General features: G+C 65.7%; 55 protein-coding genes and 1 pseudogene (1 of these 56 cut by a window edge). 28 read left to right on the top strand and 28 right to left on the bottom strand.

Annotation, left to right across the window (positions count from 1 at the left end):
• Window positions 1-69: 69 nt before the first annotated feature.
• Window positions 70-282 (top strand): Hsp20/alpha crystallin family protein, encoded by a 213-nt coding sequence (locus IE083_RS08950; RefSeq protein WP_373295181.1) that lies wholly within the window; start codon window positions 70-72, stop codon window positions 280-282.
• Window positions 283-559: 277 nt separating this feature from the next.
• Here the strand turns inward: IE083_RS08950 and IE083_RS08955 are convergent, their stop codons facing one another.
• Genes IE083_RS08955 through IE083_RS08965 form a run of 3 tightly spaced genes read right to left on the bottom strand, consistent with a single transcriptional unit; the run spans window position 560 to window position 2,313 of the window.
• Window positions 560-1,675, bottom strand: a complete 1,116-nt coding sequence (locus IE083_RS08955; protein WP_229799676.1) for an alpha/beta hydrolase — start codon at window positions 1,673-1,675, stop codon at window positions 560-562.
• A gap of 25 nt (window positions 1,676-1,700) precedes the next feature.
• Entirely contained in the window at window positions 1,701-1,841 is a 141-nt protein-coding gene (locus IE083_RS08960; RefSeq protein ID WP_189353264.1) for a hypothetical protein, read from the bottom strand.
• A 28-nt stretch (window positions 1,842-1,869) separates the two neighbouring features.
• Window positions 1,870-2,313 (bottom strand): winged helix-turn-helix transcriptional regulator, encoded by a 444-nt coding sequence (locus tag IE083_RS08965; RefSeq protein ID WP_189353265.1) that lies wholly within the window; start codon window positions 2,311-2,313, stop codon window positions 1,870-1,872.
• A gap of 103 nt (window positions 2,314-2,416) precedes the next feature.
• On the opposite strand from IE083_RS08965, the gene IE083_RS08970 reads away from it, so the two are divergent.
• Window positions 2,417-3,331 carry an alpha/beta fold hydrolase gene (locus IE083_RS08970; RefSeq protein WP_189353266.1) on the top strand — a complete coding sequence of 305 codons (915 nt, stop codon included), beginning with the start codon at window positions 2,417-2,419 and terminating at the stop codon, window positions 3,329-3,331.
• Window positions 3,332-3,375: 44 nt separating this feature from the next.
• Window positions 3,376-4,377, top strand: coding sequence for an NADP-dependent oxidoreductase (locus IE083_RS08975; protein WP_189353267.1), 1,002 nt, complete (start codon window positions 3,376-3,378; stop codon window positions 4,375-4,377).
• 251 nt (window positions 4,378-4,628) lie between these two features.
• On the opposite strand, the gene IE083_RS08980 is transcribed toward IE083_RS08975, so the two are convergent.
• Window positions 4,629-5,966: a ferredoxin reductase family protein gene (locus IE083_RS08980; protein WP_189353268.1), complete on the bottom strand. Its 1,338-nt coding sequence runs from the start codon at window positions 5,964-5,966 to the stop codon at window positions 4,629-4,631.
• Between the two features lie 217 nt (window positions 5,967-6,183).
• Here IE083_RS08980 and IE083_RS08985 point away from each other — a divergent pair, with 217 nt between their 5' ends.
• Window positions 6,184-6,654, top strand: a complete 471-nt coding sequence (locus IE083_RS08985) for a MarR family winged helix-turn-helix transcriptional regulator (protein WP_189353269.1) — start codon at window positions 6,184-6,186, stop codon at window positions 6,652-6,654.
• A gap of 130 nt (window positions 6,655-6,784) precedes the next feature.
• Here IE083_RS08985 and IE083_RS08990 read toward each other — a convergent pair whose 3' ends face one another.
• Window positions 6,785-7,345 (bottom strand): hypothetical protein, encoded by a 561-nt coding sequence (locus IE083_RS08990; protein ID WP_229799677.1) that lies wholly within the window; start codon window positions 7,343-7,345, stop codon window positions 6,785-6,787.
• Window positions 7,346-7,650: 305 nt separating this feature from the next.
• Between IE083_RS08990 and IE083_RS08995 the strand changes: the two genes are divergently transcribed.
• Window positions 7,651-8,004, top strand: a complete 354-nt coding sequence (locus IE083_RS08995; RefSeq protein ID WP_189353270.1) for a TFIIB-type zinc ribbon-containing protein — start codon at window positions 7,651-7,653, stop codon at window positions 8,002-8,004.
• Window positions 8,005-8,095: 91 nt separating this feature from the next.
• Here IE083_RS08995 and IE083_RS09000 read toward each other — a convergent pair whose 3' ends face one another.
• From IE083_RS09000 to kdpA, 6 genes are all read right to left on the bottom strand, one after another.
• Window positions 8,096-9,208 carry a PQQ-dependent sugar dehydrogenase gene (locus tag IE083_RS09000; RefSeq protein ID WP_189353271.1) on the bottom strand — a complete coding sequence of 371 codons (1,113 nt, stop codon included), beginning with the start codon at window positions 9,206-9,208 and terminating at the stop codon, window positions 8,096-8,098.
• A 141-nt stretch (window positions 9,209-9,349) separates the two neighbouring features.
• Entirely contained in the window at window positions 9,350-10,039 is a 690-nt protein-coding gene (kdpE, locus tag IE083_RS09005) for a two-component system response regulator KdpE (RefSeq protein ID WP_189353272.1), read from the bottom strand.
• Entirely contained in the window at window positions 10,039-12,690 is a 2,652-nt protein-coding gene (locus IE083_RS09010) for a DUF4118 domain-containing protein (RefSeq protein ID WP_189353273.1), read from the bottom strand. The genes kdpE and IE083_RS09010 overlap by 1 nt, the downstream gene beginning before the upstream one ends.
• A gap of 94 nt (window positions 12,691-12,784) precedes the next feature.
• Window positions 12,785-13,411 (bottom strand): potassium-transporting ATPase subunit KdpC, encoded by a 627-nt coding sequence (gene kdpC, locus IE083_RS09015; protein WP_229799678.1) that lies wholly within the window; start codon window positions 13,409-13,411, stop codon window positions 12,785-12,787.
• A gap of 52 nt (window positions 13,412-13,463) precedes the next feature.
• Window positions 13,464-15,593: a potassium-transporting ATPase subunit KdpB gene (kdpB, locus tag IE083_RS09020; protein ID WP_229799679.1), complete on the bottom strand. Its 2,130-nt coding sequence runs from the start codon at window positions 15,591-15,593 to the stop codon at window positions 13,464-13,466.
• A 9-nt stretch (window positions 15,594-15,602) separates the two neighbouring features.
• Window positions 15,603-17,294, bottom strand: a complete 1,692-nt coding sequence (gene kdpA, locus IE083_RS09025) for a potassium-transporting ATPase subunit KdpA (RefSeq protein ID WP_229799680.1) — start codon at window positions 17,292-17,294, stop codon at window positions 15,603-15,605.
• 463 nt (window positions 17,295-17,757) lie between these two features.
• Here kdpA and IE083_RS09035 point away from each other — a divergent pair, with 463 nt between their 5' ends.
• On the top strand, window positions 17,758-18,078 hold the full coding sequence (locus IE083_RS09035) for a cupin domain-containing protein (protein ID WP_189353275.1): 321 nt from the start codon (window positions 17,758-17,760) through the stop codon (window positions 18,076-18,078).
• Between the two features lie 117 nt (window positions 18,079-18,195).
• On the opposite strand, the gene IE083_RS09040 is transcribed toward IE083_RS09035, so the two are convergent.
• From IE083_RS09040 to IE083_RS16035, 3 genes and pseudogenes are all read right to left on the bottom strand, one after another.
• Window positions 18,196-18,567 (bottom strand): group III truncated hemoglobin, encoded by a 372-nt coding sequence (locus IE083_RS09040; protein ID WP_189353276.1) that lies wholly within the window; start codon window positions 18,565-18,567, stop codon window positions 18,196-18,198.
• A complete protein-coding gene (locus tag IE083_RS09045) occupies window positions 18,564-19,322 on the bottom strand; it encodes a ferredoxin--NADP reductase (RefSeq protein WP_189353277.1) in 759 nt (252 codons plus the stop codon). Before IE083_RS09045 ends, IE083_RS09040 begins: the two co-directional genes overlap by 4 nt.
• A gap of 438 nt (window positions 19,323-19,760) precedes the next feature.
• Window positions 19,761-19,901, bottom strand: a pseudogene (locus tag IE083_RS16035) (IS1182-like element ISPlba1 family transposase); the annotation flags it as partial.
• A gap of 16 nt (window positions 19,902-19,917) precedes the next feature.
• Between IE083_RS16035 and IE083_RS09050 the strand changes: the two are divergent.
• From IE083_RS09050 to ubiT, 5 genes are all read left to right on the top strand, one after another.
• Window positions 19,918-20,511, top strand: a complete 594-nt coding sequence (locus tag IE083_RS09050) for an HD domain-containing protein (protein WP_189353278.1) — start codon at window positions 19,918-19,920, stop codon at window positions 20,509-20,511.
• 272 nt (window positions 20,512-20,783) lie between these two features.
• A complete protein-coding gene (ppnP, locus tag IE083_RS09055) occupies window positions 20,784-21,095 on the top strand; it encodes a pyrimidine/purine nucleoside phosphorylase (protein ID WP_189353279.1) in 312 nt (103 codons plus the stop codon).
• A 181-nt stretch (window positions 21,096-21,276) separates the two neighbouring features.
• Complete coding sequence (ubiU, locus tag IE083_RS09060; protein WP_189353280.1) at window positions 21,277-22,284, top strand: ubiquinone anaerobic biosynthesis protein UbiU; 1,008 nt, start codon at window positions 21,277-21,279, stop codon at window positions 22,282-22,284.
• Between the two features lie 18 nt (window positions 22,285-22,302).
• On the top strand, window positions 22,303-23,226 hold the full coding sequence (locus IE083_RS09065) for a U32 family peptidase (protein WP_229799681.1): 924 nt from the start codon (window positions 22,303-22,305) through the stop codon (window positions 23,224-23,226).
• Entirely contained in the window at window positions 23,213-23,647 is a 435-nt protein-coding gene (ubiT, locus tag IE083_RS09070; RefSeq protein WP_189353281.1) for a ubiquinone anaerobic biosynthesis accessory factor UbiT, read from the top strand. Before IE083_RS09065 ends, ubiT begins: the two co-directional genes overlap by 14 nt.
• Before the next feature lie 99 nt (window positions 23,648-23,746).
• On the opposite strand, the gene IE083_RS09075 is transcribed toward ubiT, so the two are convergent.
• Window positions 23,747-24,850 (bottom strand): HD-GYP domain-containing protein, encoded by a 1,104-nt coding sequence (locus IE083_RS09075; protein ID WP_189353282.1) that lies wholly within the window; start codon window positions 24,848-24,850, stop codon window positions 23,747-23,749.
• Window positions 24,851-25,175: 325 nt separating this feature from the next.
• Between IE083_RS09075 and IE083_RS09080 the strand changes: the two genes are divergently transcribed.
• Complete coding sequence (locus tag IE083_RS09080) at window positions 25,176-25,379, top strand: cold-shock protein (RefSeq protein WP_047965275.1); 204 nt, start codon at window positions 25,176-25,178, stop codon at window positions 25,377-25,379.
• Window positions 25,380-25,464: 85 nt separating this feature from the next.
• The gene (locus tag IE083_RS09085) at window positions 25,465-26,034 is read left to right on the top strand and encodes a DUF1415 domain-containing protein (RefSeq protein WP_189353283.1); all 570 of its coding nucleotides are present in this window, start codon (window positions 25,465-25,467) and stop codon (window positions 26,032-26,034) included.
• Window positions 26,035-26,097: 63 nt separating this feature from the next.
• Here IE083_RS09085 and IE083_RS09090 read toward each other — a convergent pair whose 3' ends face one another.
• Complete coding sequence (locus tag IE083_RS09090) at window positions 26,098-26,673, bottom strand: lysophospholipid acyltransferase family protein (RefSeq protein WP_189353284.1); 576 nt, start codon at window positions 26,671-26,673, stop codon at window positions 26,098-26,100.
• Between the two features lie 115 nt (window positions 26,674-26,788).
• Entirely contained in the window at window positions 26,789-27,271 is a 483-nt protein-coding gene (locus tag IE083_RS09095; protein WP_189353285.1) for an AtaL-like protein, read from the bottom strand.
• Window positions 27,272-27,610: 339 nt separating this feature from the next.
• Between IE083_RS09095 and IE083_RS09100 the strand changes: the two genes are divergently transcribed.
• The 6 genes from IE083_RS09100 to yghU all read left to right on the top strand — a co-directional run bounded on the left by IE083_RS09100 (window position 27,611) and on the right by yghU (window position 33,165).
• Window positions 27,611-28,492 (top strand): hypothetical protein, encoded by an 882-nt coding sequence (locus tag IE083_RS09100; RefSeq protein WP_189353286.1) that lies wholly within the window; start codon window positions 27,611-27,613, stop codon window positions 28,490-28,492.
• Window positions 28,493-28,603: 111 nt separating this feature from the next.
• Complete coding sequence (locus tag IE083_RS09105) at window positions 28,604-29,953, top strand: deoxyguanosinetriphosphate triphosphohydrolase (RefSeq protein WP_189353312.1); 1,350 nt, start codon at window positions 28,604-28,606, stop codon at window positions 29,951-29,953.
• Between the two features lie 120 nt (window positions 29,954-30,073).
• Window positions 30,074-30,949 (top strand): AEC family transporter, encoded by an 876-nt coding sequence (locus tag IE083_RS09110; protein WP_189353287.1) that lies wholly within the window; start codon window positions 30,074-30,076, stop codon window positions 30,947-30,949.
• Between the two features lie 11 nt (window positions 30,950-30,960).
• Complete coding sequence (locus IE083_RS09115) at window positions 30,961-31,596, top strand: histidine phosphatase family protein (RefSeq protein ID WP_189353288.1); 636 nt, start codon at window positions 30,961-30,963, stop codon at window positions 31,594-31,596.
• A gap of 55 nt (window positions 31,597-31,651) precedes the next feature.
• Complete coding sequence (gene msrB, locus IE083_RS09120) at window positions 31,652-32,065, top strand: peptide-methionine (R)-S-oxide reductase MsrB (RefSeq protein WP_189353289.1); 414 nt, start codon at window positions 31,652-31,654, stop codon at window positions 32,063-32,065.
• A 212-nt stretch (window positions 32,066-32,277) separates the two neighbouring features.
• Window positions 32,278-33,165, top strand: a complete 888-nt coding sequence (yghU, locus tag IE083_RS09125; RefSeq protein WP_189353290.1) for a glutathione-dependent disulfide-bond oxidoreductase — start codon at window positions 32,278-32,280, stop codon at window positions 33,163-33,165.
• A gap of 229 nt (window positions 33,166-33,394) precedes the next feature.
• Here yghU and IE083_RS09130 read toward each other — a convergent pair whose 3' ends face one another.
• Window positions 33,395-34,354, bottom strand: a complete 960-nt coding sequence (locus IE083_RS09130) for a LysR substrate-binding domain-containing protein (RefSeq protein WP_189353291.1) — start codon at window positions 34,352-34,354, stop codon at window positions 33,395-33,397.
• Window positions 34,355-34,566: 212 nt separating this feature from the next.
• On the opposite strand from IE083_RS09130, the gene IE083_RS09135 reads away from it, so the two are divergent.
• The 3 genes from IE083_RS09135 to IE083_RS09145 all read left to right on the top strand — a co-directional run bounded on the left by IE083_RS09135 (window position 34,567) and on the right by IE083_RS09145 (window position 39,049).
• Complete coding sequence (locus tag IE083_RS09135; protein ID WP_189353292.1) at window positions 34,567-36,855, top strand: NADP-dependent malic enzyme; 2,289 nt, start codon at window positions 34,567-34,569, stop codon at window positions 36,853-36,855.
• Window positions 36,856-37,043: 188 nt separating this feature from the next.
• A complete protein-coding gene (locus IE083_RS09140; RefSeq protein WP_189353293.1) occupies window positions 37,044-38,102 on the top strand; it encodes an RNA methyltransferase in 1,059 nt (352 codons plus the stop codon).
• Between the two features lie 68 nt (window positions 38,103-38,170).
• Window positions 38,171-39,049, top strand: coding sequence for a transporter substrate-binding domain-containing protein (locus IE083_RS09145; protein ID WP_189353294.1), 879 nt, complete (start codon window positions 38,171-38,173; stop codon window positions 39,047-39,049).
• A gap of 99 nt (window positions 39,050-39,148) precedes the next feature.
• Here the strand turns inward: IE083_RS09145 and IE083_RS09150 are convergent, their stop codons facing one another.
• From IE083_RS09150 to IE083_RS15810, 4 genes are all read right to left on the bottom strand, one after another.
• Window positions 39,149-42,571, bottom strand: coding sequence for an AAA family ATPase (locus tag IE083_RS09150; RefSeq protein ID WP_189353295.1), 3,423 nt, complete (start codon window positions 42,569-42,571; stop codon window positions 39,149-39,151).
• A complete protein-coding gene (gene sbcD / locus IE083_RS09155; protein WP_189353296.1) occupies window positions 42,568-43,788 on the bottom strand; it encodes an exonuclease subunit SbcD in 1,221 nt (406 codons plus the stop codon). The genes IE083_RS09150 and sbcD overlap by 4 nt, the downstream gene beginning before the upstream one ends.
• A 78-nt stretch (window positions 43,789-43,866) precedes the next feature.
• Window positions 43,867-44,433 carry a DMT family transporter gene (locus tag IE083_RS09160; protein ID WP_229799682.1) on the bottom strand — a complete coding sequence of 189 codons (567 nt, stop codon included), beginning with the start codon at window positions 44,431-44,433 and terminating at the stop codon, window positions 43,867-43,869.
• Between the two features lie 51 nt (window positions 44,434-44,484).
• The gene (locus IE083_RS15810; protein ID WP_229799683.1) at window positions 44,485-44,670 is read right to left on the bottom strand and encodes a hypothetical protein; all 186 of its coding nucleotides are present in this window, start codon (window positions 44,668-44,670) and stop codon (window positions 44,485-44,487) included.
• Between IE083_RS15810 and IE083_RS09165 the strand changes: the two genes are divergently transcribed.
• Window positions 44,669-45,124 (top strand): Lrp/AsnC family transcriptional regulator, encoded by a 456-nt coding sequence (locus IE083_RS09165; protein ID WP_229799684.1) that lies wholly within the window; start codon window positions 44,669-44,671, stop codon window positions 45,122-45,124. The genes IE083_RS15810 and IE083_RS09165 overlap by 2 nt on opposite strands.
• Window positions 45,125-45,164: 40 nt before the next feature.
• On the opposite strand, the gene IE083_RS09170 is transcribed toward IE083_RS09165, so the two are convergent.
• Window positions 45,165-45,617 carry an RrF2 family transcriptional regulator gene (locus IE083_RS09170; RefSeq protein ID WP_189353297.1) on the bottom strand — a complete coding sequence of 151 codons (453 nt, stop codon included), beginning with the start codon at window positions 45,615-45,617 and terminating at the stop codon, window positions 45,165-45,167.
• Between the two features lie 260 nt (window positions 45,618-45,877).
• On the opposite strand from IE083_RS09170, the gene norV reads away from it, so the two are divergent.
• Together norV and IE083_RS09180 are read left to right on the top strand one after the other, a co-directional pair.
• A complete protein-coding gene (norV, locus tag IE083_RS09175; RefSeq protein WP_189353298.1) occupies window positions 45,878-47,269 on the top strand; it encodes an anaerobic nitric oxide reductase flavorubredoxin in 1,392 nt (463 codons plus the stop codon).
• Window positions 47,270-47,292: 23 nt separating this feature from the next.
• On the top strand, window positions 47,293-48,408 hold the full coding sequence (locus IE083_RS09180; RefSeq protein WP_189353299.1) for an FAD-dependent oxidoreductase: 1,116 nt from the start codon (window positions 47,293-47,295) through the stop codon (window positions 48,406-48,408).
• A gap of 342 nt (window positions 48,409-48,750) precedes the next feature.
• Here the strand turns inward: IE083_RS09180 and IE083_RS09185 are convergent, their stop codons facing one another.
• The gene (locus tag IE083_RS09185) at window positions 48,751-49,446 is read right to left on the bottom strand and encodes a DsbA family protein (RefSeq protein WP_189353300.1); all 696 of its coding nucleotides are present in this window, start codon (window positions 49,444-49,446) and stop codon (window positions 48,751-48,753) included.
• Window positions 49,440-50,303 carry an MBL fold metallo-hydrolase gene (locus IE083_RS09190; protein ID WP_189353301.1) on the bottom strand — a complete coding sequence of 288 codons (864 nt, stop codon included), beginning with the start codon at window positions 50,301-50,303 and terminating at the stop codon, window positions 49,440-49,442. Before IE083_RS09190 ends, IE083_RS09185 begins: the two co-directional genes overlap by 7 nt.
• A 119-nt stretch (window positions 50,304-50,422) precedes the next feature.
• Between IE083_RS09190 and IE083_RS09195 the strand changes: the two genes are divergently transcribed.
• A complete protein-coding gene (locus IE083_RS09195; protein ID WP_189353302.1) occupies window positions 50,423-51,325 on the top strand; it encodes a LysR family transcriptional regulator in 903 nt (300 codons plus the stop codon).
• Between the two features lie 98 nt (window positions 51,326-51,423).
• Here the strand turns inward: IE083_RS09195 and IE083_RS09200 are convergent, their stop codons facing one another.
• Genes IE083_RS09200 through IE083_RS09210 form a run of 3 tightly spaced genes read right to left on the bottom strand, consistent with a single transcriptional unit; the run spans window position 51,424 to window position 53,724 of the window.
• On the bottom strand, window positions 51,424-51,588 hold the full coding sequence (locus tag IE083_RS09200) for a FeoB-associated Cys-rich membrane protein (protein ID WP_189353303.1): 165 nt from the start codon (window positions 51,586-51,588) through the stop codon (window positions 51,424-51,426).
• 14 nt (window positions 51,589-51,602) lie between these two features.
• Complete coding sequence (gene feoB / locus IE083_RS09205) at window positions 51,603-53,432, bottom strand: ferrous iron transporter B (protein WP_229799685.1); 1,830 nt, start codon at window positions 53,430-53,432, stop codon at window positions 51,603-51,605.
• A 22-nt stretch (window positions 53,433-53,454) separates the two neighbouring features.
• Window positions 53,455-53,724: a FeoA family protein gene (locus IE083_RS09210; RefSeq protein ID WP_229799686.1), complete on the bottom strand. Its 270-nt coding sequence runs from the start codon at window positions 53,722-53,724 to the stop codon at window positions 53,455-53,457.
• A 267-nt stretch (window positions 53,725-53,991) separates the two neighbouring features.
• Here IE083_RS09210 and IE083_RS09215 point away from each other — a divergent pair, with 267 nt between their 5' ends.
• Window positions 53,992-55,209 (top strand): BtaA family protein, encoded by a 1,218-nt coding sequence (locus IE083_RS09215; RefSeq protein ID WP_189353304.1) that lies wholly within the window; start codon window positions 53,992-53,994, stop codon window positions 55,207-55,209.
• Window positions 55,206-55,249: the start of a GNAT family N-acetyltransferase gene (locus IE083_RS09220; RefSeq protein ID WP_189353305.1), read on the top strand. Its footprint extends 1,057 nt past the window's final position; 44 of the gene's 1,101 nt are visible here — the first part of the coding sequence; it begins with the start codon at window positions 55,206-55,208; its stop codon lies off the right edge, out of view. The genes IE083_RS09215 and IE083_RS09220 overlap by 4 nt, the downstream gene beginning before the upstream one ends.

Below are 55,249 nucleotides of genomic sequence, written 5' to 3' on the forward strand. Positions count from 1 at the left end.
ATTTGCTCATGGCTCCATTCTCTCAAGTGAGGGAGCCTCCGCGAAACCCGGGGCGGTTCACAGCTCACCATCAAGGCCGAAGTGAAACAGTTCGACAAACAGAGCAAGGACGAGCAGAACCTGCGCAGCGAACGCTACTACGGCATGGTGTCGCGCAGCCTGCAGCTGCCGTCCGACCTGGACCGCGACGGCGCCAGCGCCAAGTACGAAAACGGCGTGCTGACGCTGACGCTGCCGAAGAAACACAGCAGCGGCAACGGCAAACGCCTGATCGTGGAATAGGCAGCCACCGCCCGCAGCAAGCCCGGCCCCGATGGCCGGGCTTTTTCATATGTGTATCAAGCGAAGAGGGAGGGCCATCCGTTACGACCCATAGCGGACGCTTACATCGTCAAGGGCTCGATGGCGGCTTTCTGAGTAGAGCGGCCACACATCACAATCTTTGAACGGCAACACATCGGCCGGAGCGGTCGCTCGCACGGCCGATTCGGAGAGTCTGCTCAAGAATAGAAACTGGATTGAACCGCCACCCTTTTCTCGGGGAAATGTCCGGTTTTTCTCAAAGGCCGGAATCGACCCAAAGCGGTAGTTCTTTCGAAAGGCATACGTCGGATTTTTCAATGAAATCGCTAATCGCTTCGATAACGCCTGGAGCGAGCGGCAGTTCTGGATCAGCATAGGTTGCGACATTATCGGTCCACTCATCCGAAGCGACGTGCTTAAGTACGTGGTTTACGTTGGGGAGCAGTGCAAGCATCGCCTGTGGATCAGCTTGCTTTAGGATACGGGCGTCAATTTCTCGTACTTGAATGTCGCGTAGTCCTTGGAGGATGAGAACGGGCTTCGGATAGTTTTCAAGGAGCAGGGCAGGATCATATGAAAATTCACTAATCAAAAATCCCTGCACTTGTGGTCTGAACAGTCCAAGTAAAGCTGGCGACATATTTGTAGTGTCGACTCGGTTACCGTTTTCTAGTGAGTCGATTGCAGACAATGCCTGGCATAGGATCGGTGCGTTGGCGGGATTGACACTAAGCTGTTCTCGTAGAAGTTCTCCTGCGCGCCGGCCAGGGGTTGAAACCAACAGCAGGCCACAAACATCCTCCCTCTTCTTGTCAGCCGCCAGTGCCACGAGTCCCCCTTCGCTATGCCCGAGCAGCCATATGCTGGGGGCTCCGGTATGTTGACGAATAGCGCTCACCCAAGCATCGATGTCTGTCACATAGTCGGCAATAGTGACTGCATTGGGGTCGGGCGTTGCCGCTGTACTCGCAAACAAGCCGCGTTTGTCGATTCGGACCGTCGTTATATTGCGGGCAGCCAAACCCTCTGCGAGAAGTCGGTAAGTTGATGCGTTAATTCCAAGGGGATTATTGCCGTCACGATCAGTGGGCCCCGAACCGGGAATGATAAGGACAACCGGGTCATGTTTCGACGCTGGGCCAAGCATGGTGCCCTTCAATAATCCATGGGGACCTGGTGCATCTATGAATGTTTCCATATCGGTGCTCGCTTTGACCAATTCTTTGACTGTTTTGCGGCGTTTTCTTGAAGGACCGCTTCTGGCCAATAGCAGCCATGCTAGCACATCGGCATGATCAGCACCTTTGACAGACCTGCCACCCTGCCACCCTGCCTCACCTTCCCACCAAGCCACAAGGTTGGCCGCAAGCATTGTTCCTACTTGCGGCCAACCTTTTTCACGCCCACTGCGGCGACACCGGCAGGCGGCTGCCGGCCTTCACCTCGCGCAGCGCCAGACTGGAGTGGATTGCCGCCTCATACGCGCCCGGCTCGATGCCGCCGTGCGCACCAAAGCGGATTGCCACCAAGGCCGGCATATCCAGCCCCGGCTTGCGGTGGCCAAGGTCAGCTTTCGTCCGGCGTGACCATGCGCATGGGGCGGGTCCCGATCTTCGCCCCGGTAACCTCATCCACGGCGATGGCCTTGATTTCGGTGCCGGTTTCCGCGTCGAAGAAACGCGTCAGCTTGCCACCGCCCCGGTATTGGCGCCCCCAGGCGCCAATCATGAACAGCACCGGCAGAAAATCGCGGCCGGCAGCGGTCAGCAGATACTCCTCGCGCGGCGGGTGTTCCGAGTAGCGCCGTTTTTCCAGCAAGCCCTCCTCGGTCAGTGCCGCCAGCCGGCGGGTCAGCATCGTCGGCGCAATGCCCAGGCTTTTCCGGAATTGGTCAAAGCGCGTGAGGCCGGCATGGGCGTCCCGCAGGATCAATATGCTCCACGCGTCGCCGGCGACAGCCAGGCTGCGCGCGATCGGGCACGGGTTATCGCAACTATTTTCGTTGTCCATACTATTTTGATAGTGACTTACTTTCAGAATGGTAGTATTGTTCGTATCAGTTTGATACTAACACTTCGACGACAAGCAATCCACCCGCACGGAGATTTCATCGATGGGCACGAACAATACAGGTATCGCTCCGGCAAGCGGGGCATCGTCAGGCATCGGCGCCGCCGCGGCGCGGCCGATGGGCAAGGTGACATGGAAAGATGTCCCGACCCGCACGATAGCCGTTGGCGGGGTGCCGTTCGCCTACCGGGCGCTCGGCCCCGACGCCGGCGTGCCGGTGATCTTCCTGCACCACCTGATGGCCGTGCTCGACGACTGGGACCCGCGAGTGATCGACGGCATCGCCGCGCAGCGCCGGGTGATCACCTTCGACAATCGCGGGGTCGGCGCCTCGGGCGGATCGGTACCGCACACCATCGAGGAGATGGGGCGCGATGCCATCGCCTTCATCCGCGCCTTGGGTCTGAAGCAGGTCGACCTGCTCGGCTTCTCCCTGGGCGGTGGCGTCGCGCAAATGGTGGCCTTGCAGGCGCCCGACCTCGTGCGCCGGATCGTGCTTGCCGGCACGGGGCCACGGGGCGGCGGAGGTATCGACGAGATCACCAGAATTGCCGTCACCGCCTACCTCAAGGCGGCGCTCACGCTGAGCGATCCGAGGAATTTCCTGTTTTTCCCCCGCACCCCGGAGGGCAAGCGCGCGGCGAAAGACTATTTCGCCCGGCTGAAGGAACGTACCCAAAACCGTGACAAGCCCATTTCCCTGCAGGCCCGGCGAGCCCAGCTGCAGGCCATCAGAACGGCGGGGCTGAGTGCGCCCGACGACCTGTCGGTGATTACGCAACCGGTTTTCGTCGCCAACGGCGACCGTGACCTGATGGTCGACAGCAGCCATTCGGCCGACATGGCTAGCCGCCTGCCGAATGCCCGGCTCACGATCTACCCCAACTCCGGCCACGGCGGCGTCTTCCAGCACTACCGGGCCTTTGTGCCGGCGGTGCTGGACTTCCTCGCCGACTGACCCGATCAGACAACAATGAAAAACCAGCGATGAACACTCAAACCATGAAAGCACTCACCTTCAAACGCTATGGCAAGTCGCCCGGGATCGGGCTCGCCGACATCCCCCGCCCCACGCTGAAGGCCGACGAACTGCTGGTGCAGGTCCACGCCGCCAGCGTGAACCCGATCGACAACATGATTCCGACCGGGATGTTCAAACCGGTACTGCACTTCCAGCTGCCGGCCACACTGGGCAGCGATCTGGCCGGCGTGGTGACCGAGGTTGGCCGCAAGGTGACCCGCTTCAAGCCGGGCGACGCGGTGTTTGCCAGCATCTTCGACCTTGGCACGGGGTCGATCGCCGAGTTCGCGGTGGTGCCGGAGCGCGCCGCCGCGCTGAAGCCGGTCAATCTGGACTTCGTGCAGGCCGCGTCTATCCCGATGGTTGGCCTCACCTCGTGGCAAGCGCTGAAGGAACGCGCCAACCTTCAGGCCGGCCAGAAGGTGTTTATCCCTGCCGGCTCCGGCGGGATCGGCACTTTTGCGATCCAGCTGGCCAAGCACCTTGGCGCCACGGTGGGTACCACCACCAGTACCGGCAACGTCGAACTGGTGCGCAGCCTGGGCGCAGACGAGGTGGTCGACTACAAGCAGCAGGCATTCGAGAACGTGCTGCGCGACTACGACGCGGTACTTGGCACCGTCAGGGGTGACGCGATCGAGAAGTCCATCGCCATCCTCAAACCGGGCAGCAGGATCGTCTCGCTGATCGGCCCGCTGGACGCCGCCTTCGCGCGCGCCAAGCGCCTGAACTTCGTCCTGACCTTCGTGTTCGGCTTGATGAGCCGCAAGATCATGCGCCTGACGCAGCAGCGGGACGTCAGCTACTCGTTTCTGTTCATGCACCCCGACGGCGCCCAACTCGCCGAAATCGGCAAGCTGCTCGAAACCCGGCGCATCAAGCCCGTGATCGACAAGGTGTTTCCGTTCGAGCAGGCCAAGGAGGCGCTCGAGTACCTTGCCCAAGGGCGATCCAAGGGCAAAGTGGTCGTCAAGATGCGGTGAACGGGTGGCCGATGGCGTCCATCAGGCAGGGGCAGGATTTTTGTGTAACTGATGCACACCGGATGGGCCAGCCATCCTGCGAGTACGCCGACCGGCACCAGCGTCCCGGCGCCCTCGACGATTGAAAGCCAAGCACCGTGCCGCGTTCAACGCGGCAGTACAGCCTCTCCGGTAGCAACGATGTTGCCCGAGCCGGTGCCACCCCCGACGCGCGGTGTGGCGGGTATCGTCTGCCCGCCAGCCGGCAATATTCAACGCATCAGGAACAGTTCCTGATGAAAACGTGCCGGAGACAGGCCCAGTGCCAGCAGCTCATCGCGCAGTTGCCGGCCAAACCCGGCCGGGCCGCAAAACCAGATATCGGCATGGCGCCAGTCCGGCACGGCGCGGGTCAGCTGCCTGGCATCCAGCCTGCCGTCACGCTGCTCCCACAACAGGCGCAAATCGACCCCGGCGGCGGCGGCATCCTGTACCAGCTGCTGCATTACACCGGCATCGTAATCGCGGGTGGTATGAAAGAAATCAATCTGCTGTCCGGCCGCCCGCCCGGCCAGCGCCTGCATGCGCGCGACAAAGGGCGTAACGCCGATGCCGCCGCTGATCCAGATCTGGCGCCGATGCTTGCCATCAAAGGTAAAACAGCCATACGGACCTTCCAGCCGGACGCGATCCCCGGTCTTGAGCCTGTCCGGCAGCGTGGCCGTATAATCGCCCAGCGCCTTGATCAGCAGCCGCACGCGGCCATCGCCCAGCCAGGCCGAGGCCAGCGTGAACGGATGCGCCCCCTCGCCGGGATGAAAGGTGACAAAGGCAAACTGCCCGGCCCGGTGTCCGGGCCATGCCTGATCCAGCTCCACATCCACGGCCAGCACTTTCAGTGCCGGCTGGTATTCCAGTGCGCTGATGCGACCGGCGGTTTCGGGCTGGCCGCCATGACGGCGCAGCAACGACAGCACGGCTGATACCGTGCCCGCCGCCATCAAGGCTGCCAGCAGCCAGCCGACAGGGGTGGCCCAGTTATCGAACCTGAGCAATATCACCGAGTGAAACACCAGTGCCAGATAGGCCAGCGGCAGCACGCGGTGCAGCTGGACAAAGCGGTGGTACGGCAGCCGTTTCAGCAGTGCCAGCACCATCAGCACAACGGCGAGATAGAACGCCCACTCGCCCACGCTTTCCGCCGTACGGCGCAAGCCGAGAAAGGCATGCTGCAGGCTGTCTGCCGGCAGCAGCAGCGGCGCCCGGCGCGGGCGGCCACCACTGAGCAGGCCCAATGCCGATAGCCACTTGGGGCTTTTTGCTATCACCCAATGGCTGACGGAAAGCGACAGGCCGGCAATGCCCAGCCACTTGTGCAGCCGGTACATCTTGTCCAGCCCGCCAAGAGGACGCTCCAGCAAGGTTGGCCGCATCGCCAGCAGCATGGCCACGCTCATTACCGCCATGCCCAGCACGCCACTGTACTGGCCCAGCACATTGCGCCAGGCAATAAAATTCGGCTGCCCAGCCGGCACCGCCGGATTGCTGGCCAGCCACATCAACGACAGCAGCACGAGGCCGCCCCGGAAATACCAGGTAATCTTGCGCATCGGTGTCACCTTGCGAATTCGGATTCGGATGCCGCCAGCGTAAACGGCATATATCTTTCTCACAAGATAACTAAACATCCGTTAACATCTTGCCGTAATTATTTAAAATCTTTTGACATTTGCGTCATGGATCGTGTCCGGATCAAAACCTACAGGACCGGCGCGATCGCGAAACAAACGTCAACAGACCCGACAACTCCCTGCCAGAAAGCCCGCCATGCGCATCAGGAACCGGATGGACAGCCACCAGTGGGACAGCAGTTTCGACCCGCAAACGGTGCCGCTGTTCTTGCAGCTGCAATGGGCACAGGCACGATCACTGCTCTGCATGCAGCCGATGCTGGAAAAATTCGCGCTCAGCGCAATGGAATTCGACGTGCTGGCCACCCTGCGCAACGCACCGGCCCCGCACCAGATGACGCCGTCGATGATTCAGGCCGGGGTGGTAATCAGCTCAGGCGGGCTGACCAAGGTGCTGCTGCAGCTGGAAACACGCGCACTGGTGACACGCCGCCAGCTGGCCGACGACCTGCGCATCAAGCCGGTATGCCTCACCGCCGCCGGGGCGGCGCTGGTAGAACAGGCGATGGCCGAAACGGTGGCCGCTACCGGGCAATGGCTGCGCCAGCGGCTGGATGCGGCGGAGATCGGCCAGCTCACCGCATTGCTGGCCAAGCTGGCACAGTAGCGCTGCGGCCAACGTTGGCCGCAGCGTCTGGCTTGCAACGGCACAGGGCAGCTCACCTGCAGGACAACCGAGGACCCGTGACCGTGCCGCCGGCGGCATGCGGCCATCGTCCACGGCCCCGCCGGGGCGCCTATTTCACCGGAATCATCAGGTGCTGGTAGGGCGTGCCCGGCCACATCACGTACGGCACGGCGGTGTCCGGCATCGCATCCTTGGGATACATGTCGTAGAAGTCCTGCTCCGCGCCGACGATCATCACGTGTGGCCCGGTTTTCACCCAGTGGTTGCCGGGCTCCGGCTTCGCCGCGTACGGGTCGGTATTGCTGGCATCGGTGCCGCCCGACAGCATGTACATGAAACCGATCTGGCCGACGACCGGTGTGGTGTGGCCTATCCAGGCCATCGCCCACGCCATCGCCGCCTTGTCCATGCACATCGGATCCGGCCCCGGGGTGGCCGGGTTGTCCGGCATGCAGGTAAAGCCATTACTGCCCTGGCGCAGGGTGCGCATCTTGCCGCCGGCGTCCATTGCGACGACGGTCGCCTTGGCGCTGACCTTTTTCGGGGCGGCGCTCATCGCGCTCTTGATCATTTGCGCATCGCTGGCGGCAACGGCCACCGGCAGCTGGCCGATGACGGCAAGCGCCACGGCGATGCTCAGACAGCGGTGTGTCAAGGTCGGTATCGACATGATCACTCCTTCTTGCAATGCAACGGGTGCCGACCCGGCTGCCGCAACGTTTGCGGATGACACCTGGCGGGTGGGAACAACATGGCGTGCCGCCACCATCACCCGCCGACAGCCAGGAGCGGGCAAACACGGGCGCGGCAGCACGGCCGGTGTGCCCTAAGTGTAGGAGACGGCCGGGCAAGCGCAACCGCCCCCACCCGCTCTGCGGCCAACGTTGGCCGCAGCGGAACCATGGCCACCGGGGCGCGGTCTGTGACACACCGGCGCCACCGTGGTGGCCGGTGCCATCGACAAGGAGAACCGTCATGCAGTGCCCGGTTTGCAAGGATACGACGCTGGTGATGAGCGAGCGCCAGGGGATCGAGATCGACTACTGTCCGCAGTGCCGCGGGGTGTGGCTGGATCGCGGCGAACTGGACAAGATCATCCAGCACTCGCTGGGCAATATGGCCGCCGCCACTGCCGCGCCACAGGCAGCGCAGCCGGTCGCGCCGCAGGCCGCCCAGCCCGGCTACCCGCCGCGCCAGCCGCAGCAGCAGCCTTACCAACAGCAGCAACAACAGCCCTACCAGCAGCAGCCTTACCCGCAGCACGACAAGTACGGCGACAACCGCCACTACAAGCGCAAGAAGAGCTTCTGGGAAGAACTGTTCGATTAAATAGCGAAATCGGAAACAAAGCGGCCAACCCTAATCGGTTGGCCGCTTTGTTTTTGCGCTTGCCGCCGGGCAGAACCCGCGCCGGCCGCACTCAGCCCGGCTGCAGCCGCAGCAGCTGGCCGTTGTCCTCGTCGGTCAGCAGGTAGAGGAAGCCGTCCGGCCCTTCGCGCACATCGCGGATGCGCTGGCCAAGGCCGGTGAGCAGCTTTTCCTCGCGCACGACGCGCGTGCCGGCCAGCTCCAGGCGCAGCAGGTAGCGGAATTTCAGCGAGCCGAGCAGCAGGCTGCCCTGCCAGCCCTTGCCGTAGCGGGTGCCGCGCACGAAGGCCATGCCGGATGGCGCGATCGACGGCGTCCACTGCCACAGCGGCTGCTCCATCCCCGCCTTGCGGCTGAGGCCGGCGCCGACCGGGCCGCCGCCGTAGTTCTCGCCGTAGGTGATCACCGGCCAGCCGTAGTTCTTGCCGGCCTCGGGGCGGTTCAGCTCGTCGCCGCCCTGCGGCCCGTGCTCGTGCGTCCACAGCCGGCCGTCCGGCCCCAGCGCGGCGCCCTGCACATTGCGGTGGCCGAGGCTCCAGATTTCCGGACGCGCGCCGGCGCGGCCGACAAAGGGGTTGTCCGGCGGAATGCCGCCGTCCTTGCGCATGCGCACCACCTTGCCGTGGTGGTTGTCCAGCGTCTGCGCGTCGGCCATGCGCTGGAAGCGGTCGCCCAGCGTCAGGAACAGCGTGCCGTCGGCGGCCTCGACGATGCGGCAGCCGAAGTGGGCGCGGCTGCTGAATTTCGGTTGCTGGCTGAACAGTACCTTCACCTGCTCCAGGTGGCTGGCGTCGTCCGCCAGCCGGGCGCTGGCCAGCGCGGTGGAGTTGCCGTAGCCGCTGGCGGCCGGCTCGGCGTAGCAGAAGTACAGCGTGCGGTTGCGGGCGAAGTCGCGGTCGGTGACTAGGTCCAGCAGGCCGCCCTGCCCGCCGGCGTCGATGCGCGGCAGCCCGGCCAGCGGCTTGCCCGGCTGACCGTTAGCGCTCACCAGCCGCAGGCGGCCGGGGCGCTCGGTGACCAGCATGCGCCCGCCATCGATGAAGGCCACCGCCCACGGGTGTTCCAGTCCGTTCGCGACCACCTCCACCCGCGGCGCGGCCTGCGCCGGGCCGGCCAGCGCCAGCAGCAGAAGCGGCCACGCCGGCCATCGCAGTTGCTTGCCCATGTCTGTCTCCCTTCGTTGACGCCGCGCCGCGGCGGCCAGTTAGCGCCGCTAACAAAACCTCGCAGAGCACCTGAGACTAGGCACGCCGAAATAGTACGGCAAGGAGGCGCAACGCAGGATCAGGGGTTTTGTTAGCGGCTCTTACAGCAGGCGGTAGCCGACGCCGGTCTCTGTGCGCAAAAAGCGCGGCTGCGCCGGATCGGCCTCCAGCTTTTGCCGCAGGTGTGCCATATAGATGCGCAGATAGTGGCTGTGTTCCACGTAGCCCGGCCCCCACACCTCCTGCAGCAGCTGGCGGTGGGTCAGCACCTTGCCGCGATGCGCCAGCAGCGTGGCAAGCAGCCGGTATTCCAGCTGCGTCAGGTGCACCGGCTCGCCGTCGCGGCTGACGCTGCGGTTGGCCAGGTCCACCGTCACCGCCTCGCCCAAGCGCACCAGGCTGCCGTTGCTCTCGCTGCCGTCGCCGCTGCGCCGCCGCTGCAGCGCGCGCACCCGCGCCTGCAGCTCGCCGACGCCGAACGGCTTGGTCAGGTAGTCGTCGGCGCCGGCGTCCAGCGCCGCGATCTTGTCGACCTCGTCCACGCGCGCCGACAGCACGATCACCGGCACCTTGCTCCAGCTGCGCAGGTCCAGCAGCAGGCTGACGCCGTCGCCATCGGGCAAGCCGAGGTCCAGCACCAGCACGTCCGGCTTGCGGGTGCCGGCCTCGATCAGGCCGCGCGCCACGGAGTCGGCCTCGAATACGCGGTAACCCTCGTCTTCCAGCGCGCTTCTGACGAAGCGGCGGATGGCGGCTTCGTCCTCGATGATCAGTGCCGTCAGGGCGTGCATCAGGGCAGGTTCTCCGGGTCAAAATCCAGTGCCGGCGGCGGTAGCTGCGGCAGGGACAGGATGAAACAGGCACCGCCGTCGTGGCGGTTGGCCGCGCTCAGGCGCGCGCCGTGGACGTCGGCAATGGTACGGCAAATCGCCAGCCCCAGCCCGACGCCGCTGATCGCCGACTCGCGCTCGCCGCGGCTGAAGGCGTCGAACAGCCGTGCCGGATCGCCCGGCGGCAGGCCGGGGCCGCGGTCGGCGACGCGCAGCAGGATGCGGCCGTCCTCGGCGGCGGCGCTGACGCGGATGGGGCTGCCTGGCGGGCTGTACTTGGCTGCGTTCTCCAGCAGGTTGACCAGCAACCGCTCCAGCAGGATGGCGTCGCCGTACAGCATCGGGCAGGCCGGATCGATGTCCAGCTGCAGCGGGTGCGCGTCCAGCACGCTGCCCAGCGCCGCGATGGCGCTGCCGATCACCTCGTCCGCCGGCAGCCAGTCCTGGTGCAGGGTGACGCCGCCGGCCTGCAGCCGCGCCATTTCCAGCAGATTGGTCACCAGGCGCGTGATGCGCTGCGACTGCGCCAGCAGCAGCGCCGCCTGTTCCTGCTCGGCGCGCCCGCCGCGCTGCAGGGCCAGCAGCAGGGTCTCGGCGTTGCCGGACAGCGCGGTCAGCGGCGTGCGCAGGTCGTGCGACAGCGCCGCCAGCAGCGAATGGCGCAGCCGTTCCGATTCCATCGACAGCAGCGTCTGCTGCGCCACCTCAATATAGTGCAGCCGCTCCAGCGTCTGCGCCGCCAGCGCCGCCACCGCCTCGCACAGGCGGCGGTTGTCGGGGTCGGCCAGCGCCAGCGTGTCCGGCACCGCCACCACCAGCACGCCACGGGTGCGCATCGGCGCCTGCAGCGGCAGGTAGAGCTGCGCCGCGTCCGGCAGCGTGTGCGTGCCCTGCCCGGCCGCCTGCTGGTGGTCGAAGCTCCAGCGCACCAGCGCCGCGTCCACCGCCAGCGGCGTGTCCGGCAGCGCCTCCAGCTGCTCCTCGGCGTCCGGCAGCCACAGGCTGATCTGCGCGTTGAGGCTGGCCTGCAGGAAGCGGCCGGTGATCTCGCCGACCTGCTCCGGCATCAGCGCGCTGCCCAGCTCGCGCGCCATCTCGTACAGGTAGCGGGTGTGCGCCTCGCGCTGGCCGGCCTGCGCCGCCGACTGCCGCTGGCTGGCCACCAGCTGGCCGGCGACCAGCCCCACGGTCAGCATCACGGCGAAGGTGATCAGGTACTGGATGTCCGACACCGCGAACGACAGATGCGGTTCGATAAAGAAGAAATCGAACAGCGCCACCGACAGCACCGCCGCCCACGCCGCCGGCGCACGGCCATAGCGCACCGCCGCCAGCAGCACCAGCAGCAGGTAGAGCATCACCAGGTTGGCCGCATCCAGCACGCCGCGCAGCGGCAGCATGGCGGCGGTGAGCGCGAGGCAGGCCAGCGTGCTCTGCCACCAGCCGCCGGCGTCAGCGCGCGGCCAACGCCAGCCGGCCGTAGCGGCGGCGGTGCGCTCGCCGGCGGCCAGGATCAGGCAGTTCAGCTCCGGCGCGCGTTGCGCCAGTTGCTGCTGCAGGCTGGCGCGCCAGAACCCGCGCGGCCGGTTGCCGCGCTGGCTCAGTGCCAGCAGCGACAGGTTGTGCCGCCGCGCGTAGTCGGCGATCAGGCTGGCCGGCACCGGCCCGGCCAGCACCAGCGTGTGCGCACCCTGCTCCGCCGCCTGCGCCAGCGCCGACAGTGCGCTGCTGCGCGCCGCCGCGCTGGCGTGGCCGCGATCGACCCACACCGCGTGCCACGGCGCCGACAGCGCGCGCGCCAGCCGCGCCGCCTGCCGCACAGCGCTGTCCTCGTCGCCCTGGCCCAGCACCAGCAGCACGCCCAGCGAGGTCGCCCACACCGGGGCGCGGCTTTGCACCTCGCGCTGCGCGCGCATCTGGCCGTCCACGCGGTCGGCCAGCCGCCGCAGCGCCAGCTCGCGCAGCGCGATCAGGTTGCCCTTGCGGAAAAAATGGCCGGCGGCGCGTTCCGCCACCTCCGGCAGGTAGACCTTGCCGGCGGCCAGGCGCAGCAGCAGGTCGTCCGGCGGCAGGTCCACCAGCCGCACTTCGCTGGCGCGGTCGAACACGTGGTCCGGCACCGTCTCCGCCACCGCCACGCCGGTCACGCCGCTGACCACGTCGTTGAGGCTGTCCAGGTGCTGCACGTTCATCGCGCTGTACACGTCGATGCCGGCGGCCAGCAGCTCGTCCACGTCCTGCCAGCGCTTGGGATGGCGGCTGCCGGGTGCGTTGCTGTGCGGCAGCTCATCGACCACCACCAGCGCCGGCCGCCGCGCCAGCACCGCGTCGAGGTCGAATTCCGCCACCTGCTTGCCGCGCCAGGCGATCTGCTTGCGCGGCAGTACGTCCAGCCCGGCCAGCAGCGCCTCGGTTTCGGCGCGGCCGTGGGTATCGACCCAGCCCACCACCACGTCCAGCCCGGCGGCGCGCTTCTCCTGCGCCTCGGCCAGCATCGAGTAGGTCTTGCCCACACCCGGCGCGGCGCCGAAGAACAGCTTCAGCTTGCCGCGCGGCGCCGGTAGCGCCGCCAGCAGCGCGTCCGGATCGGGCCGCAAATCGTCATCCATCATTCTTTGTCCACCGTGCCACAAGGTTGGCCGCAACGATTGCGGCCAACCTTGTGGCTGTCAAGAGGGTTGCGGCCGCCAGCCAGCGGCCACGGCATCAGCCCGCCACCAGCCGGCGCAGCGCCAGATTCAGCTGTAGCACATTGACGCGCGCCTGCTGCGCGTTGCCGAACCAGCCCTGCTCGCGCTGCGCGGCGATCAGCGTCTCGACCTGCGCCAGCGGACGCTTCAGCTCGCGCGCCACGCGCGGCGCCTGATACAGCGCGGCGGCCAGGCTGATGTGCGGGTCCAGCCCGCTGCCCGAGGCGGTGACGAGATCCAGCGGCACCGGGCCGCGCTGTTCGGGGTGGGCGGCGCGCAGCGCGGCGATGCGCTCAGCCACCACCTTGGTCAGCGCAGGATTCGACGGCCCCAGGTTGCTGCCGCCGGAAGCGCCACCGTTGTAGGCGCTGCCGGCGGTGGCCGACGGCCGGCTCCAGAATTCGCCGCGGCCGTGGAAGGCCTGGCCGATCAGCGCCGAGCCGATCACCTTGCCGTTGCTGTCGTGCAGCAGCGAGCCGTTGGCCTGCACCGGCAGCAACAGCTGCGCAAGGCCGGTAACCGCCAGCGGATACAGCAGCCCCAGCAGCAGGGCGAGAAACAGCAGCAGGGTCAGCGCCGGGCGCAGCACCGCCGCGCGCGGCAGGCTGAGCGCGCTTGCCGGATGATAGGTAGTCATGGCCATGATGGCACTCCTTGTTTGGTGCGCCGGGCGCGGCTGGCGCCCGGCGGCGGGGTCAGACCAGTCCCAGCAGGGACAGCAACATGTCGATCAGCTTGATGCCGGCAAACGGCAGCAACAGCCCGCCGACGCCGTACAGCAGCAGGTTGCGGCGCAGCAGCTCGGCCGCGCCCAGCGCGCGGTAGCGCACGCCCTTCAGCGCCAGCGGGATCAGCGCGATGATGATCAGCGCGTTGAAGATCACCGCCGACAGCAGCGCCGAGGCCGGGCTGGCCAGCTGCATCACGTTGAGCAGGCCCAGCTGCGGATAGGTGACGGCAAACGCGGCCGGGATGATGGCGAAGTACTTGGCCACGTCGTTGGCCAGGCTGAAGGTGGTCAGCGCGCCGCGCGTCATCAGCATCTGCTTGCCGATCTCCACCACCTCGATCAGCTTGGTGGGGCTGGAATCCAGGTCCACCATATTGGCCGCCTCGCGCGCGGCCTGGGTGCCGCTGTTCATCGCCACCGCCACGTCGGCCTGCGCCAGTGCCGGTGCGTCGTTGGTGCCGTCGCCGGTCATTGCCACCAGTTGGCCGCGCGCCTGGTAGTCGCGGATCATCGCCAGCTTGTTTTCCGGCGTCGCCTCGGCCAGGAAGTCGTCCACCCCGGCCTCGGCGGCGATGGCGGCGGCGGTCAGCCGGTTGTCGCCGGTGATCATCACCGTCTTGATGCCCATCTGCCGCAGCTGGGCAAAGCGCTCGCGGATGCCGGGCTTGACCACATCCTTCAGCTCGACCACGCCCAGCACCTGCGCGCCCTCGGCCACCACCAGCGGCGTGCTGCCGCGGCTGGCAATGGTGTCGACCTGCTGCAGCAGGCTGCGCGGCAGGCTGCCGCCCAGCGTTTCGACCTGGCGGCGGATGGCGTCGGCGGCGCCCTTGCGGATCTGCCGGCCGTCGAGGTTGATGCCGGACATGCGCGTTTGCGCGGTGAACGGCACGAAGCTGGCGCCGGCCGGGGTCAGCCCGGCGTGCAGGTCGGCCAGCAGCGTGCGGCCAACCTTGGCGTCATCGAGATGCCCGCCGGCGCCTTCGCTCAGCCGCTGCGCCAGCACCACGATGCTCTTGCCTTCCGGTGTGTCGTCGGCCAGCGAGGCCAGCCACGCCGCCTCGGCAAGCTGCGCCTGGCTGACGCCGCTCGCGGCGACGAAGGCGGACGCCTGGCGGTTGCCGAAGGTGATGGTGCCGGTCTTGTCCAAGAGCAGCACGTCCACGTCGCCGGCTGCCTCCACCGCGCGGCCGGAGGTGGCGATCACGTTGGCCGCCATCAGCCGGCTCATGCCGGCGACGCCGATGGCCGACAGCAGGCCGCCGATGGTGGTCGGGATCAGGCACACCAAGAGCGCGATCAGCACCGGCAGCGACACCACCTCGCCGCTGCCGGCCGCGTTCACGCTGTAGGCGGAAAACGGCAGCAGGGTCACGGTGACCAGCAGGAAGATCAGCGTCAGCGCCAGGAGCAGGATGGTCAGCGCGATCTCGTTCGGCGTCTTGCGGCGCTTGGCACCCTCCACCATCGCGATCATGCGGTCGATGAAGGTCTCGCCGGGATTGACGCTGATGCGCACCACGATCCAGTCCGACAACACGCGGGTGCCGCCGGTGACGGAGCTGAAATCGCCGCCGGATTCGCGGATTACCGGCGCCGATTCGCCGGTGATCGCCGACTCGTCCACGCTGGCGATGCCCTCGATCACCTCGCCGTCGCACGGGATCACGTCGCCGTGCTGTACCAGCACCACGTCGTCACGGCGCAGGTCGAACGACTCCACCATGGCGAACTCGGCACCGTAACGCTGCGGCGCGGCCAGTTTCTTCGCCCACGTCGACTTCTGCAGGCCCTTGAGGCTGGCGGCCTGCGCCTTGCTGCGGCCCTCGGCCAGCGCCTCGGCAAAGTTGGCGAACAGCACGGTGAACCACAGCCACACCGCGATGCTGCCGGTCAGCCACGCCGGCGCCTGGCCGTGCCCCAGCAGCGCCTGCACCCACAGCACGCTGCACAGCATGCTGCCCAGATACACCACGAACATCACCGGGTTTTTCAGCTGCGCGCGCAGCCCGAGCTTCAGAAAGGTGTCGCGCAGCGCCGGGCGCAGCAGCGCGGCGTCCAGCAGCGGCAGGACCATTTTTTTATGATGGGACATATTGTTCTCCTAGTGGGTCGCCCAGATCGCCAGATGTTCGACCACCGGCCCCAGCGCCAGCGCCGGCAGGTAGGTCAGCGCGCCGACCAGCAGCACGCTGCCGATCAACAGGCCGATGAATAGCCCGTCGTGGGTCGGCATCGAGCCCAGCGTCGGGGCGAGGCGTTTTTTCGCCGCCAGCGAGCCGGCCAGCGCCAGCACCGGCACGATCACCGCGAAGCGGCCCAGCCACATCGCGATGCCCAGCATCGCGTTATAGAACGGGGTGTTGGCCGACAGCCCGGCGAAGGCGCTGCCATTGTTGTTGGCCGCCGACGAAAACGCGTACAGCACCTCGGAAAAGCCGTGCGCGCCCGGATTGGCCATGCCGGCCAGCCCCGGTGCCACCACCACCGCCACGGCGGTGCCGGCCAGCACCAGCAACGGGGTGACCAGGATGGTCAGCGCCACCATCTTCATGTCGAACGGCTCGATCTTCTTGCCCAGGTATTCCGGCGTGCGGCCAACCATCAGCCCGGCGACGAACACCGCCAGCACCGCGAACACCAGCATGCCGTACAGGCCGGAACCGACCCCGCCGAACACCACCTCGCCCAGCTGCATCAGCAGCATCGGCACCATGCCACCCAGCGCGGTGAACGAGTCGTGCATCGCGTTGACCGCGCCGCAGCTGGCGGCGGTGGTGACGGCGGCAAACAGGCTGCTGCCGGCGATGCCGAAGCGCATGTCCTTGCCTTCCAGATTGCCGCTGCTGCCGTCGACGCCCAGCACACTCAGCAGCGGGTTGCCCTGCGCCTCGAACCAGGCGATGGCGCTGGCGGCGACGACGAACAGCACGCTCATCGCGATGTAGATCGCCCAGCCCTGGCGGCGGTCGCCGACCACGCGGCCGAAGGCGTGGCACAGCCCGGCCGGGATCAAAAAGATGGCCAGCATCTGCAGCAGGTTGGACAGCTCGGTCGGGTTCTCGAACGGGTGCGCGGAGTTGGCATTGAAGAAGCCGCCACCGTTAGTGCCCAGCAGCTTGATCGCCTCCTGCGATGCCACCGGCCCCATCGCCAGCGTCTGCCCGTGGCCGGCCAGCACATCGAAGCCCAGATAGCCGGACAGGTTCTGCAGCACGCCCTGGCTGACCAGCAGCAGCGCCAGCACGACGGACAGCGGCAGCAGCAGGTATAGCGCGATGCGCAGCACGTCGGCCCAGAAATTGCCGATGTCGCCGCTCTCGCGGCGCGCAAAGCCGCGCATCAGCGCAAACGCCACCGCGATGCCGGTGGCGGCGGACAGGAAGTTCTGCACCGCGAGGCCGACCATCTGCGTGAGATAGCTCATGGTCGTTTCGCCGGCATAACCCTGCCAGTTGGTATTGGCGACAAAGCTCACCGCGGTATTGAACGCCGAACCGGCCTCCACCGCGCCCAGCGCCGCCGGATTCAGCGGCAAGTCACCCTGCAGCCGCTGCAGCGCGTACAACAGCACGGCGCCCAGCACATTGAACGCCAGCAGCGCCAGCGTGTAGTCGCGCCAGCCCATGCCGGCATCGTTCAGCCCCAGCCGGCGCAGCAAGGCGGCGTCGAACGCGCGCCAGCGGCCGGGCAGCGTGCCGCTGGCCAGCGGCGCCAGCCAGGCGCCCATCGGCCGCACGCTCAGCGTCAGCAGCAGCATGAACAGCGCCAGCAACCAGAAAAAAGTGGTCATCATCACATCTCCTCCGCGTGCAGCAGCGCGTACAGCAGCCATATCGCCAGCAGCAGCGCCACTAGCCCACACAAACCGGACAGCACGCTCATCGCGCCACCCCCTGCGACTGTGTCGCATACACACGCAGCAGGCCGCGCACTGCCAGATACAGTGCGGCCAACCCTGCCAGCCAGATCAGGTCTTGCATCACATTCCCCTTGTTGGTCACAGACACTGCCACTGTAGGTTTTGCGGTGCAAAAAAGCGGTTAAAAGGCCGGGCAGCAATATAAACGGGATATAAAAATGTGATGCTTTTGGCGTAACCGGCGTGGTGACGGAGGGGGCGATGGCAGGTGCAAGGCGAGGGACAACGGTGACAAAAATCGGCCGAATCGGTCCGCATCCTGGCGCAGCCAGCCAGTGGCAAGCGCCATGACTGCACGGACAATGGCGGCATTCGTCAGCCAGCACAGGAGAGCACCATGAACACGCAGCACATCCGCCCGACCAGCTTTACCGCCGAGCGCGCCTGGGGCGCGCGCACCATCGCCTGCATGAACGGCATCAGCACCCGCCTGCACTGGACCGACCAGCCCTACCGCTGGCACGTCAACGACGGCGAGGAAGTGTTCGTGCTGCTGGACGGTACGGTGGACATGCACGTGCGCGACGCGGACGGCAGCGTGCGGGTGATCGCGCTGCAGTGCGGCGACATCTTCTACGCCGGTGCCGGCTGCGAGCACGTCGCCCATCCGCACGGCGAGGCACGCATGCTGGTGATCGAACAGGAAGGCAGTATCTAGACGTGGCGGTGTGGCGGGCGCAGGGTTTGGCACCCGGCCGCCATGCTCACACGGCGAACGGGCTTGCGGCCAAGGTTGGCCGCAAGCCCGTTTCAGTCACCGGTTTCGGTCACCGGTTCAGTCCAAGGGCGTGTTCATCAGCGCGATCGATTGCCCGATCATGCGCGCCTTGCGCAGCCACTCGTCGGCGTCCGGCGAGGCAACATGGCGACGCACAATGGGCTCGAACAGCGCCAGCCACTCGTCGACCAGCGCCGGGGTGACGCCGATGTCGAGGTGCTTGCGCGCGACGTTGTACTGGTTGTCGAGGTAGGCGTCGCCGCCGAGGACCGTCCACCAGAAGTGACTGATGTGCGCCTCGTGCCGCGGCCAGTCGTGCACCACGGCGAAGATCGGCGCCAGCTGCGGATGGACGCGGATCTGCGCGTAAAACTGGCGGCTGACGGTGTCGATCACCTCGCGGCCCAGGCGCTGGGCGATGCTGCTCATGGCGTCGCCTTTTGCCAGTAGTTTTCAAACAGCATGTTGCCGCTCAGGCCGCGGCGGCACGGGGTGAAACCGCGCTCGTTGAGCAGCGCACGCATGTCGGCGGTGAAATCGGGGTTGCCGCACACCATCACCCGGTCACGCTGCGGATCGAGCGTCGTCATCGCCAGATGCTGCTCCAGCGCACCGCTGCGCAACAATGTCGGGATGCGCTCGTGCAGGCCGCCGGCCACCTCGCCGCGCGTCACCACCGGCACGTAGTGGCAGTGCGCGTGCTGCGCCGCCCAGGCGCGGCATTCGGCGTCGTAGGCCAGATCCGCCGCCTCGCGCACGCTGCACACCAGGTTGACGCGGGCAAAGCGCTGCAGCACGCCCTGCTGGCGCAGCATCGACAGATAGGGGCCGATGCCGGTGCCGGTGGCCAGCAGCCACAGCACCTCGCCATCGGCCAGGCTGTCGGCCAGGAAGAAACCCATCGCCGCCTTGGCCATCAGCACCGTGTCGCCGGGCTGCAACGCGCCCAGATGCGGCGACAGCGCACCGCCGGGGATGACGGTAAAAAAGTATTCCAGCCACGGCTCGTGCGGCGCCGACACGATGGAATAGGCGCGCCACACCGGCTCGGCCAGTGCCGGCACCGACAGCCGCGCGTAGTGCCCGGCCTGGAAGGCAAAGCCTTCCGGCTTGCTGGTCAGCAGGGTGACGCCGCGCGCGGAGCAGTGCTGCACGCGGATCACTTCCGTTTCTACGATGTTCATCTTGTTTTCCCGTCACAGCCGGCTAATTGAAGATGTTTAAAATATACACCTTAGCCATCACAATAAAAACGCTGACATGAGCAGGGGTTGTCATTTTCAGAAGGCGATAGCACGGAATGTCAAAAGTCGCTTTCACTACTGGAAACACACCCAGCACATCTCGCATGTGCCGCCCAATCCGCCATCTTCCGCTCAATCAGTTCCAGCTTACGGGCGGCCAGCGCTCGCGTGTCGTGACCGATGCAGGAGTCAGTTCACTAAACGGAAAAATCGTACGCTAAGCCTCGCCAGGCATTCGTAGCGGCCGGAACTTGCCTTGATCGAGCGTGGACTCAAGACGCCGCTTGAGAATGTGGACAGATTTGGCCGCAGTGATCGGCTGCCATCCGTTCACGCTGGTAGCGCTGGCCTATCTCAAGCAGCCTGCAAGACAGGCCCCCTTCTTAGCTGGCTCACGTCCAGCCCGTCTACCACCTCCACGATGAACCGCGCCAAGTGGTCCTCCGGCAGCCATTCCTCTACGGACGGCGGAAGCAGATAGGCCGTGTTGCGGTCGATCGGGCGGAAATNACTAGGAATTGAATAGTTGGGTACGATGAGGGTTGATAACCACCCGGAAATCGACTGCGGCGACCACGTGATGCGGGTGCTGGACTACACCGCCGCCTGCGGCCAACCTTTGAGCGTGCGCTTTGCTGCGCTGATGCACGATCTGGGCAAGGCGCGCACGCCGGCCGACATCCTGCCGCGCCACCTCGGCCACGAGGTGCGCGGCGAGGCGCCGCTGCTGGCGCTGTGCGAGCAGCGGCGGGTGCCGGCCGACTGCCGCGACCTCGCGCGCCTGGCCACGCTCTATCACACCAAGATCCACCGCGCCGCCGAATTGCGCGCCGACACCGTGCTGCGCCTGCTGCGCGATTGCGATGCGCTGCGACGGCCGGAACGCTTCCTGCAGCTGCTGGAGGTGTGCGTCGCCGACGCCCGCGGCCGGCTGCACTTCGAGACCTGCGACTATCCGCAGGCCGGATGGCTGCGCCAGCTGCTGGCCGCGGCGCAGTCGGTCGATGCCGGCGCCGTCGCCCGCAACTGCGCCGACAAGCGCGACATCCCGCAGGCGGTGGACCGTGCCCGCGTCGCCGCCATCGCCGCCTGCTGCCGCCTATTGCTCCCCACCGGAAACCGGCAGTGAATACGTCCACTGCTGCGTGGCTGCAGCGGCAAGGGCCGTTTCCCTGCCACGACAGCCGGGCACATCAATGAAGTGGCGATAACGTGCACTACACGGCCATTGCTGCAGGACAGGCCGCTTCTGCCGTGAACATTGCGGCCAACCTTGTGCCAAGGTTGGCCGCAACCACGATGCGGCAAGTTTGTTGACGTTACACCGCGGTAGCGGGCATGATGCCAGAGCGTAAAACAGCGGGATCCACCCGTGCCGCAGACAAAGGAATCGGAGAAACCATGAGTCAGTTCGACAACGTCAGCGTTGTAAAAGAAGCCAATGTTTATTTTGACGGCAAGTGCGTCAGCCACGGCGTCATCATGCCGGACGGCAGCCGCAAATCCGTCGGCGTGATCCTGCCGGCCAAACTGCTGTTCAGCACCGGCGCTCCGGAAATCATGGAAATCCTGGCTGGCGAATGCAAGGTCACCCTCGCCGGTGAAACCGGCGCCCGCAGCTACAAGGCCGGCGACTCGTTCAAGGTGCCGGGCGAAAGCTCGTTCCAGATCGAGGTCAGCGACACCGTGCACTACGTCTGCCACTTCGGCTGAGCTGCCTGCCGATACGGCAAGCGGGGCCTGCCAATGCTTGTTCCATCCGGAAAACAAGCATTGGCGGGACCTACACCTTTGGTGGCAATGACCATTGCCAAACGACTGTCCTTGATCCAAAACAAGGCTGTCCGTCTTGCTGCTTGTTACTGTGGCCGGTCCCGACTGACGGAAATACAGTATGCAACGCCTTCCCGAACTGATCTGCCCGGCCGGCAGCCTGCCCGCGCTGAAGGCCGCCATCGACAATGGCGCGGATGCGGTCTATCTCGGCCTCAAGAATGACACCAACGCCCGCAATTTTGCCGGGCTGAACTTCGACCATCGCAGCGCCAGCGAGGGCATCCGCTATGCCCGCGACCGCAAGCGCAAGGTGCTGATGGCAATCAATACCTACGCCCGCGGCGGCGACAGCCTGCGCTGGCGCGCCGCCATTGACGAGGCCGCCGCACTGGGTGTCGATGCCGTAATCCTTGCCGACCTCGGCCTGCTCGCCTACGCACACGAACGCCATCCGTCGCTGCGCCTGCACCTGTCCGTACAGGGCTCTGCCACCAATTACGAAGCCATCAACCTGGCACAATCGCTGTTCGGCGTACAGCGCGCGGTGTTGCCGCGGGTACTGACGCTTGATCAGGTACGCCACGTAATCGCCAATACCAGTGTCGAGATCGAAGTATTCGGCTTCGGCAGCCTGTGCGTGATGGTGGAAGGCCGCTGCCTGCTATCCAGCTACGCCACCGGCGAATCGCCGAACAGCCACGGCGTCTGTTCGCCAGCACGCTTCGTCCGCTGGGAAGACAACGGCAAGGGCATGGACGCCCGCCTCAACCACATCCTGATCGACCGCTACGGCGCCAGCGAAACCGCCGGCTACCCGACGCTGTGCAAGGGCCGCTTCGAGGTGGAGGGCCACACCGATTACGTGCTGGAACAACCATCCAGTCTCAATGTGCTGGCGATGCTGCCGCAACTGCTGGATGCCGGCGTTGCCGCAATCAAGGTCGAAGGCCGCCAGCGCAGCCCCGCCTATGTCGCCCAGGTAACCCGCGCACTGCGTGAAGCGCTGGACCAGGCAGGACAGACCGGCCAGCGCTTCAGCGTCAAGCCGGCATGGCAACAGGCACTGTCCAAGGTATCGGAAGGTCAGCAGGTTACGCTCGGCGCCTACGACCGGCCGTGGAAATAACAAGGAAACGCTTCAGTCATGTCACATCCCGCCATGAGGCTCTCACTCGGGCCATTGCAGTACTTCTGGTATCGCGACCAGGTAATGGAGTTTTATGCCGAAGCCGCCGGCTGGCCACTGGATATCATCTATCTTGGCGAAGTGGTCTGCTCGCGCCGGCAGCAATTGCGCACCCGCGACTGGATCGCCCTTGCCGACGATCTCGCAGCCAGCGGCAAGGAAATCGTCCTCTCCAGCCAGGTACTGCTGGAAAGCGAGAGCGACCTCAAACGCCTGCGCCAGCTGATCGATCACCAGGCCGTGCGTCTGGAAGCCAACGACCTGGGTGCGGTGCGCCTGCTGCATGAACGTCAGCTGCCGTTCGTCGCCGGTCCGCACCTCAACATCTACAACCGCGATACCTTGCGCCTGTTCCAGCAACTGGGCGCCTATCGCTGGGTCTGCCCGCTGGAATGCAGCGCCAGCCTGCTGCGCGACATCGTCGGCGACGAGGAAGACTTGCCGGAAACCGAGCTGTTTGCCTGGGGTCGGCTGCCGCTGGCCTACTCCGCACGCTGCTTCACCGCCCGCCACTACCGGCTGAACAAGGACGACTGCCAGTTCAAGTGCCTGGAACATCCGGAAGGCATGACCATGCATACCCAGGACGGCCAGCCGTTCCTCGCCATCAACGGTATCCAGACCCAGTCTGCGGCACGGCAATCACTGCTGGCGCACTATCCGGCGCTGCAACACAGCGGCGTCGGCATCCTGCGCCTCAGCCCGCAAGCCGACAACATGGCTGCCGTCGTGCAGCAGTTCCGTGACGTGCTGACCCAGCCGTCCACAGCGGCTGCCGCCGCAACCCGCCTGCAGTCGCTGTCCGCGATGCCGCTGGCCGATGGTTACTGGCGCGGCGAGGCCGGTATTGCCTACCAGGGAGACCACCATGCCTGTTCCTGACTTTACCCTGCCGTCCTTCGGCCGGCGCTGGCTGCAACGCCTGCCGGCGACGCCGCCAGCGTGGCTGCTGGTGCACAGCCTTAATCAGTTGCAAAAGCGTCAGGTGCTGGCCGCCGACATGAGCCTGCTCAGCGGCAAGACCTTTGCGGTAGAAATCTGCGACGCCGGCCTGACACTGACCTTCTCCGCCGATGATGAGCGGTTTCATACCCGCAACACCAGCAACACGCCCGACTTGCACCTTGCAGCCAACCTGGCTGATTTCCTGCGCCTGATGCTGCGCGAGGAAGACCCGGACACGCTGTTCTTCTCGCGCCGGTTGCGTATTGAGGGCGACACCGAGCTGGGACTGATCGTGAAGAACCTGCTCGACAGCGTCGACTGGGACAGCACACCACTGCGCCGCTTCATGCAGCACTGAGAGCGGGTTTCACCCCGCCAGGATAGCGTCTTGACAAGGTTGGCCGCAATGCAGCACTGCCTTGCGGCCAACCTTTGCTTGTGCACCGGCCATTCGCGGCTAGCGGATGTGCGGCAACCCCTCGCCACTGGCAATATGCCGGTGCACCACCGTATTGAAGTGTGAGATCCAGCGCTGGTCAAACTGCGATTCGCAAGCATTCAACTCGGCCACGGCCCGCAGCAACGAGCGGGATTGCTGTCGCTGGCCATGTTTGAGAATTACCGCCTCGAACGCATTGACAATCGCAATCAGTCGCGCGCCGTCACAAATGCCGTCACCGCCAAGCCCGGCCGGATAGCCCTTGCCATCCAGCCGCTCGTGGTGCTGGCGTACCATCAGTGCCGCCTCTTCCCAGCCTGCCATCCGCGCCAGCAGTGCGGCCGCCCAGTGCGGATGCTGTTCCAGCTGCCCCCGCTCTGCTTCACTCAGCCGCCCCGGCTTCAGCCATAGCGCTTCCGGCAGGAACATCATGCCGATATCGTGAAGGCAGATCGCCACCTCCAACTGCAGCGGATCAATCACGAAGCCGGCAGCCTCGTTACAGGCACGCGCCAGCAGCAGATTGCGCTCGGTGCGCCCCTGGAACAATACCGAACGCTGCTCAAGCTGCATGGCCAGCTGGCGGAACAGATGCAGATCCTCGCGATTACCGGCGTTGACGGAGCTGGCATCGGACTGGCTGGGCATCACCGGCTTGTAGCCGGTCACGGTCTCAATCAGGTGATTGATGGCATCATCCAGCGCCGCAGGTGCCGTTTGCGATACCCGCGCCAGCTCCTGGCATAGCAGGTGGAAATCGGCCAGCGCCACTTCGCTGTGCAACTCCAGTGACTGCACCAGCAACTCTAGCCGGTCCAGCGCCAGAAACAGCACCTGCTCGATGTTGTAGCTGAACAGCAGTTCGCCGCTGCGCACCCGCGCCAGTACCTCCTCCATCCCATGCAGCAAGGGCACCACGAAGCCCAGCCTACACAGCCCGGCATCACCCTTAATGGTATGCAGCAGGCGCATCAACTCGCCCAGCAGCGCACTGTCGCCCGGCGCCTGTCGCAGTGCGGTCAGCAGGTGCGCAATGCGTGGCACATAGTCTTCCAGCACGCTCTGGAAATCGGAAAAACTCTCTTCGTCCTCAATGCGGTAATACGCCGGTAAATTGCTCACGCCATGCCTCCGGAAGGTGCCGGGTCACACCCGGGTTATCGATGTTGTATAGCCAATGACGTATCAATGTGCCACAACCCGAGAACAGCGCCAGCCCGGCAACGGCAATTATCATTGCGCACCTGCCGTTTCCGGTAATTTTCTCCCATTCCCCCAAAAAACACTTGCCGAGGACGACACCAACAGGCAGACTGCGTTCTGCAGTTTTTCAAGATGTGATCTGTCAGTTGTTGTAGTGGCCCTGCCCGTACCACAGTTTGTCATTTCTCTTGATTGACATGCGCTTTTCTCAATTTTCAACGCTATTCTCAAAAGGGAACAGAACATGGCAACCGGTACCGTTAAATGGTTTAACGACTCCAAGGGCTTCGGCTTCATCACTCCGGACAACGGCGGTGACGACGTTTTCGCTCACTTCTCCCAGATCAACTCCAAAGGCTTCCGCACCCTGGCTGAAAACCAGCGCGTAAGCTTTGACATCGTTGACGGCCCCAAGGGCAAGCAAGCTTCCAACATCCAGCCAGAGTAATTCTGCCGCTGGCTGCACAAGAGCCTCGAAAAACCCGGATTATTGTCCGGGTTTTTTGTTTTGTTACCAGACGCAAGACACAGCCATGAACTCCACAGATCAGGATACCATTCTTGATGCAACTCGCCGCTGGCTGGAAAACGCCGTTATCGGGCTGAACCTGTGCCCGTTTGCCAAGTCGGTCCATATCAAGAACCAAGTACGCATCATCGTCAGCGACGCCCGCGATCCGGCCACGCTGCTGGAACAGCTGATGCTGGAGTTGCGCCTGCTGCAGGAAACCGATCCACAGGAAACCGACACCACCTTGCTGGTGCATCCGCACACGCTGCAGCGTTTTCCCGACTTCAACGATTTCCTGGAAATAGCCGATGCCGCAGTGGCCGACATGGGGCTAGAGGGCGAGATCCAGGTGGCCAGCTTCCACCCGAGATTCCAGTTTGCCGATACCACCATCAACGATATCGGCAACTTCACCAATCACTCCCCCTACCCGACACTGCACCTGATACGCGAAAGCAGCATCGCGCGCGCAGTGGAGGCCTTTCCGGAGGCGGAGGCGATCTTCGAGCGCAATATCGAGGTACTGGAAGAGCTGGGGCACGCCGGCTGGGCAACACTGGACGTCGGCCCGCAGCGCAAGCAGCAGCCATAAAAAACATCACGCCCGGCGTAACGGGGCGTGATGTTCTTGATGGACAACCACCGGCAACCCTGCTTACTGGTTGTGTGGATGCCTGCCGGTAACGTCACGATAAAAGGCGCGGATCTGCGGCATATCCGCCGCGACATCACCGCTTGGCTGATACATGGCCAGAATGCCGCCACACTTGCTTGGATAATCCAGATATGCCAAAGCAATCGGCACGCCGGCACCAAGTGCAATGTAATAAAAGCCGCTTTTCCACTCCGTCACCCGGCTGCGGGTACCCTCCGGCGGCACCGTCAATACCAGCGCCTCACGCCGGTTGAATTCAGCCACCATCTGCTCCACCAGTGAATTGCTCTGCCGCCGGTCAACCGCAACACCACCCAGCCAGCGCATCAACGGCCCCAGCGGCCCGCTGAACAGGGTGTGCTTGCCCATCCAGTAGATACGGGCACGGGCGGCAAAGCAGAACATCAGGGTGAGCGGAAAATCCCAGTTGCTGGTGTGCGGCGCACCGATCAGCACGTACTTCTGCAGACGGGGGAAGTCGCCGTCCAGCCGCCAGCCGAGCAAGCGCAGCGTGGCAATGGAAAACCAGCGACAAAAGGTACGCACGACCGGCGTATCGAAAATGGTGTAGTGCATGCAACGCCCCAAAGGCGATAACCGCAGGGGCTAGCGCAATCCGATCAGCTTGCCGGCCACCAGGGCGGCCGGCGCAAAGAGGGCGAGAGTGTACACCATGTGCCGCGGTACAGGCTTATTGCGCCGTCAACTGGCCGGTCACGATCAGTTCGATGATGCGCTCGGCGGTGTCCATGTCCGCCTGCTGGTAGGCCGACTTGACGTAGGGCAACAGCCGCGCCAGTTCCGCTTCGCTGGCATTCGCGGTCAGCGCCGACATGTCGTAGATGAAGCGCACGAACAGCACGCCCGGCTCCGGCTCCTCGATGCGCATGATGCGCGAGCCGCCCGGATGCAGCTCCGTGGCCTGCGCGTGATAGCGCACCTCCTGCTCCAGCTCCAGCTCGATACGCTCGTGCACGATCAGTGTGCCGAAGGCGATTTCACGCTGCCAGACACTGCCCTCGCGCGCCACGATGCGGGCGCTGGTGATGTTTTCGTCGAACTGCATCGGCAGCTCGGCGCGCAATACCAGCCCCTGCCATAGCTGCTGCCGGGTCAGCGTCGGCGCCTGGCTGCTATCGGCTGGAGAGATGCGAATCAAATGTTCAAACTGCATGACAACAATCCTCACAGTGGCGGTTCCGCCGGTGATGTTCTGATGCCGGCCATTGTAGCTTGGTTGCAATTTCGCAACATAAAAAGCCGGCATCCACGGCATTCTTTAATCAAACAACACAGCAGCTTAAAGCGATTAATTACACATTATTAAGCAACTGCGATAAGGCCATTAAATAAACATTTAGGCATGCTTTAATTGCATACGCTATGCCATAACAGAGCATACCCATAAGGCAGCTTGTGGCACCGCCAGCCGGCGACCAACCGCAGCGGCCGGCCATGGCGGCACCGAAGATCAACCCCACACCAACATCGAAACACGGGTTCGCTTCTTCCCATGATTGCACCATTACAAAAAGCGTCGTACCTCGGCAACGCCAGCGTCAGCCAGTTTGTGGCCCAGCTGGCCGGCTGGCTGGATGGCGAGGCGTTTGGCGAACACCAGTTCTACATCCGCGACAAGATCCTGCCGGACGGCTACGACCGCGCCTTCCGTGCCGACACCCTGCAGCAGGCCTTCCAGCGCTTTTACTGGAATGGTCGCCACTATGAGCAGCATCTGGCCATCCAGCAGTCGTTGCGCGAACGGCTGAGCCTGGCGCTGAGCCAGCAGCACGACGCGCTGGTCGACATCATCGATGACACCCTGCTGTGGGCGTCCGGCGGCAAGGTGATAAAGCTCTACACCCTGAACCGCGACTGGGCCCGCAGCCATGCGGCCAACCTTGCCGTCAAGCTGCAGCGCAGCCTGGCCATTTTCGCCAGCGACACGCCGGATTGCAGTGCCTTCGACGGCGAGCTGCGCATGAACGCCGGCTTTACCAAAGTGTACACCCTGGCCGCGCCGCGATTGCTGGCCTATGACGGCCGCACTGGCGCCGCGCTGGGCTATCTGGTGCGCCAGTTCTGCGAAAAGAACCGTCTACTGCTGGACCCGAACCTGTGCTTCCCGTGGGCACCGGGCGCGTCCACCATGAACCGCAACCCCAGCACCGAGCTGCTGCACTTCAAGCAGCTGGCCAACCGCAGCCGCTTTCACGCCGAATGGAAAATCCGCGCCGGCTGGGTGCTGGGTGCCGCCTGCGACGCCGCCAGCAGCGACTGGTGCAAGGGCGACGCCGGCCTGCGCCGCGTCGAGGCCGCGCTGTTCATGATCGGCTACGACATCCCGCTGGCCAAGAAACCGGCCCGTTCCGGCCGCAGCCTGCTGGCCGACTGAGGCGGCCCCGCCTGCACGTCCCCCGCGTTTCTGGCATGATCAGGGCATGGTGACCACACGGTTGCCATGCCTGCCGACCTCAAGGACCATGCCGCCGTGACTGATCATGTAATGAACTGGGAAGCGCTGCTTTCCACCCGCCGATTCAAACTGCAGGCCGGCAAGGTGCTGGCGTCGCAGGCCCCCGCCACGCTGGAGGCCACGGCGGGTCTGCGCAGCGACTTTCACATCGACCACGACCGGCTGGTGTTTTCCAGTGCCTTCCGTCGCCTTGGGCGCAAGACCCAGGTACACCCGCTGGCCAGCCACGACCACACCCACAACCGCCTTACCCACAGTGTGGAAGTTGCCAGCGTTGGCCGCAGTCTCGGCAACCGCGTCGGCGCCATGATGCAGCACGCCGAGCTGCTGCCGGCCGGCTACACCCCGTTCGATATCGGCAGCGTGGTGCAGGTCGCCTGCCTGGCCCACGACATCGGCAACCCGCCGTTCGGCCATACCGGCGAAGACGCACTGCGAGAATGGTTCCGTGACCCGCGCCATGCCCACCTGCTGCACGGCCTGTCCGCGGCGGAACAGGCCGACATCCGGACCTACGAAGGCAACGCCCACGGCCTGCGCATGGTCGCCAGCCTGGAGATGTACGGCAGTGAAGGCGGCATGCGGCTGACCTCCGCCGCGCTCGGCGCGCTGATCAAGTACCCGTGGACCTCGGACGCGCCGCGGGCGCAGGCGCGCGGCAAGTTCAACATCTACCGCACCGAGCTGGCCTACTTCGAGCATGTCGCCGCCGAGCTGGGGCTGATCCGCAAGGGTGAGCACGAGTGGGCGCGCCACCCGCTGTCCTACCTGATGGAGGCCGCCGACGACATCTGCTACGCCATTCTCGACCTGGAAGACGCGGTGGAAATCGGCATTCTCGACGTCCGCGAATTCGAGGCGCTGTTCAGCCACTTCGGTGAAACCGAGCGCCTGTGGCACACCGACGATCCGCGCCAGAAGTGCGCGATGCTGCGCGGCATCGCCATCGGCCGCTGTGTCGCCGAGGTCGCCGAGAAGTTCATGGTGCACCAGGACACCCTGCTGCGCGGCAGCTTCCCCGGCAAGGACCTGATCGACGTCTGCACACCGCAGATCAAGGAAACCCTGCTCGCAGCCAAGGCGCTGGCCAGCCAGAAGGTGTACCGCCACCGCACCAAGCTGGTCACCGAGCTGGCATCCTACCCCTGCATCGGCACGGTACTGGACGTGCTGGTACCGGCAATCCGCACCCGCCTGACGATGGGTGAAGACGCACTCAGCGCCCGCCACCATCTGGCGCTGAACCTGCTGCCCGCCCCGCTGCACACCGGGCAGAGCCTGTACCACGCCTACATGCAGGTGCTGGACTACATCGGCGCCATGACCGACAACTATGCGGCCAACCTTGCCCGCGAGATATCGGGCGTCGGCATCCTGTAATCCTGCCCGCGCCGGCAGAACACGCTGTTCTGCCGGCATTGCCTTGCGCAAGGGTTTACCCTCGCACACGGCGACCGGGCGCTGCGCCACAATGTTTGCCCCACCCTCGCGAGCCCGCCCATGTTCGAACGCATCCTCACCATCATCCTGCCGGTACTGGTCATCGTGCTGATCGGCGGCGTGTACGCGCGCCGTGTGCGCCCGGACATGCGCGCCGCCAACAAGCTGAACATGGACGTCTGCGTGCCGCTGCTGGTGTTTTCCGCGCTGGCGGCCAGGGATTTCGACCTGCTGGCGCACTGGAAGCTGGTGCCAGCCGCGGTGCTGATCGTGTTGCTGTCCGGCGTGCTGAGCTGGCCGGTGGCGCGACTGTGCCGCATCGACCCGCGCACCCTGCTGCCGGCGATGATGTTCAACAACTGCGGCAACATGGGCCTGCCGCTGGCGCTGCTGGCCTTCGGTCAGCAGGGTTTCCAAGCCTTCGTGGTGCTGTTCATCGTCTCCAACCTGCTGCACTTCACCCTCGGCGCCTTCATTTTCAGCCACCACACCAGCCTGGCCGGGCTGCGCCGCAACCCGATCGTGATCGCCACCCTGCTCGGCCTGGTCTTTGGCCTGAGCGGCATCACCCTGCCGGTGTGGCTGATGGCCGGCATCAGGATGCTGGGCGAGATGACCATTCCGCTGATGCTGTTCGCGCTGGGCGTGCGCATGGTGGATGTCAGCTTTGCCGGCTGGCGCGTCGGCCTGCTCGGCGCCGTGCTGTGCCCGCTGACCGGCCTGGCCGGTGCCGCGCTGGCGATCCCGCTGCTGCAGCTGGCGCCGGAGCAGACGGCGCTGGTGGTACTGTTCGGCGCGCTGCCGCCGGCGGTGCTGAATTTCCTGATGGCCGAGCTGTACCAGCAGGAGCCGGAACGCATGGCGTCCATCGTGCTGATCGGCAACCTTGCCAGCCTGCTGTTTGTACCGTTAGGCTTGGCCTTTGCCTTGCGCTAGGGTGCCCCGACATGACCGTTACCCGCATCTGCCTGGTTCGTCACGGCGAAACCGACTGGAACACCGAGCGGCGCCTGCAAGGCCAGCTGGACATCCCGCTCAACGACAACGGCCGGCAGCAGGCGATCCGCCTTGCCGCCGCCCTCAAACAGGCTGCCCACCCGTTTGCCGCGCTGTACAGCAGCGATCTGCAACGCGCCGCCAGCACCGCGGCGCCGATCGCGCAGCAGCTGGGGCTGGCGGTCACCCCCTTGCCGGAGCTGCGCGAGCGCCACTTCGGCGCCCTGCAGGGCGTGGCCCTTGCCGATGGCCCGCAACAGCAGCCCTACGCCTGGCACGGCTACAGCCAGCGCGAGCCGGCGCACGACCTGGGCGGCGGCGAAAGCCTGCTGGTGTTCTCGGCGCGCGTACACCAGGCGCTGACGCGGCTGGCGGCGGAACACCACGGCCAGAGCATCCTGCTGGTCTCCCACGGCGGCGTGCTGGACATGGCCTACCGCCTGGCCAGCGGCCAGCCGCTGACGGCACCGCGCACAGTACCGATCCCCAATGCCGCGCTGAACTGGCTGGGCGTCGATGCCGCGCAATGGTCTATCATCGAATGGGCCGACCAGCGCCATCTGGCTCAAAGCCTGGACGAGCTGTAAGAAAACCGTATCCGGCGCGACCAGCGCCCAAGGTTGGCCGCAAAGGAAATGCATCATGCCCGACAAGCTGTTCAAGACCCCGGCCGAATGGCGCGCCATCCTCACGCCGGAACAATACTATGTCACCCGCGAAGCCGGCACCGAGCGCCCGTTCAGCGGTGATTACTACCTGCACAGCCAGGTCGGCAATTACCACTGCGTGTGCTGCGATGCGCTGCTGTTCGAATCCGCCGCCAAGTTCGACGCCGGCTGCGGCTGGCCCAGCTTCTGGGAAGAAGCCGTCACGGGCAGCATCCGCCGCATCCGCGACACCAGCCACGGCATGATCCGCACCGAGGTGCGCTGCAACCGCTGCGACGCCCACCTCGGCCATGTCTTCGATGACGGCCCGCCACCCAGCGGCGAGCGCTTCTGCATCAATTCCGCAGCCTTGTACTTTGTCGCCGACGGACAACCCGGATCACCGTAGCCGAGACGGTCTTCTTTCACCACCCTTGCCCCCGGAGCATGTTCACGATCCTGCGAGACAGAGCGAGACCAGGCGAAAACGACCGCGGAAGCAGAGTTGACATGGAGTCGACAAGCATTCCGAAACCGCCTCCAACGCGACATCGCCCCATCGGGATAGTCACGGCAGCTTGCGAACAGTCTCCTGGTGGCACACCGACAGGACTTCTGCTCATGAGCGAATCGCGCTACACCCCGCCCCGCGTCTGGACATGGGATCAGGCCAACGGCGGCCAGTTTGCCAACATCAACCGCCCGATCGCCGGGCCGACCCACGAGCAGCCGCTGCCGGTGGGCGAGCACCCGCTGCAGCTGTATTCGCTGGCCACGCCCAATGGCGTGAAGGTGACCATCATGCTGGAAGAGCTGCTGGCGCTGGGCCATCGCGGCGCCGAGTACGATGCGTGGTTGATCCGCATCCACGAGGGCGAGCAGTTCGGCAGCGGCTTTGTCGCGCTGAACCCGAATTCGAAAATCCCGGTGCTGCAGGATCGCAGCGGTGCCGAGCCGCAGCGGGTGTTCGAATCCGGCGCCATCCTGCTGTATCTGGCGGAGAAGTTCGGCGCGCTGTTGCCGCAGGACCTGGCGACGCGCACCGAATGCCTGTCGTGGCTGTTCTGGCAGATGGGCAGCGCGCCGTTCCTGGGCGGCGGTTTCGGCCATTTCTATGTCTACGCGCCGGAGAAATTCGAGTACGCGATCAACCGCTTCGCGATGGAGGCCAAGCGCCAGCTGGATGTGCTGGATCGTCGCCTGGCGGACAACCGCTGGCTGGCGGGCGACGAGTACAGCATCGCCGATATCGCGGTGTGGCCGTGGTATGGCGAGCTGGTGCGCGGCAATCTGTACGGCGCGGCGGAGTTCCTGCAGGTGCAGGAGTACCCGCATGTGCAGCGCTGGGCGAACGAGATGGCAGCGCGGCCGGCGGTGCAGCGCGGGCGCATGGTGAACCGCCTGCGCGGCGAGCTATCGGAGCAGCTGCACGAGCGCCACGCCGCCAGCGATTTCGACACCCGCACCCAGGACAAGCTAGAGGCGCAAGCGGCCGCCACGCCGGCCTAAAAACCTGTTTACGATCTGCTGCAACTTGATCTCAATGGGGCGATACCGCGTTAAAAACGCCTTCGGCATGCTTGCTTACTTCAGTTAAACGCCGCTTCCTCAGTCGTTTTTGCCTTGTCTCGCTCTAGCTCGCAAGATCGTAGACAGGTTCTGACGCAGCTTAGTCCCCCTTACGCTTGCGGCCAACGTTGGCCGCAAGCGTAGCCTTTTCCGACGCTCTCCCCCGAATCTACTGGCCGCCCTGGCACTGCTGGCGTAGCGCGGCGGCAAACTGCTGCTCGATCGGGCGCGGCGGGCTGCCGGTGCGGGTGAACAGCGCGATCGGCGGCAGCGTCCACTCGAACGAGTACGGCACGATGGCGACGCCGGCGGTGCGCACCAGTTCTTCGGCGATGTCGGCCGGCACGATGGACACCGCGCGCTCGTTGCCGACGATCATCTCGCCGATCAGCTTGGACGAGTAGCTCTCCACTACCGGCGACGGCGGCGCGACACCGGCGGCCAGGAACAGATCGGCCACCTGCTCGCGCATCGGCGTGTGCGGCGCGCCCAGAATCCAGTCCAGCCCCACCAGCGCGCGCCAGTCCAGCTTGCTGCGCCCCAGCTGCGCCGCCAGGCGGCGGCTGGCGATCATGCGCGCCTGCTGCCGGTACAGCACCTCGAACGCCACGTCCTGCACGTCCACCGCCGACGACGCACGCCCGATCACCAGATCCAGCGTGTGGTCGCGCAATTGCGGCAGCAGCTGGTCGCTGGTGCCCTCGTGGATGGTGACGGTCAGCCGCCCGCCGTCCTGCGGCAGCGTGTGCTGGATGGCGGCCGACAGCAGCCGGCCGGGCACGAACGGAATCACGCCGATGTGCAGGTGCGCCACATGGCCGGCGGCGGCGGTTTCCATGTCCTGCACCAGATGGCCGAGGTCGTGGATCATCGCCTCGGCCCGCGCCAGCACCAGCTTGCCCAGCGCCGTCGGCGCCATGCCGCGCACCGAGCGGTCGAACAGGGTGCCGCCGAACAGGCTTTCCAGCTCGGCCAGCGCATTGGTGATCGCCGGCTGGCTGCTGGCCATCTGCTCGGCCACGCGCGTCAGCGAACCGTGCTGGCGGATCTGCAGCAGCAGGATCAGGTGCCGCATTTTCAGGCGCGAACTCAGTCGGCGCAGCAGTTCGGCGGAGGCATTGGCCGGCATGGCAGCTCGCTTCATAAGGTAAAGGTTATGGCTGCATAGTAATTCAAAATAATCTGCTTATGTTACGGCGCTAGACTGCTCGCAAGTCAGGTGAGTCGCGGCGAATTGCCCGCCACCCGACCCGCATTTCAGGTGGCTGCCCGCAGCGGGCGGCAGGATTTTGATGCGGTGCCGGCGCCATGCCGCCGGCACCCCGGAACAAGGTACAGATAATGAACAGCACCGATCGTCAAGCAGCGCTGGATTACCACGAATTCCCGACCCCCGGCAAAATCGCCGTCAGCGCCAGCAAGCCGCTGGTGACGCAGCGCGACCTGGCGCTGGCCTACACGCCGGGCGTGGCCGCCGCCTGCGAGGAAATCGTGGCCGATCCGCTCAATGCCAGCCGTTTCACCGCGCGCTCCAATCTGGTGGGCGTGATCACCAACGGCACCGCGGTGCTGGGGCTGGGCAATATCGGCGCGCTGGCCTCCAAGCCGGTGATGGAAGGCAAGGCGGTGCTGTTCAAGAAGTTCGCCGGCGTGGACGTGTTCGACATCGAGATCAACGAGACCGACCCCGACAAGCTGGTGGAGATCATCGCCGGGCTGGAGCCGACCTTCGGCGGCATCAACCTGGAAGACATCAAGGCGCCGGAGTGCTTCGAGGTGGAGCGCAAGCTGCGCGAACGCATGAAGATCCCGGTGTTCCACGACGACCAGCACGGCACCGCCATCACCGTGGCCGCCGCCTTCATCAACGGCCTGAAGGTGGTGGGCAAGGACATCCGCGAGGTGAAGGTGGTGACCTCCGGCGCCGGCGCCGCCGCGCTGACCTGCCTCGACCTGATGGTGCACCTCGGCCTGCCGCTGGAAAACATCTGGGTCACCGACATCGAGGGCGTGGTCTACCGTGGCCGCCAGGCGCTGATGGACCCGACCAAGGAGCGCTTCGCGCAGCCGACCGACGCCCGCACCCTGGCCGAGGTCATCCGCAGCGCCGACGTGTTCCTCGGCCTGTCGGCCGGCGGCGTGCTGAAACCGGACATGGTGGCGGCGATGGCGGCACGGCCGCTGATCCTGGCGCTGGCCAACCCGGCGCCGGAAATCCTGCCGGAAGAGGCGCACGCGGTGCGCGACGACGTGGTGATGGCCACCGGCCGTTCCGACTACCCCAACCAGGTCAACAACGTGCTGTGCTTCCCCTACATCTTCCGCGGTGCGCTGGATGTCGGTGCCACCACCATCAACCGCGAGATGGAAGTGGCGGCGGTGTACGCCATCGCCGGCCTCGCCGAAGAAGAGCAGAACGAGGTGGTGGCCGCCGCCTACGGCAGCTACGACCTGTCCTTCGGCCCGCAATACCTGATTCCGAAGCCGTTCGACCCGCGCCTGATCGTGCGCATCGCCCCGGCGGTGGCCAAGGCGGCGATGGACAGCGGCGTCGCCACCCGCCCGGTGGCCAATCTGGACGCCTATACCGAGCAGCTGCAGCAGTTCGTGTACCACTCCGGCAGCTTCATGAAGCCGCTGTTTGCCGCCGCCAAGAAACAGGTGCGCGAGGGCGGCAAGACTCGCATCGTGTTTACCGAGGGCGAGGACGAGCGCGTGCTGCGCGCGGTGCAGGTAATCGTCGACGAGAAGCTGGCGCGCCCGATCCTGGTCGGCCGTCCGGAAGTACTGCTGGCGCGCATCGAGAAATTCGGCCTGCGCCTGCGTCTGGGCGAGGACGTGGAAGTGACCAACCCGGAATACGACGAACGCTTCCACCAGTACTGGACCAGCTACTGGGAGCTGATGTGCCGCGACGGCATCACCAAGGAAATGGCGCGCGTGGAAATGCGCCGCCGCCTGACCCTGATCGGCGCCATGATGGTCAAGCTCGGCGACGCCGACGGCATGATCTGCGGCACGGTGGGCGGCTATAACGACCACCTGCACTACATCGACCAGGTGATCGGCAAGAAGCCGGGCGCCGCCACCTACGCCGCGATGAACATCCTGCTGCTGGACAAGCAGACCGTGGCGCTGGTGGACACCCACGTCAACGACAACCCGAGCGCCGAGCAGATCGCCGAGTTCACCGTCGCCGCCGCCGAGGAAATGTCGCTGCTGCACCTGGTGCCGAAAGTGGCGCTGCTGTCGCGCTCCAACTTCGGCTCCGGCAGCTCGGCCTCCGGCAGCAAGATGCGCGAGGCGCTGCAGCGCGTGCGCAAGCTGGCGCCGGAGCTGGAGATCGACGGCGAGATGCACGGCGACTGCGCGCTGGACGAGGCGCTGCGCCTGAAGATCCTGCCGATGTCCACGCTCAAGGGCGCGGCCAACCTGCTGGTCTGCCCCAACGTGGACGCCGGCAACATCGCCTACAACCTGCTGAAAACCGCAGCCGGCAGCAATGTGGCGGTCGGCCCCTTCCTGCTGGGCGCCAACGCGCCGGTCAACATCCTGACCTCCAGCGCCACCGTGCGCCGCATCATCAACATGGCGGCGCTGACGGTGATGGAAGCCAACCGCCAGGGCTGAGCCACGCCTCGCGCCACCACAACGGCTGCGCCCGACACGGGGCAGCCGTTTTTGCGTGTGGCCCGTGTGCCCCGGCACCATGCGGCCAACGTTGGCCGCAACGCCGTTCCGCCGCCCGCCCGCTTGCTGTACCCTGTGCGCCTTGCGATCAACCCGGCGGCCTTCGCCGCCCTGCCTGCCCTGTTGCCATGCGTATTCCGGAATTCCACCAAGCCCTCGCCGATCTCGGCGCCCGCCCCTGCCATATCGGCCGCATCAACCGCGCGTGGCTGAAAGGCCAGCCGCTGGACGCCGGCACCCGCCACCAGAAGGGCGAGCACTACTTCCCGCTGTCGGTACGCAACGGCCTGCCGCCGCTCTCGGCGCAGCTGGACGCGCTGGCGCGCATCGAGTCGCAGCACCCGGCGGCGGACGGCTCGCTGCGGCTCTTGGTTCGGCTTAACGACGGCCAGATGGTGGAGAGCGTGCTGCTGCCGCGCGACGGACTGTGCGTGTCCAGCCAGGTGGGCTGCGCGGTGGGCTGTACCTTCTGCATGACCGGCAAGAGCGGGCTGCTGCGCCAGCTGGGCAGCGCCGAGATCGTGGCGCAGGTGGCGCTGGCGCGGCGCCTGCGCCCGGTGAAGAAGGTGGTGTTCATGGGCATGGGCGAGCCGGCGCACAATATCGACAATGTGCTGGACGCCATCAACCTGCTGGGCAGCGACGGCAATATCGGCCACAAGAATCTGGTGTTCTCCACCGTCGGCGATCCGCGCGTGTTCGAGCGCCTGCCGCAGCAGCGGGTGAAGCCGGCGCTGGCGCTGTCGCTGCACACCACCGATGCCGGGCTGCGCGCGCAATTGCTGCCGCGCGCACCGCGTTACCAGCCGGCCGAGCTGGTGGCGCTGGGCGAAGACTACGCGCGCCACGTCGGCTACCCGATCCAGTACCAGTGGACGCTGCTGGCCGGCATCAACGACACGGACGAGGAAATGGACGCCGCGGTGCAACTGCTGCGCGGCAAGTACGGCGTGCTGAATATCATCCCGTACAACAGCGTGGACGGCGACCACTACCAGCGCCCGTCCGCCGAGCGCATCCAGCAGATCAAGCGCTACCTGCACGCTAACGGCGTGCTGACCAAGGTACGCGACTCCGCCGGACAGGATATCGACGGCGGCTGCGGCCAACTTCGGGCGCGCGCCGCCGACGTCATCGACCACAGCCGGCTGCTGCGCCGCAACCGTAGCGGGCAGTCGCAAGACTGAATTACCCGCCTGGCAATGTGACTACTGCCGCCATATGATGAAGCAGACTCTGACCGGAATGCCTCACCATGCGCAAGCTTGTTCACCGGCTGCTATCGATACTGGCCGTTTGCTGGGCAGCCACCGCACCGGCGACGGAAATCGTGCGCTTTCCCGACTATCCGGATCCGAACAAGCACTTCTTCCGTGCCGCGCTGCAACTGGCGCTGGATAAAAGCGGCCAGGACTACGAGCTGGCGCCCGTGTTGCCGGAGATGCTGCAAGGGCGCTCGATTGCGCGCGCCATGGGCTCTGACGGCGACATCGATGTGTTGTGGAGCATGACCACCCGCGAACGCGAAGCCTTGCTGCTGCCGGTGCGCTTTCCCGTAGACAAGGGCCTGCTCGGCTGGCGGATCGCCATCGTGCGTCAGGACAAGGCGGAGCAGTTTGCCGATGTGCGCTCGGTGCAGGACTTGCGCTACTTCACCGCCGGCCAGGAGCACGACTGGCCGGACACCCGCATCCTGCGGGAAAGCGGCCTGCCAGTGATGACGGCCAGCCAGTACGACTCGCTGTTCAGGATGCTGGCGGTCAAACGTTTCGACTACTTCCCGCGCGGGGTGGCCGAGGCCTGGGCCGAGGTGGACGCCCGCCCCAGGCTGGGCCTGACCGTCGAGCGCTTCGTCGTGCTGCACTACCCGGCCGCCGAGTACTTTTTCGTCACGCCGCGCAAGCCCTATCTGGCCGAACACATCTGGCAGGGCCTGCTGCGCGCCCAGGCCGACGGCAGTTTCAACCGCCTGTTCCATGCCCACTTCGACCCACTGCTGCGCCGTGCCAGGCTGTCGCAACGGCGCGTCATCGAACTGCCCAACCCGATGCTCGATGCGGTCAGGCTGCTGCCGGCCGATTCGCCGTGGTGGTACCGCCCGCTGCTCGCACCCGGCAAGATGCCGGCTAACTAAGCCGCTCTCGCGGCGGACGCAGACGACAAAAAACCGCCCGCCCTTACCGGCAGGCGGTTTTTCATGCGCGGCCACTCAGCCGCGACGGTTCACGACCGCTCAGCCGCAAATCTCGATACGCGACGCGCCCAGCCCGCTGGCCTTGCGGATGGCGATCTGCACCGCAATGCGCTGCTGCATGCCGGCGACGTGACTGATGACGCCGATGGATTTGCCGGTCGAGTTGATCGCGTCCAGCGCATCCAGCGCCACTTCCAGCGTGTCGCCGTCCAGCGTACCGAAGCCTTCGTCCAGGAACAGCGAGTCGATGGAGGTCTTGTGACTCACCAGATCGGACAGCGCCAGTGCCAGCGCCAGACTGACCAGAAAACTCTCGCCACCGGACAGGGTGCGGGTATCGCGGCTGGCGTCGGCCTGCCAGGTGTCGACGATCGCCAGCTCCAGCTCGCCGCCGGCCTTGCGCTGCAGCAGGTAGCGGCCGTGCAGCCGCGCCAGATGGCGGTTGGCGAGGTGCATCAGATGGTCCAGCGTCAGCCCCTGCGCGAACTTGCGGTACTTGTCGCCCTCTTTCGAGCCGATCAGGCTGTTGAGCCGCTGCCAGATGTCGGCATCGGCGCCCTGCTGCTCGATCTGGCGCAGCAGCGCCTGCTGGCTGTCGCGGCGCTGCGCGTCGTCGTGCAGCAACGCCTGCAACGCGCCCTGCTGGCCGGACAGCGCCTGGCGTTGCGCATCCAGCGTCGTCAGCGCGGCGTCCAGCTCGGCCAGCGACAGCGGGCTAAGCGCTTGTTGCTGCATGGTTTTCCGTGCTGCCTCTGCGATTTGTCGCACCGCCTGGCTGCGTTGCAGCGCCTGCTCCAGCTGTTGCTGCTGCGCCTGTAGCTGCCGGCGTTCGTCTGCCGGCAACAGCGCCTGCAGGAAGGCCGCCGGATCGGCAAACGGGCTGGCGACCAGTGCGGCCAACCATGCCTGTTCGGCGCGCTCGTGCTGTTGCTGTTGCGCCTGCAGCTCGGTCGTTAGCTGCGCCTGCTGGCCCTGCAGGCCGGCGATCTGCGCCGCCAGTTGCTCCACCTGCGCCGCGTAGTGCGCCAGCACCGCCTCGTCAGCGACCGGTGTTGCGCTGTCCACCGGCGCGGTGGCGGCCAGACTGTCCCAGCGCGTTTGCCAGCCTTGCGCCAGTGTGGCCGCCTGTTCGCTGCGCGCCTGCTGTTGCAGCAGCGCGCCCTGTTGCTGCTGTTGCGCGTGCTGGGTGTCCTGCCAGCGTTGCCAGTCGAGCTGGCGCGCGGCCAGCCACGCCGCCATGTCGCCGTCTGCGCTAAAACCGGCGGCGGTGATGGCTGCGGCCAACGTTTGCCCGGCCTGTTCGATGTCTTGCGTGGCGGCATCCAGCTGGCGCTGCAGATCGGCCACGCCTTGTTCCGCATGCGCTTTTTGCTGCAGCAGCAGCTGGTGCTGCTGGCCGGCTTGCTGCAGTTGCGCGGCCTGCTGTGCCTCTTGCTGGCGGGCGGTGGCCAGGTTTTGCTGTGCCAGCTCCGCCTGCTGCAGCGTGCGATTGAGCGCGGCGTCGTGCTGCTCGGCGCCGAGCAGCCCTTGCTGCAATTGCTCCTGCTGCGCCCAGCCGCTGTCATCCAGCCCCAGCGGCGCGGCCTGTGCCTGCCAGGCGGCTTGCGCCTGCTGCTGGTTGTCGGCCAGCGTGTCCAGTGCGCCCTGCAGCTGGACAAGGCGTTCTTCCAGCTTGACCAGTTCGCCGCCAGCGGCGCGGCCCTGCTCCTCCAGCAGCTGCAGCGCGGCTTCCTTTTCCTGCAGCGCGAGCGCGGTGTCGGACTCGGCCAGCGCCTGATAGGCGTGAATGCCCGGATGCTCCAGCGAGCCGCACAGGGGGCAGGCCTCGCCCAGCTGCAGCGCGGCACGGTGCGCTTCCAGACTCTGGATACGCTGTTCCAGCAGCAACAGCCGGCGCTTGTCGTCCACCTGCTCCTTCAGCACGCGGTAGTCCTGCCGCAGGCTGTCGCGCCGCAGTTGCTGCGCCGCCAGCTGTCGGCGGGTGTCGGCCAGCGTGTTCTCCAGCTGCGCGCCTTGCGCGGCGTGCTGGCGCAGCTGGCCCGCCAGCTGGTTCAGCTGCCGCCACGACTGCAGCTGTTGCTGGCTGCGCTGCCAGTCTTCGCGCAGGCTGGCCAGCGTCCGTCCCTGCAGCAGCGCGGCAACGGCGTGCTCGGCGGCCAGTGTCGCCTGCCGACTTTGCTGGTGCTCGGCGCCGGCGTGTTGCAGCGCCTGCTCCAGCTCGCCCAGGCGGCGCTCGCTCGCCGCCACCTCGCCCTGCTGCGCCTGCAGCTGGTTTTGCAGTTGCAGCACGGTCTGCTGCGCCTGTTGCAGTTGTTTGTGCTCGCTGTGCCAGCCGCTGAGGCGTTCGCCCAGCACCGAAAAATGGGCGTGCTGCGACAGCCACGCCTGCCGCGCCTGCAGTTCGTGCTGAAGCGTCTGGCACTGCTGCCGGGCCGTATCGGCCAGCGCGGCGGCGATGGCCGTGGCCTGCCAGTGGGCGGCGATCGACTGCTGCCGGCTGTCGGCGAGCTGCGCCTGCAAGCTGTCGCCGGCCAGCCGGATTTGCTGCTGGCGCGCGGCGGCGTCCTGCCACGCCTGATGCAGCGGCTGCAGCGCCGCCGCAGGTTCGCTGTGCTGCAGGCGCTGCAGGCGTGGCCGTGCCTGCTCGATGGCCTGTTGCGCCATCTGTTCGGCAAGCTGCGCCTGCTGCTCGGCCAGTTCGGCCTGCGTCAGCTCATGCCGCCACTGCCGCAGCGCCTGCGTCTGCTGCTGTTGCTGCTGCAAGGCGGCCAACTGCGCCGTCAGCGCCGCCACCTGCTCTTGCATCGTCTGCCGCTGCGCGTCCGGCAGCAGCTCCACGCCGTCGGCGCGGGCCTGCAGCTGCTCCAGCGCCTGCCTGGCGTCGCGCGCGCGCTCAAACACGCGCTGCGAAATCTGGCCGTAGATGTCGCTGCCGGTGAGTTCTTCCAGCAGCTCGGCGCGCTCGTTGGCGCTGGCATTGAGGAAGGCGGCAAAACCGCCCTGCGCCAGCAGCATCGACTTGGTAAAGCGCGCGAAATCCAGCCCGGTGATCGCCTCGATGCGCTTGAGCTTGTCGTTGATGTGGGTAGTGAGGATGGTGCCGGTCGCATCGGCCAGCTCCACCTTGGGCGCCTGCAGCTGGCCGTCGGCCTTGTCGCGCGCGCGGCGCTGGCTCCAGAACGCGCGGTACAGTTGGCCTTTCACCTCGAACTCCACCTCGGCCAGGCAATCGGCGGTGTGGCGGCTCATGATCTCGTTGCTGCTGGCGGAGATGGTCTTCAGCCGCGGCGTTTCGTGGTACAGCGCCAGGCAAATGGCGTCCAGCAGCGTGGATTTGCCGGCGCCGGTGGGGCCGGTGATGGCGAACAGGCCGTTGTCTTTGAACGGCGGCGCGGTGAAGTCGATCTTCCACTCGCCTTGCAGCGAGTTGAGGTTCTTCAGGCGCAGGGTCAGTATCTTCATAGCGCGCCCTCCTGCAGGCTGGCGACAATGTCGCGGTAGCGCGCCTGCAGCTGTGCGGCCAACGTTTCGTCCAGCGTTTCCTGCTGCAGCCGCTTGTCGAACACCTCGAACGGCGTCAGCTCGTCCAGCGTCTCGCGCGCCTCGGCCTGCAGCGTGGCGGCGGCATTGCCGCGCTCGCGGCGGATGCGCAGCACCTCCACCGGCAGCTCGGCGGTGATGCTCTGGATACGCGCCTGCAGGTCGGACAGGTAGTCGTCGCCCTGCACCAGCACCTCCAGCCACACCGGCTGCTCGGCCGTGCCCAGCGCGGCGGCCTCGCTAATGGCTGCGGCCAACGTTGAGAGATCCCCCTTCACCGACACCAGCTGCTGGAAGCGCGGCACCGGCAGCGGCGTCACCCCCAGCAGGCCGATGGCGTCGACGTCCACCAGCAGCACCTGCTTTTGCTGGCCGGCCTCGTCGAAGCTCAGCGGGATCGGCGAGCCGCTGTAGCGGATGTGTTCCAGCCCACCCACCTGCTGCGGGCGATGGATATGGCCCAGCGCGATGTAGTCGGCCGGCGGAAAGGCGCTGGTCGGAAACGCCTCCAGCGCACCGACGTAGATCTCGCGCACCGACTCGCTGGCGCTGGCGCCGACGGTGGTGAGGTGACCGGTGGCGATGATGGGCAGCGGCAGGTGCAGCGCGTCGCGCCGGGCGCAGGCCAGCCGGTACAGCGCCTGGTAGTGCCGGTGGATGGCCTCCTGCAGCGTCAGCTGCTTTTCCTCGGCGCTCTGCCCGGCCTGGCTTTGCATCACGTCGCGCGGGCGGATGAAGGGGATCGCGCAGACGATGGCGCCGGGCGTGCCGTCGCGTTGCTTTAACACCAGCACCTGCTGTTCGAGATCGGCCTCCACCGCCGGGATGACGCTGGTACCCAGGCAGGACAGCAGCGGCCGGCTCTCGCCCAGCGTGGCCACCGAGTCGTGGTTGCCCCCCAGCAGCACGAGCGCGGTGCCGCTGCCGTGCAGGTCCACCACCAGCCGGTTGTACAGCTCGCGCGCGTAGCTGGGCGGCGCGCCGGTATCGAACAGGTCGCCGGCAACGATGACGGCGTCGACGGCGTGCTCGCGCACTTGCCGCAGCAGCCAGTCGATGAAGGCCTGGTGTTCTGCCTGGCGGGTCTTGCCCATGAAGTGCTGGCCGAGGTGCCAGTCCGAGGTGTGGAGGATGCGCATGAGGATACGGGGGCGTTGGCAATGTGGCCGATTGTAGCAAGCCCGCCGTGCCGGCAGCACGGCGTTACCTATCCGCACTCAGGCGCCGGCCTTTGCCGCTTGCGGGGCGGCCGCTACCGGCACCCGCTGCAGCCCCCACACGTTGGCCGCAACAATCAGCAACACGCCCAGCAGCTGCCAGCCATCCAGCAGCCGGCCGTAGGCCAGGTAATCCACCAGCAGCGCCACCACCGGGTAGCTGAAGCCGAGCAGGCCGATCCAGTGCGTGGGCAACTGGCGGAAGGCGGCGTACATGATGAGGTACATCAGCGTGGTGTGCACCAGCCCCAGCGTGGCGAGATAGCCCCAGTGGCTGCCGGCCACCCACAGGCTGGCGTTATCCAGCAACGGCCACAGCAGCAGCACGCCGGTCAGCGTCTGCACGCTGGCGATATGGCTGGGCGCCAGCGTCTTCGGCAGCTGCTTGCTGATCAGCGTCACCACCGCGTACAGCATGGCGGCGCCCAGCGCCAGCAGGATGCCCAGCAGCCCGTCGCCGGCGCCCTGTCCCGGCTGCACGATCAGCAGCATGCCGGCAAACGCCACCGCCACCGCGGCCAACTTGCGCGTGGTCAGCGCCTCGCCCAGCAGCAGCCAGTTGCCCACCAGCGCCACGCCGCCGGCGATGCACCACAGCAGGCTGGCACGGGTAAACGGCTACGTCTGCCACAGTCCGCGCCACCAGGCGTACAGGCCCAGCCCCAGCGCGCCCAGCACGCAGCGCACGAAGACCACGTTCCATACCGATTGGCCGGATTGCAGCACGAACCAGCCGATGGTGCCGGACAGCGCCATGGCGGCCAGCATCTGCAGCACGCCAGTACGTAAATTCTGTTGTGTCATGATCAAGCTCTCCTTGAAAGACTGGATCGACGTACAGCTGGTGGGGCTGCTGCGACAGGACGCGCGGCAGAGCATTGCCGAGCTGGCGCGGCAGCTGAAGATGTCCGGCCCCAGCGTGTCGGAGCGGCTGAAGCGGCAGGAGGAACACGGCGCCATTCGCGGCTACACGCCGGAGCTGGACTGGCCGCAGTGGGGCTACACCCTGCAGGCCATCGTGCGGCTGCGCCCGCTGCCGGGCCAGCTCAAGGCGCTGGAGGCGCGCATCAATGCCACGCCGCAGTTCACCGAGTGTGACAAGGTCACCGGCGAAGACTGCTACATCGCGCACCTGCTGCTGCGCGACATCGGCCAGCTGGACGATATCCTGGACGGCTTCGCCGAGCTGGCGACCACCGTCACCAGCATCGTCAAGGCCAGCCCGGTGCTGCGCCGGCTGCCGCCGCTGCTGCCATAGCAGAAAGCGGCCACGCAAGGTTGGCCGCAGCGCGTATCACTCAGCCGGAGACGGGATGGATCTCGATGCCGAGTGCGCGCCCAAGGCCCGCCGGCTGGACCAGCAGATCGGCCAGGGTATGCTGTGACAGCTCGCCATAGAAGGCCTCTTGCGCGGCATGCAGCACGCGGTACAGGCGACAGCACGCGGCGATGCGGCAGTGCGAGTGCGACGAATCGAAACACTCGACCAGCACGTTGTCAGCCTCCGCCGCCCGCACCAGCTGGCCGAGGTTGATCTGCTGTGGTGCATGCGTCAGCCGCATGCCGCCGCCCTTGCCACGCACTGTCGTGAGATAGTCGTGTTGCCCCAGGAAATGCACCACCTTGGTCAGGTGGCTGGCAGAGATATCGTAAGCCTGGGCAATTTCATTGATGGTCACCAGGCGCTCACCCGCTAGCGCGCTGTACATCATTACCCGCAGGCAGTAATCGGTAAAGGCAGTCAGTCGCACGATCGGTACCGTTCCATTGTGTTGTTCAATCCGGTGCGTTATGCACCTTGAATCAGAGTGTCATTCTACCCTGTCAGCCAGCCCCCGGCTGTACCGCCACCCACGGCCTGCCCCCGGCAGCAGGGGTAAAACCGGCCAGAAATGCACTATCTTGATGCATCTCAAGTAAATGCACTTTGCCCCATAACATTCATTTCCAATGAATGTTATACGATGTAAGATTCATTACATATGAACCTTTAACCGCAAGGAGCACTGGCATGGCATTCACCGTTAAAAACAATATCCGTTGGGTCGGCAAACAGGACTGGGAGCTGCGTGAATTTCACGGCAGCGAATACAGCACTCACCGCGGCTCCAGCTACAACAGTTACCTGGTCAAGGAAGAAAAGATCGCGCTGATCGATACCGTGTGGGCGCCCTATGCCGAAGAATTCGTCGCTAATCTGGCCAAAGAAGTCGACCTCGGCAGCATCGACTACATCATCGCCAACCACGGCGAGATCGACCACAGCGGCGCCCTGCCGGCGCTGATGGCGCGCATCCCCGACACCCCGATCTATTGCACCGCCAACGGCGCCAAATCGCTGCGTGGCCACTATCACCAGGACTGGAATTTCAAGATCGTCAAGACCGGCGACAGCCTCGATCTCGGCAACGGCAAGCAGCTGGTGTTTGTCGAGATGCCGATGCTGCACTGGCCGGACAGCATGGCCACCTATATGACCGGCGACGCCGTGCTGTTCAGCAACGATGCATTCGGCCAGCACTATGCCAGCGCGCAGATGTTCAACGACCTGTGCGACCCGGTCGAGCTGCATGAAGAGTGCATCAAGTATTACGCCAACATCCTGACCCCGTTCAGCTCGCTGGTGACCCAGAAGATCCACGAAGTGCTGGCACTGAACCTGCCGATCGACATGATCGCCACCAGCCACGGCATTATCTGGCGCGACAAGCCGACGCAGATTGTCGAGCAGTACCTGAAATGGGCCGACAATTATCAGGAAAACCAGATCACCCTGGTCTACGACACCATGTGGAACGGCACCCGCATGATGGCCGAGGCGATTGCCGAGGGTATCCGCAAGGCCGACAAGGATGTCGTGATCAAGCTGTTCAACCTGTCCAACAGCGACAAGAACGACGTCCTGACCCACGTGTTCAAGTCCAGGGCCATCCTGGTCGGCAGCCCGACCGTCAACAACGTGATGCTGCCGCATGTTGCCGCCTTACTGGAGGAAATGACCGGCCTGCGCTTCAAGAACAAGGCCGCCGCCGCGTTCGGCACCCACGGCTGGAGCGGCGGCGCGGTTGACCGCATTACCAAGCGTCTTGGCGATGCCGGCTTCCGCGTGCTTGGCCCCGGCATCACCGCCGAATGGCGCCCGACAGACAATGCACTGGCCGATGGCGTGCGCTTTGGGGAAGCCTTCATCGAACAGCTGGGCAGCACCGGACAGGACAAGGCCGATACCGCCGCCTGTTCGTGCAGCGGCAAGATGCGTTGCCAGACTTGCTCGTGGATTTACGACCCGGAACAGGGCGATGCCGCCCAAGGCGTTGCCGCCGGTACCACCTGGCAGGACGTCCCCGAAACCTTCCTTTGCCCGGTATGCTTCATGGGCAAGGGCGACTTTGTCCCGGCATGAATGGTCTCTCCCGGAGAAACACGATGAAAAAACCCCTTGTCATCATCGGCAGCGGCCATGCCGGCTACACCCTGGCCCGGGCATTCCGCCAGCACGATACCAGCACACCCGTTGTCGTTCTCACCGAGGACGGCGGCGAGCACTACCCCAAGCCGCAGCTGAGCCACGGCTTTGGCCATCAGCACAGTGCCGAGCAGCTGACCCAGAACAGCGCCACCGGCATGGCCGCCGAGTTGAAAATCATGGTACGACCGCACACCCGGGTCACGGCGATCGACTTCACCGCCCGGAAGGTCTCGGCCGGAGAAATGCAGATTCCGTATAGCGACCTGGTACTGGCGGTAGGTGCCGACCCCTTTGTGCCGCCCGTCAGCGGAGATGGCGCACAAGACATCCTGACCCTGAACAATCTGGCGCAATACCGGCGTTATCTTGACCGCCTCAACCGGAGCGAGCGGGTACTGGTCATCGGAGGCGGCCTGATCGGCACCGAAATCGCACATGACCTCTCACCGCACAAGCAGGTGACGCTGGTAGACATCGGTAACCGCTTGCTGGAGCGGCTGGTGCCCGACATCGTCAGCCAGCGCCTGCATGAGGCCATGGGCCGTGTCTCGCTACGCTTCGGGACCAAGGTCGAACGGATCGATAAAACGGCAAACGGCTACCATGTCACGCTGATCGACGGCGATACGCTGACAGTGGACAGCATCATCTGCGCCGCCGGCCTGAAGCCGCGACTGGAGCTGGCCGCCGGGCTGGAAACGCAACGTGGCATCGTTGTCGACGACCACCTGCGTACCTCGCAAGCCCATGTCTATGCACTGGGAGATTGCGCCGAGATCGACGGCCAGATCCTGCCCTTCTTGCAGCCCATCACACTATCAGCGCGGGCACTGGCCAGTACGCTGGGCGGCAAGCCGGAACCGGTCCGTTTCAGCCCGCTGCCGGTGGCTGTCAAAACACCGCGTTACCCGATACAGCTGGCCGGGGTTACCCAGGGCCATGCACTGGAGTGGCAGATCAGCGAAGGCGAGGATGGCCTGACCGCACTGGCACATCATGACGGCAAGCTGGTGGGCTACGTGACAACCGGCAACCGCAACGGCCTTGGCCTGCTATCCGGCCTGGCACGCTAGCGCCTGTTAACACTTGTTTTGTCGCAGCACAGGCTGGAGAAGCCTTCAAATGCAAGGCGGAGGGTTTGCGCCTGGTTATTCCAAGCGCAAACCCGACAACGCCGCAGTTGATGGCTTATCCAGCCTGCCCTTCGGGGCACCTGCGGCCAACGTTGGCCGCAACCGCCGCGACCTCCCCGCCGGATGATATCGCGGCTGTTGCATATCCGTGTGCGGGTTGTCGCCCCCAGGGCCGGGGCGGCAGCTTGTGCCAACGGCTCTTGTTCAGCCGCCGGCATTACGGCATCGGCCCGGCAATGGGTAGTGCGGAAAGCATCCGGCGGTACCGTCAGACCGTGACATTCACTGGCAGCCATCCGGCGTGCACAGCGGCGCGTCGTCCGCGCCAAGGTTGGCCGCACCACCCAGCAAACCTTGCAGATAAGCGGCAAACGCGTCCGGCTTGCCCAGATACGGCGACAGCTCCAGCCGCTGCAGCTGGCCGTTCAGTTCCAGCAGCAGCGAGGGGAAGCCACGCAGGCCGTGCGCGGCCATGTCGCGGTGGCTGCGGCCAACGTGGGCGGCAAATTCGCCCTGCTGGCGCTGGTATTCGGCGGCAAAGGCGGCGCCGTCCAGCCCCAGCTCGATGGCCAGTTGCTGCAGCACCGCTGGCTCGGCGATGCGCTGCCCGTCCACATAGTGCGCCTGCTGCAGACGATGCAGCATGCTCAGCCCGTCGATACCCAGCGCCTCGGCCGCCAGGATGGCCAGCGTCGGCGGCGTGCTGTCGAATACCGCACCGCTATCCAGCAGCAGGTCGTTGAAGTAGCCATCGCCAAACGGCTGGCCGGTGAGCTGCCGGATGCGCGCATCATGCCCCATCACGTACTGGCGCAACTGTGGCGTGACCGGCTGGCGATTGGGGCCGCTCATCATCGCCCCGCCGTGCAATTCGATTGCCAGCCCGGCAAGGTTGGCCGCGGCGGCCAGCAGCGGCGCCGCGCCGTAGCACCAGCCGCACAGCGGGTCGTAGTAGTAATGCAGGGTAGCTTTTACCATTTCATTTCCCCCTTGTTCACCTTGGCGCCGATATCCAGCGCCAGCCCCATGCCGGCCTGCGGGCAGGCGCGCTGCATGGCGGCAATCAGTTCGGCGGCATTGCCCGCCTTGCCTGCCTCGCTGTCAAAACGCTGCAGGTAGGTGCGGGTGTAGGCGATGGCCGTGCTATCCAGCTTGCTGCCGGCCGCCATGTGGCCGGGCACCACGACGGCGGGCTTGAGCGCCGCCATCTCGTCCAGCTGCGCGAGCCACGCCTGGCGCTCGGCCGGCGGCTGGGTGTCGGCGGTCCACACGTGCAGGCCGCTGAACACGGCGACGTTGCCGGCGATGGCGCGCAGCGACGGAATCCACACATAGGGGCGATGCGCCAGCACGCCGCCGGTGCCGCGCAGCTCGATCTTCTCGCCGTCCACGCTCAGGCTGTCTGTTTTCAAGGCAGTGGGCACGATGGGCTGCTGCGGCGAGTTGGCGCCCATCTTCGGCCCCCAGAACGCCAGCTTGCCGGCCAGCTTGGCCTGGATCTTGCTGGCCACCGCCGGGGTGGCGACCACCTCGGCCTGCGGGAACAGCTGCTTCAGCACCGCGGCACCGAAGTAGTAATCCGGGTCGGCGTTGCTGATCAGGATGGTCTTCAGCGTCTTGCCGCTGTCCAGCACGTTGGCCGCAATGCGGTAGCCGTCGGCGCGGGTAAAGCCGCTGTCGATCACCATCGCCTCGTGCTCGCCGCTCACCACCACGGCATTGGCGTGAAAGCTGCCCTCGCCGGCGTTGTAGACCTTCAGCTGCAGCGGCTGGGCGGCGTGGGTGGCGGTGCTGGCAACGGCAATCGAGGCGGCGATGATGGTTTGGCGAAGCATGGTGTGTCCTTTCATGGCGGCCAGTGCCGCGTGGTTGATGGACGTCACTATAGTTTCTCTATCCGCGCAGATAAACGCGATAAACTGCGCATATTTGTTGCACAAATCGAGCAAATAACATGGACAGAGTCACCGCGATGCGGGTATTCGCCGACGTGGCCGCCAGCGGCAGCTTCAGCGCCAGCGCCGAGCGGCTGGAGATGTCGCGCGCGATGGTCACCCGCTACGTGGCGGAGATGGAGCAATGGCTGGGCGCGCGGCTGCTGCAGCGCACCACCCGGCGCGTGACGCTGACCGACGCCGGCGAGCAGGCGCTGCGCCGCTGCCTGCAGCTGCTGGCGCTGGTGGCGGAGGTGGAAGACGAGGTGGCGCCGGCGGACGGCGGCCTGCGCGGCCAGCTGCGGCTGACCAGCAGCATGTCCTTCGGCCACGCGCATCTGGCGGCAGTACTGGCCGATTTTCTGGCGCAGCATCCGCAGTTGAAGATCGACCTGAACGTCGGCGATGCCACTTTGAACCTGGTGGAAGCGCGTATCGATCTGGCAATCCGCATCAGCAGCGAGCCGGACCCGGCACTGATCGCGCGGCCGCTGACGGTGTGCGATTCGGTACTGGTGGCCAGCCCTGCCTATCTGGCCAGCGCTGGTACGCCGCAGACGCCGGCGGAGCTGGCCGGCCACCGCTGCCTGGGGCACAGCAATGTTGGCCGCAGCAGCTGGCGCCTGCAGCGCGGCGGGCAGAGCGAAACCGTCAACGTACCCACCCGCTTCACTGCCAACGACGCCACCGTGCTGCTGCACGCGGCGCTGGCCGACGGCGGCATCAGCCTGCAGCCAAGCTATCTCGCCAACCCCTGGCTGCAGCGCGGCGAGCTGCTGGCGGTGCTGCCGGACTGGCAGCCGCCGGCGATGACCATCTACGCGCTGTACCCGTCGCGCCGCCACCTGTCGCCGGCGGTGCGCGCGCTGCTGGATTTTCTGGTGCAACGCTTTGCCTCCCCACCGTGGGCGCGCTTGCCGTAAGCAGCTGCCCACGACCTGCTGCGCTTCGGCGCTCGCCGACAGGCAAACGCCCGATGCAGTGCATCGGGCGCTCCTGGCCGGCTTGTGCCGTCTGTCAGCTAGTGGCAGCTCCCGCTATTGCAGCGCTTGCAGCTGCCGCACACGCCGTCCTGCGTGATCTTGCCGCCAGCGATGCGGCGACGCGGCAGGTACTTGCGCAGCAGGTACAGCGCGGCAGCGACCACGACTAGGCCCACGATGGCCATCTGGATGCCTTCGCTCATCGTCTACTCCTCCATCAGGCCCACAGGGCCCCGATCTGGCGTACCAGCAGCGCGCCCAGATAGGCCAGCGCAAACAGGTAGCCGGTGAAAACGATGGTAGCGCGCAGCGAGTTGGTCTCGCGCCGCACCACGGCAATGGTGGCCAGGCACTGCGGTGCGTATACAAACCATGCCAGATAGGCGAGCGCCACCGGCAAGCCCCAGTCGTGCGCCAGCGCACCGCCGAGCGCATCCTCGCCGCCCACCGCGTAGACGGTAGCCAGCGCGCTGACCGCCACCTCGCGTGCAGCCATGGCCGGAATCAGCGCAATGCACATCTGCCAGTTGAAGCCCAGCGGGTCGAACAGCGGCTGCATGGCCTTGCCCAGCATGCCGGCAAAGCTGTACTCGATGGCCGGCAAGGTGGCGTTAGCCGGCGCGTGCGGAAAGGTGGCCAGAAACCACAGCACGATGGACAGCGCCAGGATGATGGTGCCCACGCGGCGCAGGAAGATCCACGCCCGCTCCTTCAGCCCCAGCAAAAAGTGGTAGGCGTTGGGCCAGCGGTAATTGGGCAGCTCCAGCAACAGCGGAAAGCCCTGGCTGGCCGCCTCGCGGCGGTGCATCAGCCACGCCACCAGCGCAGCGCTGACGATGCCGGCGATGTACAAGGCAAATAATGTCAGGCCCTGCAGGTTGAACACGCCCCACACGCTTTGCTGCGGCACAAAGGCCCCGATCACCACTGCGTACACCGGCAGCCGCGCCGAGCAGGTCATCAGCGGCGCGGTCAGGATTGTGACCAGGCGCTCCTTCGGGTCGGCAATGCTGCGGGTAGACATGATGCCCGGCACCGCGCAGGCAAAACTGGACAACATGGGGATGAACGAGCGGCCGGACAGGCCCACACCACGCATCAGCCGGTCCAGCAGGAAGGCGGCGCGCGGCAGGTAGCCGGAGTCTTCCAGCGCCAGAATAAAGGCAAACAGGATGATGATCTGCGGCAGGAACACCAGCACGCCACCCACGCCAGCAATCAGGCCATCCACCACAAAGTCGTGCAGGATGCCAGCCGGCAGCAGTGCGCCGGCGCTTTCGCCCAGCCAGCCCATGCTGCCCTCGATGGCATCCATCACCGGCGCTGCCCAGGCAAATACCGCCTGGAACATCAGCAGCAGGATGGTGGCCAGCAACACCAGGCCCAGCACCGGGTGCATCACCAGTGCGTCGAGTTTGTCTTGCCACACTGGCGCGTGCGACGGCGCCGACACGCAGCTGGCCAGCAGCTTGTCGATGCGGGCGTACACATCTTCTACCGCCTCGGCGCGCTCCGGCAGCGTCAGCTGGCCGCTGCGGCGGCCGGCGTTGGCGGCGCACTCGGCCAGCGCGGCTTGCAGGTCGGCCACGCCGTTTTTGCGCACGGCCACCGTTTCCACTACTGGCATGCCCAGCTGCTGTGACAGTGCGGCGGTATCAATAGTGATGCCGCAGCTGCGTGCCGCGTCGGCCAGGTTCAGTGCCAGAATCATCGGCAGGCCCAGCGCCTGCAGTTCCAGTACCAGACGCAAGCCCAGCTTGATATTGGTGGCATCCACCACCGCCACCAGCACGTCCGGGGCGGCCTCGCCGGCCATTTCACCGAGGATGACGCGGCGCGCCACCTGCTCATCCGGCGATGCCACATACAGGCTGTAGGTGCCGGGTAGGTCGATCAGCTCGGCCGGGCGGCCGAGGCCAGCCAGACTACCCAAACGTTTTTCGACGGTGACGCCGGCGTAGTTGGCCACCTTGGCACGGGCGCCGGTCAGGCTGTTGAACAGCGCGGTCTTGCCGCAGTTGGGGTTACCCACCAGGGCAAAACGCAATAAGGATAGGGATATGGCGGAATCAGGCTTGGTGGGTAGTGGTAAGGATCTTGGCGGCTTCGCTGCGGCGCAGGCCGAACTTGGTGCCGTTGATACGCACGGCCACCGGATCGGCGCCGAACAGGCCGAAGCCGATCACCTGCAGCATGGCGCCGGGCAGAAAGCCCAGCTCTTTCAGGCGCAGCGTCACCTGCGCATCCAGCTCGCCAAAATGGCTGTGACTAGCGATACCGGTAATGGTGGCACGGGCGCCCTTGGGCAGCAGGTGCAGCGGGGTAACATGATGTGACAAAGCGCAATCCTTGCTGACAGAATATAAATAAATTAAATGCTATTAATTCTTCTTATCGAAGCAACAAGACTTATCCACACACAAGCATTGAAACTTGACTTCCATCAAGAAAAACATAGTCATTCGCAATATTAATACCAAATGCAATGACAAAAATGCCCCCCCTCTCCAATACCCACCGGCCACGTCACAATACTGACATCAGCCCGTCACACTGCTGCCACCCGCCACCACCACAATGCCGGGATGCACAACCCCGGAGGCGATATGCATACCCACACCCTGGTCAACAAGGCGGTCCACAACAGCCGCAGCACCGGCACGCGCGCGCTCGGCGACCGGCTGTTCGCGCGCTGGTTCAGCCAGCTGGTCTACGCGCAGATCTGGGAAGACCCGCTGGTGGATATCGACGCGCTGCAGCTGCAGCCGGGCGCACGGGTGCTGACCATCTCCTCCGGCGGCTGCAATGCGCTGGCCTACCTCGCCTGCGCGCCACAGGAGGTGCACGCGGTGGACCTCAACGCCAGCCATCTGGCGATGCTGGCGCTCAAGCGCGCCGCGTTCCAGAGCCTGCCGGACTACCCGTCGCTACTGACCTTTCTCGGCGGCGCAGACGATGCGGCCAACCTGCAGCGCTATCGCCAGCATCTGGCACCGCAGCTGCCGCCCACCGCGCGCCAGTACTGGGAACAGAACGACTGGCGCGGCCGGCCGCGCTACAGCCTGTTCGCGCGCCACGCCTACCGCCACGGCCTGCTCGGGCGCTTCATCGGCGTCGCGCACGGCCTGGGGCGGCTCTTGGGCGGCAACCTGTCGCGGCTGGCGACTGCGGCCAACCTTGACGAGCAGCAGGCGCTGTTCGATCGCCATCTGGCGCCGCTGTTCGACCACCCGCTGCTGCGCTTCCTCGCCCGCCGCCAGGCGATGCTGTACAGCATGGGCATTCCGCCGGCGCAGTTCGCCGCGCTGCTGCACGACGCCGACGGCGACCTGCCGGCGCTGTTCCGCGAGCGCATGCGCCGCCTGGCCTGCGATTTTCCGCTGGCGGACAACCCCTACGCGCAGCAGGCGTTTGCCCGCCGCTACGATACCGGCCGCCAGAGCGCGCTGCCGATGTACCTGCAGCAACAGCACTACGCCGCCATCCGCGAGTACAGCCCGCGCTTGCACAGCCACCACTGCTCGCTGACCGATTTCCTTGTCAACCGCCCGTCGCAGTCGCTGGACGCCTATTTGTTCCTCGATGCGCAGGACTGGATGGACGACGCCCAGCTCAATGCGCTGTGGCGCGAAGTAACCCGCACCGCCGCCCGCGGCGCACGCGTGGTGTTCCGCACCGGCGGCAGCGCCTCGCCGCTGGAAACGCGGCTGGCGCCGCAGGTGCGCGCCGCCTGGCGCACCGACCCCGACCACAACCGCGAGCTGCACCGTCGCGACCGCGCCGCCATCTACGGCGGCGTCCACCTCTATATCAAGCAAACATGAACCGACTCGAACCCGCGCTGCTGCTGGACGGCCACGCCAG

This window comes from Vogesella fluminis (assembly GCF_014652335.1).
GTDB classification, from domain to species: domain Bacteria; phylum Pseudomonadota; class Gammaproteobacteria; order Burkholderiales; family Chromobacteriaceae; genus Vogesella; species Vogesella fluminis.

What these genes read in the sequence shown, in the direction of transcription:
- kdpB (WP_229799679.1), bottom strand. Translation starts at nt 15,593, where the DNA reads ATGTCCCATCATAAAAAAATGGTCCTGCCGCTGCTGGACGCCGCGCTG.
- IE083_RS09150 (WP_189353295.1), bottom strand. Translation starts at nt 42,571, where the DNA reads ATGAAGATACTGACCCTGCGCCTGAAGAACCTCAACTCGCTGCAAGGC.
- IE083_RS09140 (WP_189353293.1), top strand. Translation starts at nt 37,044, where the DNA reads ATGCGTATTCCGGAATTCCACCAAGCCCTCGCCGATCTCGGCGCCCGC.
- kdpE (WP_189353272.1), bottom strand. Translation starts at nt 10,039, where the DNA reads ATGCACGCCCTGACGGCACTGATCATCGAGGACGAAGCCGCCATCCGC.
- IE083_RS09145 (WP_189353294.1), top strand. Translation starts at nt 38,171, where the DNA reads ATGCGCAAGCTTGTTCACCGGCTGCTATCGATACTGGCCGTTTGCTGG.
- kdpA (WP_229799680.1), bottom strand. Translation starts at nt 17,294, where the DNA reads ATGATGACCACTTTTTTCTGGTTGCTGGCGCTGTTCATGCTGCTGCTG.
- IE083_RS09130 (WP_189353291.1), bottom strand. Translation starts at nt 34,354, where the DNA reads ATGCCGGCCAATGCCTCCGCCGAACTGCTGCGCCGACTGAGTTCGCGC.
- yghU (WP_189353290.1), top strand. Translation starts at nt 32,278, where the DNA reads ATGAGCGAATCGCGCTACACCCCGCCCCGCGTCTGGACATGGGATCAG.
- ppnP (WP_189353279.1), top strand. Translation starts at nt 20,784, where the DNA reads ATGAGTCAGTTCGACAACGTCAGCGTTGTAAAAGAAGCCAATGTTTAT.
- IE083_RS08990 (WP_229799677.1), bottom strand. Translation starts at nt 7,345, where the DNA reads ATGTCGATACCGACCTTGACACACCGCTGTCTGAGCATCGCCGTGGCG.
- IE083_RS09135 (WP_189353292.1), top strand. Translation starts at nt 34,567, where the DNA reads ATGAACAGCACCGATCGTCAAGCAGCGCTGGATTACCACGAATTCCCG.
- ubiT (WP_189353281.1), top strand. Translation starts at nt 23,213, where the DNA reads ATGCCTGTTCCTGACTTTACCCTGCCGTCCTTCGGCCGGCGCTGGCTG.
- IE083_RS09040 (WP_189353276.1), bottom strand. Translation starts at nt 18,567, where the DNA reads ATGAGCAGCATCGCCCAGCGCCTGGGCCGCGAGGTGATCGACACCGTC.
- IE083_RS08960 (WP_189353264.1), bottom strand. Translation starts at nt 1,841, where the DNA reads ATGCCGGCCTTGGTGGCAATCCGCTTTGGTGCGCACGGCGGCATCGAG.
- IE083_RS09165 (WP_229799684.1), top strand. Translation starts at nt 44,669, where the DNA reads ATGATCAAGCTCTCCTTGAAAGACTGGATCGACGTACAGCTGGTGGGG.
- IE083_RS09085 (WP_189353283.1), top strand. Translation starts at nt 25,465, where the DNA reads ATGAACTCCACAGATCAGGATACCATTCTTGATGCAACTCGCCGCTGG.
- IE083_RS08965 (WP_189353265.1), bottom strand. Translation starts at nt 2,313, where the DNA reads ATGGACAACGAAAATAGTTGCGATAACCCGTGCCCGATCGCGCGCAGC.
- IE083_RS08975 (WP_189353267.1), top strand. Translation starts at nt 3,376, where the DNA reads ATGAAAGCACTCACCTTCAAACGCTATGGCAAGTCGCCCGGGATCGGG.
- ubiU (WP_189353280.1), top strand. Translation starts at nt 21,277, where the DNA reads ATGCAACGCCTTCCCGAACTGATCTGCCCGGCCGGCAGCCTGCCCGCG.
- sbcD (WP_189353296.1), bottom strand. Translation starts at nt 43,788, where the DNA reads ATGCGCATCCTCCACACCTCGGACTGGCACCTCGGCCAGCACTTCATG.
- IE083_RS08995 (WP_189353270.1), top strand. Translation starts at nt 7,651, where the DNA reads ATGCAGTGCCCGGTTTGCAAGGATACGACGCTGGTGATGAGCGAGCGC.
- IE083_RS09090 (WP_189353284.1), bottom strand. Translation starts at nt 26,673, where the DNA reads ATGCACTACACCATTTTCGATACGCCGGTCGTGCGTACCTTTTGTCGC.
- kdpC (WP_229799678.1), bottom strand. Translation starts at nt 13,411, where the DNA reads ATGGCCATGACTACCTATCATCCGGCAAGCGCGCTCAGCCTGCCGCGC.
- IE083_RS09215 (WP_189353304.1), top strand. Translation starts at nt 53,992, where the DNA reads ATGCATACCCACACCCTGGTCAACAAGGCGGTCCACAACAGCCGCAGC.
- IE083_RS09105 (WP_189353312.1), top strand. Translation starts at nt 28,604, where the DNA reads ATGAACTGGGAAGCGCTGCTTTCCACCCGCCGATTCAAACTGCAGGCC.
- IE083_RS09195 (WP_189353302.1), top strand. Translation starts at nt 50,423, where the DNA reads ATGGACAGAGTCACCGCGATGCGGGTATTCGCCGACGTGGCCGCCAGC.
- IE083_RS09115 (WP_189353288.1), top strand. Translation starts at nt 30,961, where the DNA reads ATGACCGTTACCCGCATCTGCCTGGTTCGTCACGGCGAAACCGACTGG.
- IE083_RS08985 (WP_189353269.1), top strand. Translation starts at nt 6,184, where the DNA reads ATGCGCATCAGGAACCGGATGGACAGCCACCAGTGGGACAGCAGTTTC.
- msrB (WP_189353289.1), top strand. Translation starts at nt 31,652, where the DNA reads ATGCCCGACAAGCTGTTCAAGACCCCGGCCGAATGGCGCGCCATCCTC.
- IE083_RS09050 (WP_189353278.1), top strand. Translation starts at nt 19,918, where the DNA reads ATGAGGGTTGATAACCACCCGGAAATCGACTGCGGCGACCACGTGATG.
- norV (WP_189353298.1), top strand. Translation starts at nt 45,878, where the DNA reads ATGGCATTCACCGTTAAAAACAATATCCGTTGGGTCGGCAAACAGGAC.
- IE083_RS09065 (WP_229799681.1), top strand. Translation starts at nt 22,303, where the DNA reads ATGTCACATCCCGCCATGAGGCTCTCACTCGGGCCATTGCAGTACTTC.
- IE083_RS09180 (WP_189353299.1), top strand. Translation starts at nt 47,293, where the DNA reads ATGAAAAAACCCCTTGTCATCATCGGCAGCGGCCATGCCGGCTACACC.
- IE083_RS09080 (WP_047965275.1), top strand. Translation starts at nt 25,176, where the DNA reads ATGGCAACCGGTACCGTTAAATGGTTTAACGACTCCAAGGGCTTCGGC.
- IE083_RS08970 (WP_189353266.1), top strand. Translation starts at nt 2,417, where the DNA reads ATGGGCACGAACAATACAGGTATCGCTCCGGCAAGCGGGGCATCGTCA.
- IE083_RS09185 (WP_189353300.1), bottom strand. Translation starts at nt 49,446, where the DNA reads ATGGTAAAAGCTACCCTGCATTACTACTACGACCCGCTGTGCGGCTGG.
- IE083_RS09190 (WP_189353301.1), bottom strand. Translation starts at nt 50,303, where the DNA reads ATGCTTCGCCAAACCATCATCGCCGCCTCGATTGCCGTTGCCAGCACC.
- IE083_RS09035 (WP_189353275.1), top strand. Translation starts at nt 17,758, where the DNA reads ATGAACACGCAGCACATCCGCCCGACCAGCTTTACCGCCGAGCGCGCC.
- IE083_RS09110 (WP_189353287.1), top strand. Translation starts at nt 30,074, where the DNA reads ATGTTCGAACGCATCCTCACCATCATCCTGCCGGTACTGGTCATCGTG.
- IE083_RS09095 (WP_189353285.1), bottom strand. Translation starts at nt 27,271, where the DNA reads ATGCAGTTTGAACATTTGATTCGCATCTCTCCAGCCGATAGCAGCCAG.
- IE083_RS09100 (WP_189353286.1), top strand. Translation starts at nt 27,611, where the DNA reads ATGATTGCACCATTACAAAAAGCGTCGTACCTCGGCAACGCCAGCGTC.
- IE083_RS08955 (WP_229799676.1), bottom strand. Translation starts at nt 1,675, where the DNA reads ATGCTTGCGGCCAACCTTGTGGCTTGGTGGGAAGGTGAGGCAGGGTGG.
- IE083_RS15810 (WP_229799683.1), bottom strand. Translation starts at nt 44,670, where the DNA reads ATGACACAACAGAATTTACGTACTGGCGTGCTGCAGATGCTGGCCGCC.
- IE083_RS09010 (WP_189353273.1), bottom strand. Translation starts at nt 12,690, where the DNA reads ATGATGGATGACGATTTGCGGCCCGATCCGGACGCGCTGCTGGCGGCG.
- IE083_RS09045 (WP_189353277.1), bottom strand. Translation starts at nt 19,322, where the DNA reads ATGAACATCGTAGAAACGGAAGTGATCCGCGTGCAGCACTGCTCCGCG.
- IE083_RS08980 (WP_189353268.1), bottom strand. Translation starts at nt 5,966, where the DNA reads ATGCGCAAGATTACCTGGTATTTCCGGGGCGGCCTCGTGCTGCTGTCG.
- IE083_RS09200 (WP_189353303.1), bottom strand. Translation starts at nt 51,588, where the DNA reads ATGAGCGAAGGCATCCAGATGGCCATCGTGGGCCTAGTCGTGGTCGCT.
- IE083_RS09000 (WP_189353271.1), bottom strand. Translation starts at nt 9,208, where the DNA reads ATGGGCAAGCAACTGCGATGGCCGGCGTGGCCGCTTCTGCTGCTGGCG.